Origin of the sequence: Sphingobacterium endophyticum (assembly GCF_009733535.1) — a bacterium.
Taxonomy (GTDB): Bacteria; Bacteroidota; Bacteroidia; order Sphingobacteriales; family Sphingobacteriaceae; genus Sphingobacterium; species Sphingobacterium endophyticum.
Window position 1 is genome coordinate 1 of record NZ_SMMI01000024.1, and the last position, 50,036, is coordinate 50,036.

Annotated in this window: 45 protein-coding genes and 4 tRNA genes; 26 read left to right on the forward strand and 23 right to left on the reverse strand. The window is 34.6% G+C overall.

What is annotated here, in order from left to right; all coding sequences use genetic code 11:
• Positions 1 to 331: 331 nt before the first annotated feature.
• The 4 genes from E0Y80_RS19125 to E0Y80_RS19140 all read left to right on the forward strand — a co-directional run bounded on the left by E0Y80_RS19125 (position 332) and on the right by E0Y80_RS19140 (position 5,602).
• Positions 332 to 934, forward strand: a complete 603-nt coding sequence (locus E0Y80_RS19125; RefSeq protein ID WP_156309265.1) for a master DNA invertase Mpi family serine-type recombinase — start codon at positions 332 to 334, stop codon at positions 932 to 934.
• A gap of 505 nt (positions 935 to 1,439) precedes the next feature.
• A complete protein-coding gene (locus E0Y80_RS19130; RefSeq protein ID WP_156309266.1) occupies positions 1,440 to 2,789 on the forward strand; it encodes an AAA family ATPase in 1,350 nt (449 codons plus the stop codon).
• 1 nt (position 2,790) lies between these two features.
• Positions 2,791 to 3,399, forward strand: a complete 609-nt coding sequence (locus E0Y80_RS19135; RefSeq protein WP_156309267.1) for an RloB domain-containing protein — start codon at positions 2,791 to 2,793, stop codon at positions 3,397 to 3,399.
• Between the two features lie 865 nt (positions 3,400 to 4,264).
• Positions 4,265 to 5,602, forward strand: a complete 1,338-nt coding sequence (locus tag E0Y80_RS19140; protein WP_156309268.1) for a TlpA family protein disulfide reductase — start codon at positions 4,265 to 4,267, stop codon at positions 5,600 to 5,602.
• A 222-nt stretch (positions 5,603 to 5,824) separates the two neighbouring features.
• Here the strand turns inward: E0Y80_RS19140 and E0Y80_RS19145 are convergent.
• Positions 5,825 to 5,898: transfer RNA gene (locus E0Y80_RS19145), tRNA-Ile, on the reverse strand.
• Positions 5,899 to 5,983: 85 nt separating this feature from the next.
• Between E0Y80_RS19145 and E0Y80_RS19150 the strand changes: the two genes are divergently transcribed.
• A complete protein-coding gene (locus E0Y80_RS19150; RefSeq protein WP_156309269.1) occupies positions 5,984 to 6,616 on the forward strand; it encodes an HAD family hydrolase in 633 nt (210 codons plus the stop codon).
• 81 nt (positions 6,617 to 6,697) lie between these two features.
• A complete protein-coding gene (gene rpsU, locus E0Y80_RS19155) occupies positions 6,698 to 6,889 on the forward strand; it encodes a 30S ribosomal protein S21 (protein ID WP_156309270.1) in 192 nt (63 codons plus the stop codon).
• 195 nt (positions 6,890 to 7,084) lie between these two features.
• Here rpsU and E0Y80_RS19160 read toward each other — a convergent pair.
• The 5 genes from E0Y80_RS19160 to xerD all read right to left on the reverse strand — a co-directional run bounded on the left by E0Y80_RS19160 (position 7,085) and on the right by xerD (position 11,537).
• Positions 7,085 to 7,156, reverse strand: a tRNA-Arg gene (locus E0Y80_RS19160).
• Between the two features lie 90 nt (positions 7,157 to 7,246).
• Positions 7,247 to 7,879 (reverse strand): hypothetical protein, encoded by a 633-nt coding sequence (locus E0Y80_RS19165; protein ID WP_156309271.1) that lies wholly within the window; start codon positions 7,877 to 7,879, stop codon positions 7,247 to 7,249.
• A 12-nt stretch (positions 7,880 to 7,891) separates the two neighbouring features.
• The gene (locus E0Y80_RS19170) at positions 7,892 to 10,201 is read right to left on the reverse strand and encodes a TonB-dependent receptor (RefSeq protein WP_156309272.1); all 2,310 of its coding nucleotides are present in this window, start codon (positions 10,199 to 10,201) and stop codon (positions 7,892 to 7,894) included.
• 35 nt (positions 10,202 to 10,236) lie between these two features.
• Entirely contained in the window at positions 10,237 to 10,587 is a 351-nt protein-coding gene (locus tag E0Y80_RS19175; protein ID WP_156309273.1) for a hypothetical protein, read from the reverse strand.
• A gap of 56 nt (positions 10,588 to 10,643) precedes the next feature.
• The gene (gene xerD, locus E0Y80_RS19180) at positions 10,644 to 11,537 is read right to left on the reverse strand and encodes a site-specific tyrosine recombinase XerD (protein ID WP_156309274.1); all 894 of its coding nucleotides are present in this window, start codon (positions 11,535 to 11,537) and stop codon (positions 10,644 to 10,646) included.
• Between the two features lie 123 nt (positions 11,538 to 11,660).
• Between xerD and E0Y80_RS19185 the strand changes: the two genes are divergently transcribed.
• Positions 11,661 to 14,522: a M16 family metallopeptidase gene (locus E0Y80_RS19185; protein WP_156309275.1), complete on the forward strand. Its 2,862-nt coding sequence runs from the start codon at positions 11,661 to 11,663 to the stop codon at positions 14,520 to 14,522.
• Positions 14,523 to 14,562: 40 nt separating this feature from the next.
• Here E0Y80_RS19185 and E0Y80_RS19190 read toward each other — a convergent pair whose 3' ends face one another.
• Together E0Y80_RS19190 and lysS are read right to left on the reverse strand one after the other, a co-directional pair.
• Positions 14,563 to 14,961 (reverse strand): hypothetical protein, encoded by a 399-nt coding sequence (locus E0Y80_RS19190; RefSeq protein ID WP_156309276.1) that lies wholly within the window; start codon positions 14,959 to 14,961, stop codon positions 14,563 to 14,565.
• Positions 14,962 to 15,116: 155 nt separating this feature from the next.
• Positions 15,117 to 16,835, reverse strand: coding sequence for a lysine--tRNA ligase (gene lysS / locus E0Y80_RS19195; protein WP_156309277.1), 1,719 nt, complete (start codon positions 16,833 to 16,835; stop codon positions 15,117 to 15,119).
• A 269-nt stretch (positions 16,836 to 17,104) separates the two neighbouring features.
• On the opposite strand from lysS, the gene E0Y80_RS19200 reads away from it, so the two are divergent.
• The 6 genes from E0Y80_RS19200 to E0Y80_RS19225 all read left to right on the forward strand — a co-directional run bounded on the left by E0Y80_RS19200 (position 17,105) and on the right by E0Y80_RS19225 (position 22,074).
• Entirely contained in the window at positions 17,105 to 17,353 is a 249-nt protein-coding gene (locus tag E0Y80_RS19200) for a type B 50S ribosomal protein L31 (protein WP_099371521.1), read from the forward strand.
• Between the two features lie 75 nt (positions 17,354 to 17,428).
• A complete protein-coding gene (locus tag E0Y80_RS19205) occupies positions 17,429 to 18,634 on the forward strand; it encodes a putative sugar nucleotidyl transferase (protein ID WP_156309278.1) in 1,206 nt (401 codons plus the stop codon).
• A 19-nt stretch (positions 18,635 to 18,653) separates the two neighbouring features.
• Positions 18,654 to 19,421, forward strand: a complete 768-nt coding sequence (gene tpiA, locus E0Y80_RS19210; protein WP_156309279.1) for a triose-phosphate isomerase — start codon at positions 18,654 to 18,656, stop codon at positions 19,419 to 19,421.
• A 3-nt stretch (positions 19,422 to 19,424) separates the two neighbouring features.
• Positions 19,425 to 20,267, forward strand: coding sequence for a 50S ribosomal protein L11 methyltransferase (prmA, locus tag E0Y80_RS19215; RefSeq protein WP_156309280.1), 843 nt, complete (start codon positions 19,425 to 19,427; stop codon positions 20,265 to 20,267).
• Positions 20,268 to 21,638 carry a UDP-N-acetylmuramate--L-alanine ligase gene (locus E0Y80_RS19220; RefSeq protein WP_156309281.1) on the forward strand — a complete coding sequence of 457 codons (1,371 nt, stop codon included), beginning with the start codon at positions 20,268 to 20,270 and terminating at the stop codon, positions 21,636 to 21,638.
• Between the two features lie 106 nt (positions 21,639 to 21,744).
• Positions 21,745 to 22,074, forward strand: coding sequence for a helix-turn-helix domain-containing protein (locus tag E0Y80_RS19225; RefSeq protein ID WP_093096800.1), 330 nt, complete (start codon positions 21,745 to 21,747; stop codon positions 22,072 to 22,074).
• Positions 22,075 to 22,260: 186 nt separating this feature from the next.
• Here the strand turns inward: E0Y80_RS19225 and E0Y80_RS19230 are convergent, their stop codons facing one another.
• A complete protein-coding gene (locus E0Y80_RS19230) occupies positions 22,261 to 23,121 on the reverse strand; it encodes a sigma-70 family RNA polymerase sigma factor (RefSeq protein WP_093096797.1) in 861 nt (286 codons plus the stop codon).
• A gap of 303 nt (positions 23,122 to 23,424) precedes the next feature.
• Here E0Y80_RS19230 and E0Y80_RS19235 point away from each other — a divergent pair, with 303 nt between their 5' ends.
• The gene (locus E0Y80_RS19235; protein ID WP_156309282.1) at positions 23,425 to 23,631 is read left to right on the forward strand and encodes a helix-turn-helix domain-containing protein; all 207 of its coding nucleotides are present in this window, start codon (positions 23,425 to 23,427) and stop codon (positions 23,629 to 23,631) included.
• Here E0Y80_RS19235 and fmt read toward each other — a convergent pair.
• Positions 23,628 to 24,557 (reverse strand): methionyl-tRNA formyltransferase, encoded by a 930-nt coding sequence (gene fmt / locus E0Y80_RS19240; RefSeq protein WP_156309283.1) that lies wholly within the window; start codon positions 24,555 to 24,557, stop codon positions 23,628 to 23,630. The genes E0Y80_RS19235 and fmt overlap by 4 nt on opposite strands.
• Positions 24,558 to 24,649: 92 nt before the next feature.
• On the opposite strand from fmt, the gene E0Y80_RS19245 reads away from it, so the two are divergent.
• From E0Y80_RS19245 to E0Y80_RS19265, 5 genes are all read left to right on the forward strand, one after another.
• Positions 24,650 to 25,867, forward strand: coding sequence for an ABC transporter permease (locus E0Y80_RS19245; protein WP_231596109.1), 1,218 nt, complete (start codon positions 24,650 to 24,652; stop codon positions 25,865 to 25,867).
• Positions 25,868 to 25,975: 108 nt separating this feature from the next.
• Entirely contained in the window at positions 25,976 to 28,111 is a 2,136-nt protein-coding gene (locus E0Y80_RS19250; RefSeq protein ID WP_156309284.1) for a cation:proton antiporter, read from the forward strand.
• A 25-nt stretch (positions 28,112 to 28,136) separates the two neighbouring features.
• Complete coding sequence (gene icd, locus E0Y80_RS19255) at positions 28,137 to 29,399, forward strand: NADP-dependent isocitrate dehydrogenase (RefSeq protein ID WP_156309285.1); 1,263 nt, start codon at positions 28,137 to 28,139, stop codon at positions 29,397 to 29,399.
• Between the two features lie 58 nt (positions 29,400 to 29,457).
• Complete coding sequence (locus E0Y80_RS19260; protein WP_156309286.1) at positions 29,458 to 29,715, forward strand: hypothetical protein; 258 nt, start codon at positions 29,458 to 29,460, stop codon at positions 29,713 to 29,715.
• A gap of 30 nt (positions 29,716 to 29,745) precedes the next feature.
• Positions 29,746 to 30,132: a DUF1398 domain-containing protein gene (locus tag E0Y80_RS19265; RefSeq protein WP_156309287.1), complete on the forward strand. Its 387-nt coding sequence runs from the start codon at positions 29,746 to 29,748 to the stop codon at positions 30,130 to 30,132.
• Between the two features lie 90 nt (positions 30,133 to 30,222).
• Here the strand turns inward: E0Y80_RS19265 and katG are convergent, their stop codons facing one another.
• A complete protein-coding gene (gene katG / locus E0Y80_RS19270) occupies positions 30,223 to 32,508 on the reverse strand; it encodes a catalase/peroxidase HPI (protein WP_156309288.1) in 2,286 nt (761 codons plus the stop codon).
• A 320-nt stretch (positions 32,509 to 32,828) separates the two neighbouring features.
• Here katG and E0Y80_RS19275 point away from each other — a divergent pair, with 320 nt between their 5' ends.
• Positions 32,829 to 34,358, forward strand: a complete 1,530-nt coding sequence (locus E0Y80_RS19275) for a TlpA family protein disulfide reductase (RefSeq protein ID WP_156309289.1) — start codon at positions 32,829 to 32,831, stop codon at positions 34,356 to 34,358.
• A gap of 39 nt (positions 34,359 to 34,397) precedes the next feature.
• On the forward strand, positions 34,398 to 34,934 hold the full coding sequence (locus tag E0Y80_RS19280; protein WP_156309290.1) for a dihydrofolate reductase family protein: 537 nt from the start codon (positions 34,398 to 34,400) through the stop codon (positions 34,932 to 34,934).
• Positions 34,935 to 34,974: 40 nt separating this feature from the next.
• On the opposite strand, the gene E0Y80_RS19285 is transcribed toward E0Y80_RS19280, so the two are convergent.
• The 3 genes from E0Y80_RS19285 to E0Y80_RS19295 form a co-directional block, all read right to left on the reverse strand.
• A tRNA-Leu gene (locus tag E0Y80_RS19285) sits at positions 34,975 to 35,059 on the reverse strand.
• Between the two features lie 5 nt (positions 35,060 to 35,064).
• Positions 35,065 to 35,137: transfer RNA gene (locus tag E0Y80_RS19290), tRNA-Gly, on the reverse strand.
• Between the two features lie 64 nt (positions 35,138 to 35,201).
• Positions 35,202 to 35,693, reverse strand: a complete 492-nt coding sequence (locus tag E0Y80_RS19295; protein WP_156309291.1) for a regulatory protein RecX — start codon at positions 35,691 to 35,693, stop codon at positions 35,202 to 35,204.
• 69 nt (positions 35,694 to 35,762) lie between these two features.
• Between E0Y80_RS19295 and E0Y80_RS19300 the strand changes: the two genes are divergently transcribed.
• The 3 genes from E0Y80_RS19300 to E0Y80_RS19310 are packed head-to-tail and all read left to right on the forward strand — an operon-like array spanning position 35,763 to position 39,450.
• Positions 35,763 to 38,198 carry a bifunctional UDP-N-acetylmuramoyl-tripeptide:D-alanyl-D-alanine ligase/alanine racemase gene (locus E0Y80_RS19300; protein WP_156309292.1) on the forward strand — a complete coding sequence of 812 codons (2,436 nt, stop codon included), beginning with the start codon at positions 35,763 to 35,765 and terminating at the stop codon, positions 38,196 to 38,198.
• A 1-nt stretch (position 38,199) separates the two neighbouring features.
• Positions 38,200 to 38,844 (forward strand): DUF502 domain-containing protein, encoded by a 645-nt coding sequence (locus E0Y80_RS19305; RefSeq protein ID WP_156309293.1) that lies wholly within the window; start codon positions 38,200 to 38,202, stop codon positions 38,842 to 38,844.
• Positions 38,845 to 38,847: 3 nt separating this feature from the next.
• The gene (locus E0Y80_RS19310; protein ID WP_156309294.1) at positions 38,848 to 39,450 is read left to right on the forward strand and encodes a LytS family sensor histidine kinase; all 603 of its coding nucleotides are present in this window, start codon (positions 38,848 to 38,850) and stop codon (positions 39,448 to 39,450) included.
• A 59-nt stretch (positions 39,451 to 39,509) separates the two neighbouring features.
• Here E0Y80_RS19310 and E0Y80_RS19315 read toward each other — a convergent pair whose 3' ends face one another.
• The 9 genes from E0Y80_RS19315 to E0Y80_RS19355 form a co-directional block, all read right to left on the reverse strand.
• The gene (locus E0Y80_RS19315; RefSeq protein WP_156309295.1) at positions 39,510 to 39,893 is read right to left on the reverse strand and encodes a hypothetical protein; all 384 of its coding nucleotides are present in this window, start codon (positions 39,891 to 39,893) and stop codon (positions 39,510 to 39,512) included.
• Between the two features lie 247 nt (positions 39,894 to 40,140).
• Positions 40,141 to 41,202 carry a PA0069 family radical SAM protein gene (locus E0Y80_RS19320; protein WP_156309296.1) on the reverse strand — a complete coding sequence of 354 codons (1,062 nt, stop codon included), beginning with the start codon at positions 41,200 to 41,202 and terminating at the stop codon, positions 40,141 to 40,143.
• Positions 41,203 to 41,259: 57 nt separating this feature from the next.
• A complete protein-coding gene (gene ppk1, locus E0Y80_RS19325) occupies positions 41,260 to 43,356 on the reverse strand; it encodes a polyphosphate kinase 1 (RefSeq protein ID WP_197091684.1) in 2,097 nt (698 codons plus the stop codon).
• 368 nt (positions 43,357 to 43,724) lie between these two features.
• Positions 43,725 to 44,105, reverse strand: a complete 381-nt coding sequence (locus E0Y80_RS19330) for a hypothetical protein (protein WP_156309297.1) — start codon at positions 44,103 to 44,105, stop codon at positions 43,725 to 43,727.
• Complete coding sequence (locus tag E0Y80_RS19335) at positions 44,105 to 44,683, reverse strand: DJ-1/PfpI family protein (protein ID WP_156309298.1); 579 nt, start codon at positions 44,681 to 44,683, stop codon at positions 44,105 to 44,107. Before E0Y80_RS19335 ends, E0Y80_RS19330 begins: the two co-directional genes overlap by 1 nt.
• A gap of 16 nt (positions 44,684 to 44,699) precedes the next feature.
• The gene (locus tag E0Y80_RS19340) at positions 44,700 to 45,266 is read right to left on the reverse strand and encodes an NADPH-dependent FMN reductase (RefSeq protein ID WP_156309299.1); all 567 of its coding nucleotides are present in this window, start codon (positions 45,264 to 45,266) and stop codon (positions 44,700 to 44,702) included.
• A gap of 113 nt (positions 45,267 to 45,379) precedes the next feature.
• The gene (locus tag E0Y80_RS19345) at positions 45,380 to 45,949 is read right to left on the reverse strand and encodes a pentapeptide repeat-containing protein (RefSeq protein WP_156309300.1); all 570 of its coding nucleotides are present in this window, start codon (positions 45,947 to 45,949) and stop codon (positions 45,380 to 45,382) included.
• Between the two features lie 13 nt (positions 45,950 to 45,962).
• Complete coding sequence (locus tag E0Y80_RS19350) at positions 45,963 to 46,535, reverse strand: Crp/Fnr family transcriptional regulator (protein ID WP_156309301.1); 573 nt, start codon at positions 46,533 to 46,535, stop codon at positions 45,963 to 45,965.
• 43 nt (positions 46,536 to 46,578) lie between these two features.
• Complete coding sequence (locus E0Y80_RS19355) at positions 46,579 to 48,264, reverse strand: RluA family pseudouridine synthase (protein ID WP_156309302.1); 1,686 nt, start codon at positions 48,262 to 48,264, stop codon at positions 46,579 to 46,581.
• 145 nt (positions 48,265 to 48,409) lie between these two features.
• On the opposite strand from E0Y80_RS19355, the gene E0Y80_RS19360 reads away from it, so the two are divergent.
• Both E0Y80_RS19360 and E0Y80_RS19365 read left to right on the forward strand, forming a co-directional pair.
• Entirely contained in the window at positions 48,410 to 49,369 is a 960-nt protein-coding gene (locus tag E0Y80_RS19360) for an aldo/keto reductase (protein WP_156309303.1), read from the forward strand.
• A 42-nt stretch (positions 49,370 to 49,411) separates the two neighbouring features.
• Positions 49,412 to 49,882 carry a Dps family protein gene (locus E0Y80_RS19365; protein WP_156309304.1) on the forward strand — a complete coding sequence of 157 codons (471 nt, stop codon included), beginning with the start codon at positions 49,412 to 49,414 and terminating at the stop codon, positions 49,880 to 49,882.
• Positions 49,883 to 50,036 lie beyond the last annotated feature (154 nt).

Genomic DNA, 50,036 nt, shown 5'->3' on the forward strand with positions numbered 1-50,036 from the left:
GGTCGTATAATTTCGGCACTTTTTGGGTCTTCTTTAATTCTTTTCTTCTTCTCACCAGTGATGATGAATGATTCATTAAAACCGGTTTTAATTCCATAATTGAGATTTATATTCCATTCTTTAAGAGGTGTGCCAATTGCTTCGATGTTCTCCTTAATTTGTTTTTCAATATGAGAAAGTACAATCCAACTTTCGCTGATCTTAAAACCTATTTGGTGAGCAATTTGTTCAAAATAAATGCACTCATTTTCTAGTTATATTATATGTCTATATTTATTCTCGCCATAATGTGTATATTTTTATATCATTTTTATATAAAAATTTATACAAGATGATATACGGATATATTCGAGTAAGTACTGACAAGCAGACAGTAGAAAATCAACGTTTTGAGATTAACCATTTCTGTAAAAAGCAAGATATTATAGTTAATCGCTGGATTGAAGAAACCATATCAGGTTCTAAACAGGTTGATGATAGAAAGTTAGGAAAGTTATTAAAAAAGATGAAAAAAGATGATATACTTATTTGCTCAGAATTATCTCGTTTAGGACGTAATTTGTTGATGATTATGGGCGTCCTCAATGAATGTATGAATCGTGATATTCAAGTATGGACAATTAAAGATAATTATCGACTAGGTAGTGACATTAACTCTAAAGTCCTAGCTTTTGCATTTGGATTATCTGCTGAGATTGAACGAAATTTAATTTCACAACGTACCAAAGAAGCCTTAGCTCGGAAGAAAGCGGAAGGGGTTATACTTGGTAGGCCTGTAGGAAGAAAGTCTTCCAAAACGAAGCTAACAGGTCAAGAAAAAAAGATAAAAGAGTTGTTAGACAAAAATGTTTCATATAGTGCTATTGGTCGAATTCTGGGAGTTCATAGATTAACCGTGACAAGCTTTGTAAAGAATAATACGGATGCTTTGTGATTTTTGGTTACAATCACTGCCCTCTAAATAATCTCCTGGTAAAAAAAATAAAACCCTGTAAACTAGTAGTTTACTGGGTTTTATCGTGCACCTGCCTGGGCTCGAACAAGGGACCAAAAGATTATGAGTCTTCCGGCAACTGTACCGCTGGTAGGTTTTGGGCTATGTATTAAAAATGGATTGGTCTAACTCCTTCTTTCGTTATATTGTGATAAAAATATTTTTCGTTGGGTTCATCTTAGGATTAAGATACCAAACACTTTCCCACTCACTATATTTTGATGCAATCTGAAGAATTAGAGTTCCATTATCTGAGAAACCTCTTGCAAGCAATTGCTATTTCTACACATAACTTGGCTTAATTCAGGAAGAACTTCCTTCATTACATTACTAATTATATTTAAGAGACTCTCTTCTAAATGTATCGTCCTGCTTTATTCAAATATAGCAAAATCAAGTTTTTATTATTTATATTTGAGAGTAATTCTCAAAAAAGCAATTTAAAATGATACATTATCTAAAAATTAGAAATTTTGGGCCCATCAATAATGAAGCTGAAATAAATTTCGAGATTGCCGAAAACATCGAAGAGGACTCTTATGAAATTAAGACGCCCGATGGAAGGAGATTGCTTAAACTTGCATATATCTATGGAGCTAATGCTTCTGGGAAAACCAGCATTTTAAAAGCATTCGATTTCCTGCGCAAAATACTGTTGCATCCCCTAAATGAGAAATCCAGCGAACTTTCTTTTGATCCATTTTTGTTTTGTGCAGATCCTTATACGAAAACTTCCTATTTTGAACTTTCATTTTACGTAGAAGGTGTACGCCACGTTTATTCCCTTCGCTTCACCAAGGAATCCATATTGGATGAAAAATTATCATTTTATCAAACAAATCGTCCTACAGAGATTTTTTCAAGGTTGACGGATCCTGAGAAACGCTTGGCTAAAATCCAATTTGGATCAAGGATAAAAGTTCCTGCTAGGGAGAAGGATCTACTAGAGAGCAACACACTTCACAATAATACGGTGTTAGGTGCCTATGCCAAAACGAATGTTGACATCCCTGAATTGGAAGAATTGAACAGGTGGTTCAGTTCATATCTTTTGGGCATGATCACTTCGGCTCATAACCTGACAGAAGTTACGGCAGAGTTAATCGACAAAAACCCAAAGATTAATGAATGGATCAATAATTTAATGTATAAGGCTGATAGCCAAATATCCAGTGTGATTGTTCCTGATTGGAGCGACCAGATTGGGTTGCAATTGGACGATGCTTTTCACCACGAATTCAAGAATGCCATTTTACAACAGGGTAGTTACTCTATCAAAACATCTTTAAGAACCAATACAGGTACACTGACCACACCGAGTAAATTTTACGGAGGACCGAGTGAACGGCGTATAGAATTCCTGCATAAATCAGATGATGGCAATTCTTATCCATTATCCATACAAAAAGAAAGCAGTGGTACCAAACGCTTTTTTGGTTTTGCTGGACCTTTGTACGAATTGATATATAACGCTCATCTGCTCTGTATCGATGAACTGGAAACATCTTTGCACCCTGATCTGATGAAATATTTTCTGCAGGTTTTTCTTATGAACTCTAATAAATCACAGTTGTTGATTACTTCCCATAATCTATCGCTAATGGCGGATCCAGACTTTATACGTCGAGATGCGCTCTGGTTCAGTGAAAAACAAGGTGACGGATCAGTTTCCCTATTCTCGGCAGCAGACTTCGATACAGCGACTCTAAGAAAAGACTCCAGTCTTATCAACGCCTACAAATCTGGAAGATTAGGAGCTAAACCAAATCTTGGCTCTCCATATTTATTAGAATAACATGGCAAGACAACCTAAACTGAAACAGACAAGGAGTACGGTTGCGCTTGTTGGAGATGGAAAGACAGAAAGGATATATTTTGCAAACGTTCGGGACACTGACAGGCCTGCGAACCTTGCTATCTTTCCTGATTATCCCCGCAAGATCGGAAGTTATAAGGGTGTGCTTGACCGTTCGATTTCTTTGAAAAAAGAAGGATATGACCGTGTGTACGCCTTAATTGATATGGACAAGATCATTGACGAAAATAAAACTGCCGAATATCGAGAGGCGAAAGAAGCGGCCGAAAATATTGGCGTAATTGTTTTGGAAAACAATCCTTGCTTTGAAATATGGATATTATTGCATTTTAATAGAACAGGTAGACTTTTTGGCAACTGTAATCAAGTTGTTGTTGAAATCCAGAAAAACGACCAGCTTTCCAACTACTGCAAAGTAGAACGCTATCTGGCAGCAGCAAAACTCTATGAAAAATATAAAGATGAACTGCTTGAAAGAGCCATCCCTAATGCGAAACATTTGGAGCACAGACGTGAAGACTATAGTGAGAGGTATCCACGAGCCGAAACGTTCAAATTTTTTGAATGGTATTTTGACAAAAATATTTGATTATCTCAAAGTCAATGGGTAGGCATTTTAGTTATTTTTATAATTCATCAACCAAACTAAAGTGATCTTCACAAGAGATTGAAACCTGGTGCGTGAGGGTGCTCGAATGACTACGGAATTCGGGCTTTTTTTAAAGAAGATATTTGGATAATCATCCTGTAAATGCCCAATTGGTAGGTCTGTTCTTCCAAATGGACGGTAAGCAAATACAGGTTTCTAAAAAAATGGTTTGGTTCCTATAAATAGCTCAAAACATCAGTGAGTATCGTGATATTGTAGGATTGAACAGATGCGTCATCTAAATAAGCTTTTCGTATTATAAAAAACTCACTAGTGAGAGATATAAATTTGCAATGATGAATTAACTTTCTTATATTCAAAGCATAATCAATTATTTTATGGTATTTTCTCTTTATTTAGATTTACCATTTATCGATAGCTACATTATTCTTGGATTTTCTCACGAAGAGATTCTGGATTGCTCTGAGACCAAAAATATGTACGGCTTTTTGGCCAGTAATACAGGAAGAAAAGTATCATCTTGTGTTATTTTTTATCATTACTTCCCAGCTCCAAATGAAAGTAATCCATATTATGAATACATTATTAATTGTTAAGGTAAATGCGGAGCCAATTCTACCAAAAAGTCAGTCAAATGTACTGAACCGGAAACAGAGGTAATTTGTAGTACTGAAGGGCAAATTAATGATAGAATGTCTCAATGACTGCAGGGTCGTGGATAACCAAGGTATGGAAAGTCTGGACGCAAATGGCCAACAGAGTGGTACCACTACATATTATGCAGCAAAATCGAGGGGTAAGCAATACTACAGTACTTAACAATTGAACTTAAAATATTGGAAATATGTGGATAAGGATTAACTTGATCTCTTGCCTGATAATTATGATATCCTGGACTTTATGTTCCGGACAGGTGTTCAAGGTCCAACTTCATCCGAAAATTGGTCCCGAGAACGGAAGAACAATCATCAAAGGTTATCCCTTTAAAGGGTTGCAAGAGGTAGGTCAATTGGACACCGACAGATTTGATCTTTGGGAGATATACAGTTTTGCCTTCAATTCAGACCAATCAGCGGTGGATAAAGTCGGTTTGGAATACCTGTCAGAAATCGGTGAAAAGGTGGATACCAGATTTATTTATAAGGACGGCATTCCGAAAAACAACATATTGGCATTTGTAGGGATTGGAAAGGATAGCATGGTTTACGTTGCTGTCGATAAGAACAACGACGGTGACCTCATGGATGAAAAATGGCATACATTCAGAAAAAATCCTGATAATGAAAAATTTGAATCCGATTACATCCCAATTACCTGTGAGATCTCCTATTTCGACGGGAAAGGTTTACGGGATACTGTTCTTCCCATGGAACTCAATGTGGTTAGACCTCCAAAAGGCTTTAAGGGCATTCCGGGAATCAGTGATAAAGATCCTGTAAAAAATTTGTGCGAAGTACAGCTGATGAAGATCTCCTATAAGGAAGGTGAACTGGACTATAGGGGAAAGACATATAGGATAAGGATAACAGACCCTACTTATAACCTCTATCCATTTGACCAGGAATATTCCCTAGCGGTAGAGGAAATGCCTCCTAAAGGAAAATCATCGAATTATAGCTATCCATCCGATACTGGAGATCCGGTACGGATCGGAACAGGTCTCTTTAAAATTCCTACCAGAATCAAGGATCTAATAACCTTTACCTATTTGAGGGATGCCCCTCAGGAGAATGGTCAAATAGGCAAAAAGTTACCTTCAAGTTCGTTCACCGACCTTGCCAATGGGAAAAAGATGACTGACATCATTGCGGACGGAAATCGTTACCTGATCCTGGACCTATGGGCGAGTTGGTGCGGGCCCTGTATTGCAGCACTGCCAGAACTACTGTCCGTCAGCAAGAGGTTTCCATCTGAAAAGGTCCAGATCGTTAGCCTGGCCATTGACAAACCTGAAAACATCGAAAAGATTAAAAGAATAATTAAGGAAAACGGATTGACCTGGCCGCAATACTTCCTGGATTCAGGAAGCACCGGTTCCATATTCCTCAAAGAAATCGAGATACAGTATTTCCCCGCTACTTTCCTGATATCTCCGAAAGGAGATGTCCTCTATAGAGGTGTATCCGTCACTTCGCTCGAGGAAGCGGTCAAAGAGCTGGAATCTGTAATCAGTGAAAAGTAATAAAAAGGACTGATGAAGATAAAAACCTTCATAAATACTTCTAAAAGAGAACCGATAGAAAAGCTCATATCCTCAATGAGTTTATTGGAAGAAGTGATTTAGTTATAAATATAATTCCAGCGAACGAAGACATTCTATCCCTTTATTTCTCATCTGGCCGAAATTACCCTTAGAAACGAAAAAAGTCGTTTTTCTGAAAAGAAAAACGACTTTTTTAATTTGTGCGCCCACCTGGGCTCGAACCAGGGACCAAAAGATTATGAGTCTTCTACTCTAACCGACTGAGCTATAGGCGCGGTTATTTTTGTGTTAAAAAAGGTGATGTATACCCCTTTTGACGATGCAATTATCGATATTTGAGACGAGAAAACAAAATTTTATATGCAAAAAGTTAAAAATGTTATTCTGGATTATGGGAATGTAATTTTTATGATCGACTTTCCAAAAGTTCGTCAATCGTTTATTGATTTGGGTATCAGCAATGTGGATGATTTTTTTGGTCACCATGGACAAGATGTTTTGTTTGATGCATTTGATAAGGGTGAAATTACCGTACCGGAATTTCGGGATGGGGTTCGTAAGAAAGCAAGCCGTTTTGACCTGACAGATTCTCAAATTGACCATGCCTGGAATTCATTATTGATTGGAGTTCCGGAAGGAAAGCATGAAATTTTATTAAAATTAAAGGATAACTATCGGACATTTTTATGTAGCAATAATAATGAACTGCATTACAATTATTGCATGAAACATATTCAGGAAAAGTATGGAGTTCCAAGCAATGATGTTTTCTTTGAAAGAACCTATTACTCCCATTTGGAAGGATTGAGAAAGCCAGATGCAGCAATATTCGAACGTGTTTTGGATCAAAATAACTTAAATCCTGAAGAGTCATTATTTATTGATGATAGTCCGCAGCATTTGGAAGGAGCGAAGAAGCTTGGTATTCAGACGGTTCTGTGCAGTAAGGAACGTCCATTGGACCAGATTGTGGCCGACCTAAAATTATATTAAATATAGTTTGTGTCGTACTCTTGATTTACGTATCTTTGCAGACCAAGAATTTTACGACGGAAGGAGGTATACAAAAAAGCTATGATTATTGTTAATGTAAAAGAAGGAGAATCTTTAGATAGAGCGTTAAAACGTTTCAAGAAGAAATTCGAGAAGACAGGCGTTTTAAGAGAATTACGTTCACGTCAAGCTTATGAGAAAAAATCCGTTGCTCGTCGTATCCAAGTTAAGAAGGCTATTTATAAGCAAACTTTGAATCAAGATAACGCGTAATGATATTTTAAAGCTGCTTTCGAGCAGCTTTTTTTGTGAGAATAAAATAGAATTGGACCTTAAGGTCCTTTTTTTATTGGCTATTGAATAGTAATAAGGCAAGATGGAAAATATTAAGAGAGATTTTGAGTGAGAGTAGTTAGGAAACCCTTATTTTCTAAAAATATAAAAGCCCGTTAGATAACGAGCTTTTTGTACCTCCGGTAGGAATCGAACCTACATCATCAGAACCGGAATCTAACATTCTATCCATTGAACTACGGAGGCGGGTTGCCAAAAATAATACTTTTTATGGGTTTTATATAACAATAGCTTGCTGAATTTAGCAAGCTATTGATTTATAGGGAATATCTGTTACTAATGGCCTTCGTGACTATCGGAAACTAAGTGAATTTCTACTTTTAGATCGAGGTCATTCGCACCACCGAATTTATTGAAATCAGTATTAAAGATATCTGTCTTAGGGTCAATGCTGGCTTTAACACCTGGATTTAGATGTCTCATTAAATAGCGGAATGTAAAGCTTGGAGCTTCTTTAAGCACGGTGATATAACCAGAAACACCGACATGTGCTAATTTGCCATCCGCTGCTTTATCGGAATATTCAGCGGCAAGCGATCCTGCTGGAGCTCCAAGAATAAATGCAAAATGTTGATCTGCACGCTCGATAAATGTTTGTTGGCTTTCACGACCAGCGAAGTCTTTAACTTTTAAGTTGAATCTATAGGATTTACCAACTTCCAAGTGAAGGTGAGCACCAACAGGAGGGAGAAAGTCCTTTCCTGAGAATTCCACTGTTTCAACTTCTGGATTTGTGATTTCTTTATAGTCCGTATGGTCATTATGAATTTCAGCTTTTACTTCAGTAAAAGTCAGTGATGCCGAGCTAACTTCTTCTTGATCAATTTCCGGTGTAGGATCGTCCTTAGAACAAGACTGAAAAGCGAAAGATGCTGCTAATATTAAAAGAATGATAATGTTTGATTTCATGATGTTAAGATTTTAAAATTTATAGTTTACGGATAAAATAAAGTTCCTTCCAGGTCGATGGGCATAATACCTAAACCGGTCCATATAATCCTTATAGCTTTTATTGAACAGGTTTTCAGCCGAGATGGAAAGATTGAATTCTTGATTTTTTAATTGAATTGGATACGTAATATATGCATTAAATAAGTTGTATGCTGAAGGAGGTGTGCTGTAGTCTGTGCCTTCTTCATACCGAGTTTGTTTAGCTACAAATTCATGTGAAATTTTAATATATCCGCTCTTTTGACCAGCATAATACCATTGGATAGCATTTTGAAGCCTGTCAGATGGAATATAAGGCAGGTAAGTCTTTTTACTAAGATTTTCTGCACGTACTAAACTAGCTTGTATGCTGTAATGGATGTCCTGTCTTATCTTCCAGCTGAATTGTAGATCGGCACCATAAAAGAGGGCGTTGTCTTGTCTATAGCTAAAAATTGGGAAAGTTCCACGAATTGTTTGACGAACAGAATCAGGATTGGGGGCAGCATAAATGTAATTGCGGATAATCTGTCCATATACATCAGCTGTAAATTTGACTCTATCATTGTTGAAATCAATAGCATGGATCCATTTATAACCTTGTTCAGCTTTTAAATTAAGATTTCCTATTTCATAGATCGCAGCGGCATGGTGTACACCGTCACTATATAATTCGTTTGCCGTAGGAGCACGCCATGCTAAGGCTAAACTAGATTTATAATTCCAGTTTGTATTTATTCGGCGGGCTACACCTAGGGAGCCTGATATATTGTGAAAACTTCTCGAATCTTCCAACAGGTATTGCTGAGGAACGGAAGATTGATTGTCCATATATTTATAGCGATAACCTGCAGCATCAAAATAACGGAAATCATATCGCCATCCTGCTTCCAATACCCATTTATCCAATGATATTTGGTGGATTCCAAAAATACCTGCAGTGTAACTATCGTAATTTGGAATAATTGGAGTAGTGCCTGTTCCACTGATATTATTGTTCACCTGATTTCCTAGATTCAACCCTAAAGTATTCTGGCCAGATTTTAAGATTAGCTCTAATTGTTGGGTGTTAAGAACCATATCAGACATGGGAACATCATCAGAAACAGCTCTTCTCATATCGAATTCCTGTCGATGGTTGTTTTGAAAGGAATATTGAGCTTCAAGTTGCCAATTATTTTTAAGAGAGCTTTGAAACCTGAGTTTTCCTAATTGATGGCTAACCTTTTGTTTTGGAGCATTTATTTGGTAGCTGAAACTATATTTTTCAAAAGGCTCTCCATTTTCTATTCTTGCATATATATCTTCGATAGTACCGATATGTGCGCCATAAAATACACCTAATTCGGTTGAGAACCTGCTGTAATAAGCTTCGAAGAAATTATTCTTTTTGCGATACTGCAATGAACCAGAAAAATTCAATTCCTCAACCCCTGTATTTCCTAAATTATAGTTAGCGGTCTTGCTATCACCAAGTTTTTTACCAGAACCTTGGATTTTCCATGCCATTTGGGGTATAGCTGCAATTCCACCCTGTAGTTGAATGTTTGCTGTTGCACCTCTTCCGTTCGACTGTGCAATAAGGTCGACTCGACCACTTAATTCATTAGGATCTAAGATTTGACTTTTGGCGATAAGAACTCCCCCTAATGCATCAGCACCATAGCGAACGGCTTGTGCACCTTTAATAACTTCAAAATCTTGTGCTGTGAAGGGGTCGATCTCTGGAGCATGTTCCATTCCCCACTGTTGTCCTTCCTGCTTTACACCATTGTTCAATAGAATGATTCTGTTGCTATGTAATCCATGAATGACTGGTTTTGCTACAGAATGTCCAGAATTCAACAGGCTTACTCCAGAAAGCTGAGCAAATACTTCAGCAGCTAGCTTACCTTTTGACTCCTCAATTTGATCATTGCTTAATCTTGCTTTTACAGCAGTTTTCTGTTCCTCGATTTGTGCAGAAATAGAAACCGTTTCAATTTTTTCGCTGAAAGTTTTTAAAACAATTGTTAATACGCTATCCGGATCAGCGTGAATGGGCTGTTCAAAAGTATCATATCCTATTGCAGAGACTCTTAGAGTTAGGTGTTGATGTCCAACGCCAGCTTTAAATTTAAAGTGGCCATGACTGTCTGAAATGGTATTAAAATCCATTTCGTGGACAAAAATATTCGCTCCGAGAATAGGTTGGGATTGTTCGTCAACAACAATTCCTTTTATATATTGATTGGAAGAGGATTGTGAATTCCCATAATTAAAAACAAAAATGAAAATCACAGTCCATGCATATTTCAACATGTAATTTATGAATGTATGGTATTTAATGCTATATACTACGTATTTGATGTAGATAGCAATGGAGGACCACGAAGGAATTTATTGGATCTTGTGTTGAGATGAGGTGATTCAAGAACATTCAGATTGAATGTTGTACTTAATTGAAATTCAGCCGCTCTAGATTCCCAATGAAAGGTAGGGTTTGATTCGACTCCCTGTTGAAAGAACAAAAAACAATAATGGCAATCATCAGAATTAGCGTGATGATGGTCCTGGGTTTGACATTCCTTAAGAGAATCGTGATTGTGATCATGTCTGTGGAGCACAATTAATACCATGGAAAGGAAGATAACACTTATCCAAATGGTAGAAATTAATTGCTTTAATGGCCTAATCGTTGTAATCACGATGCAAATATAATTCAAATGCAATGATGTTGCAAATTAAATTAAACAAAGTTGCATTAAGACCTGGGGTGATACTGTGTTATAATACTTTGTAAGTAATCTTTGTCAATATGGGTGTAGATTTCTGTTGTTGTAATGCTTTCATGCCCAAGCATATCTTGTACAGCCCTAAGATCAGCTCCACCTTCGACTAAATGTGAAGCAAAACTATGTCGGAAGGTGTGCGGGCTAATTTCTTTTTCTAAACCAATTTTAGTGGCCAAATCTTTAATGATAATGAAAATCATAACTCTAGAGAGAGGATTGCCTCTTCTATTTAAAAAGACAAAATCTTCTTTTCCAAATTTGATAACTTGCTGTACACGGACTTCCTCGAGATAAATTTTGAGAAATTTTATTGCCTGTTGCCCAATAGGGATTAATCTTTCTTTATTTCCCTTACCCTCAACTTTGATAAATTCAACATCTAGGAATAGGTTTGAAATTTTCAGATTACAAAGTTCTGAAACACGGAGTCCACATCCATAGAGTAATTCTAAGATTGCTTTATTACGCATGCCCTCGGGCGAGGATAGGTCAATTGCGGCGATTAATTGATCAATTTCCAGGATGCTTAATACCGATGGGATTTTTCGGGAAAGCCTGGGAGCCTCAATTAATTCGGCAGGGTTATTTAAGAATCCATGTTCGATTTGAAGGAATCCAAAGAAAGTTTTGATGCCGGATAAAAGTCTTGCTTGCGTATATTCAGAGATGGAGAATTCATTGATCCAGACAAGGAATTGCTGAATATCCGTAGTTTTGAATTGTTTCAATTCCAAGTCTTTTAATTCAGCAAAACTTTGAAGTTTTTGGACATCATTTAGATAGGCCAAAATACTATTTTCGCTTAAGCCTCTTTCTAACAATAAGTATCTTTTGAAATCCTTTTTGGTAAGTTCCCAATCCATCTGTTAAATATAGCTAAAACTAGTATTCGTAATTTATAATTTCTTTTAATGCTAAAATAAATTATTGTAGATTGGTCGAAAATATAAATATATAACCATTCAAGTAAATTATTTTTTGAGATTATGAACATTTTAAAACCCTTGGCTTTAGCCTTTCTCTTGCCTTTTACGGCCGAGATGGCGAATGCCTACGTCCCCTCATCCTTAAACTCAGAAGCAAAAGTAGTATTGATGAATGACACCCTGCAATGGGATGCGAAATTACCCTTTGACAAAGATGTGGTTAAAGGAAAGTTAGCAAATGGATTTCAGTATTACATACGTAAAAATACAGAGCCTGAGAAGCGAGTTACTATGTATTTGGCGATAAAAGTAGGTTCTGTTTTGGAAGAAGAAAATCAGAAAGGCTTAGCTCACTTTTTGGAACATATGAATTTTAATGGACTGAAGCATTTTCCTAAGAATGATCTTATTGATTATTTACAAAAAGCGGGAGTTCGTTTTGGTTCTGATTTAAATGCCTATACAAGTTTCGACGAAACTGTCTACCAATTACCTATACCATCTGATGATCCAGAGTTATTAAAGAATGGATTGCAGGTCATGCGTGATTGGGCACAGGATGCTATGTTGGATACGGAAGAAATCAACAAGGAGCGTGGAATTATTATGGAAGAGATGCGCGGCGGACGTGGAGCACAGCAGCGTATGCGCGATCAGTATATTAAGGTCATGTTAAATGGTTCCCGTTATTCAGAACGTCTCCCAATAGGTACGGAAGATATCATTATGAATTTTGATCCGCAAGTAATTCGAGATTTCCATAAAGACTGGTATCGCCCTGATTTGCAGTCCTTGATAATTGTCGGTGATATTGATCCCAAGCAAATGGAAGCTGAGGTAAAGCGTCTATTTTCAGACATGCAAGTTCCGAAAACGAAAAAACCAAGGAAAGAATATAAAGTTGATCTGTTAAATAAGAACCAGTTCATCAAGGTTACAGATCCGGAAATGCCGTACACTGTTGGACAAATCTTTATGAAGCATCCGGAAGAAAAAGTGGTTACTGTAAAGGATTATCGCAAGGATCTTCTAAAAGATGTCTTCAATCAAATGATCAATGCCAGATTTAGTGAATTAGGACAATCTGCAAATCCACCATTTATTCAAGGAGGAGTTGATATTTCAGGATTCCTTGGTGGATTGGATAATATGGGTGCCTTTTTTGTTTCAAAACCAGGTCAATTTGAGGAAGGATTTAAAGCAGTTGTTCGGGAAATGGACAGGTTTCAGAAGTTTGGATTTACAGAGACTGAATTTAAAAGAGCAATTTCATCAATCGCTAAAAGTAATGAGACTTCATACACTGAAAGGGATAAACGTAAATCAGATAGTTATGTGGATACTTATTTAAACAATTTCTTAAATGAAGGTCCTGCATTGAGCAATGAAGACAGATACTTAATAACGAAGCAATTGTTGCCGACATTGACCTTGAAAGAAGTTGAAGCCGTTGGAAAACAATTTTATGTAGACACGAATAGGGATGTGTTGATTTTAGCCCCAGAAGCGGATAAGGATAAACTTCCGGATGAAGGAGCGGTTAATTCTTGGTTTGCTGATGTTGATAAAGAAGACCTGAAAACTTATGATGATAAGGTTTCAGACCTACCTATGCTATCTAATACACCTGTTAAAGGAACCATCAAATCAGAAAAATCTATTGATAAAATAGACACAAAAGAGCTTGTTTTAAGTAATGGTGTTAAGGTTCTATTGAAGCCAACTAAATTCAAGAATGATCAGATAATGATCAATGCTTATAGTCCAGGAGGTACTTCACTTTATTCAGATGCAGATTATATGTCAGCATCTTTTGCTGGAAATTTGGTGAACAGTTCAGGAATAGGACAACTGAACACTGTAGAGTTGCAAAAAAGCTTAACAGGAAAAGATGTGAACATCAGCCCTTATATTTCTGAACGTTCCGAAGGATTAAGAGGTGCCACAGATAAGGAAAGCTTAAAGACTGCATTTGAGATGATTTACGGGTATTTCACAGAACCTAGAATTGAAGATGATATCTTTCAAAGTGTGATTAGTAAGCAGAAGGATATGATGGCAAATCGTGATAGCGATCCGAGTTTTGTTTATGGAGATGCAATTCAAAGGACCCTATATGGAGACAATATCCGTCGAGTACCGTTTTCACTTAAAGATTTGGATAACGTAAATCAAGCCAAAGCTTTAGAAATTTATAAAGATAGGTTTGCTGATGCTTCCGATTTTACTTTTGTAATTGTTGGTTCATTTACGGAGGATGAAATTAAACCATATTTGGAAGAATATTTAGCAGCCCTTCCAACAACAGGTCGCAAGGAAGCAGGCAAGGATCTAAATTTATATGAGAAAAATAAAGGAATTGAAAAGGTAGTTAATAAGGGCAAAGAGGCGAAAGCAACGGTTCGATTAGCGTTGTATGGTGATTATATCTACAATGAGCAAGAGAATTTAAATACTTCAGCCTTAGAAACTATTCTTTCTAATAAATTACTTGAGCGTCTTCGTGAAGAAGAAAGTGGAGTATATGGTACAAGAGCAGGGTTCAATGGTTCGAAATTTCCTAAAGAACGCTATTCCTTTGCAATTGTATTTAGTACGAGTGTAGACAAATATCAATCTTTGATTAATTCAGCTTTAGATGAAATCAAGAAGATTAAAGCAAATGGTCCATCACAAGTTGATATTGATAAATTCAAGATCGAAGAAAAGCGTCAATTGGAACTGAACCTAAAAGAAAATGGTTTCTGGGCTGGTCAGATATTGGGAGCAGTACAAAATCAAACTGATCCTACCGAGGTGACACGTTATTTGGAAGATCTAGATAAAGTAACTATCGAATCGGTTAAGGCAGTGGCCAATAAATATTTGATAGAAGAGAATTTCTATAAATTTATACTGTTGCCGGATGGACAGGTGAAATAATAAAAAAAAATGCCCCTTTTTTTGGGGCATTTTTTTTTTATTATTTTCTGTTCATTTTAAGGTATTTGTGGGTGAAGCAGTCGTAACAATCTTCCCAGAGAACGAGGGTGCTGTCTTTTCTATTGATAAATACTTTGCTAATGGTTTCGTTAAGTTGCCATTCTTCTTTGTTGCTGAGCATTGATTTGGCAAGTTGAAGGTGATAGGGTTGGGAATTGGTCAGTTCCCCGTTTTCATAATAAAATATGCTGTCGGTGGTAATTTGAAGGTGCTTGATGGTATTGGTAGATTCTGGAGTTTTTGTTATTCCTGCAAATCCACCTGATGTTTCCATCCATTGCCAATTTCCAACGATCTTAGGAGGTTTTGAACTTGTATGTTGGGATGCTCCGCAGGCAATAACGAATGGTATGATCAGAAGTTGATTAAATTTTTTCATCAAAAGTTTTATTTGCTCTTAATAAAAACGATAGAATGGGTTAAATGTTTTCATATTGCTGTTTTAGATTGGGTCTTAGATGGAAAAGGCAGTAGATAAAAAAAGCCGCATCTTACATTGAAATAAGATGCGGCTTTTTAATGATTATGAAAGGGTTATTCGAACCAAGAAAGAACGTCTTCTTTACTAGGCATACTAACCTCTAATTTCATTTTTTTGCGCATTCCGCCTAAATCATTGAATACTTTATTTGGATTAGCTTCCTTTAGCAATTCAATAGTCGTGAAGCCCATTTTTTGAAGAACAGGAACCCAAGCTTCAGGAATGCCTTGTTCGGTATAATCTGTAATTGATGCTACTTTTGCGACTTTTTCAGGGCGCATCTGAGGGAAGAAAAGAACTTCTTGGATAGAAGGGTTGTCCGTCAAGAACATAATTAATCTGTCCATTCCAATTCCTAATCCTGAAGTAGGAGGCATACCATATTCCAAGGCACGTAAGAAGTCTTGGTCAATGAACATCGCTTCATCATCACCTTTTTCAGAAAGCTTTAACTGATGTTCAAAACGCTCTCTTTGATCGATAGGGTCATTTAATTCAGAATAAGCATTAGCTATTTCTTTACCACAAACCATTAACTCAAAACGTTCTGTTAATTCTGGGTGATCTCTATGTTTTTTTGTCAAAGGAGACATCTCAATAGGATAGTCAGTAATGAAAGTGGGTTGGATAAAGTTTCCTTCACATTTTTCCCCGAAAATTTCATCAATAAGTTTTCCTTTACCCATTGTTTCATTCACAGGGATTCCCATTCCTTTAGCGGCCTGACGGATTTCATCTTCAGATTTTCCAGTAATATCAAACCCTGTAAACTGTTTGATAGCATCTGTCATGCTTATGCGAGGATAAGGAGCCTTAAAGTCAACCTGATGCTCAGCAAAAGTTGCATTTGTTGTTCCATTAACTGCAATAGCACAATGTTCCAAAAGATTTTCTGTAAATTCCATCATCCAGTTATAATCTTTATAAGCAACGTAGATTTCCATTGCCGTAAATTCTGGATTATGGGTTCTGTCCATTCCTTCGTTTCTGAAGTTTTTTGAAAATTCATATACTCCATCGAATCCACCGACGATCAATCTTTTTAGATATAGTTCGTTGGCAATCCTTAAGTACAAAGGGATATCCAAAGCATTGTGATGCGTAATAAACGGACGTGCAGCCGCACCACCAGGGATAGCCTGAAGGATAGGAGTTTCCACTTCCATATATCCAGCGTTATTAAAGTATTCACGCATTGCGTTGTATAACGCAGTACGCTTTACAAAGATGTCTTTGTTTTGGGAATTAACGATAAGATCGACATAACGCATTCTGTAGCGTTGTTCAGGATCAGTAAATGCGTCAAATGTTTTACCATCGGCCTCTTTAACGATAGGTAGAGGTCTTAACGCTTTAGTAAGGATTTTTAGCGTTTGGACATGAATACTGATTTCACCAGTTTGAGTTGTAAAAACAAAGCCGGTAATTCCGATAATATCACCTATATCCAATAGTTTTTTAAATACCGTATTATATAAGGTCTTATCTTCTGTAGGACAAATATCATCACGTTTTACATAGGCCTGGATACGTCCAGTAGAGTCTTGCAATTCAAGGAAAGAAGCGCTTCCCATCACCCGGCGGCTCATGATACGTCCTGCGAAACTGATGTTCTTATAATTTATTTTATCTCTTTCGTAGTTTTCTAAAATATCTTCAGCCGTTGCATTAACCTTAAATTCTTCAGCAGGGAAGGGGTCAATGCCTAGGTCGATTAAGGCTTTCAGATTTAGCCTTCTTTGTTGTTCTTGTTCAGATAATCCGATGCTCATTTTTCGTACAACTTATAATGTGATGCAAAAGTATGAAATTAGAACTATTTAATGATGTGAATACAGAAAAAAGGCGTTTATTTGATAGGATTTGTTTACTTTTGTTGATCTACCGAAGAATTTCTTTGGACAAGTATTAGCTGAATAACAGTCAAGTAAAACTTATTCACAGGTGTGGAAATGAATTTATCGTTGTTTTTTGTATTTGAATGAAAAATAAGTTATCTTTGCACCTCAATTGTTGAATTATATAGTAATCATAAGATAAAATGAAAAAAGATTTGCATCCATCAAACTACAGATTAGTTGTATTCAAAGATATGTCAAATGACTATTCTTTCGTTACTAAATCTTGTGTTGATACGAAAGAAACTATTACTTGGGAAGATGGTAACGAGTACCCATTGGTAAAGTTAGAGATTTCTCATACATCACACCCATTCTACACAGGTAAAATGAAATTGGTTGATACAGCCGGACGTATTGATAAATTCCGTAGCCGTTACAACAAAAAGTAATATTCTTTACTATAAAGAAATTGTTAATATCCCGATAAAATTTATTTGTCGGGATTTTTTATGTAATTTTATTTTATGTCGCTAACCATAGTTTTATCTGATAATGCACATTGGCGAAAGCGTCTTTTTCCTCTTGCCGCAACTCGTCCAGTCGGGAATATCAGAATTGGAATATGTACAATTAACGAGAAGTGGAAGCACATATTTCAATGTCCCGTTACCTATGATACTGCGGATTATTTAAGGGAAAAATTCACTGATGAATCTAATTTTGAACATTCTGAATATTTGATCATACGAGCTAATGTTTTACCTTCTTTGGAATTGATTTCAGAATTAAAATCACTATCCTTAGGAGAAGTGTTATTAGATAATCATTCCTGGATAGCAATTAAATCGGATACCTTAGAAGTTGACCTGGATCAGATCCATTTAAATTTCCATACTGTTAGAACATCCTGTGAAATCAGCTATTTAAATTTTTTAGAAGATATCTTTATCCAGAATAAATCCCAGTTGATATTTGATTTCAATTTATTGACGAGAGGTCGCCAGTCATCGACTATTAGTTCGAGCAATCAGGTTTATGGTTCTTGGATATTTATTGAAGAAGGAGCTATGGTAGAAGGTGCTAGTTTGAACAGTTTGGAGGGGCCAATTTACATTGGCAAGGATGCTAAGGTGGAGGAAGGAAGTTATATTAAAGGATATGTATCTATAGGTTCTAATGCTAGGGTAAAAACTGGTGCTAGGATTTATCCAAATACTACCATAGGACCAGGAAGTACGATTTGTGGGGAAATAAACAATACGGTTATTTGGGGAAATAGTGCGAAGGGACATGAGGGATATTTAGGTTGCTCTGTATTAGGAGAAGGGTGTAACATAGGAGCTGGGTCATCAAATTCAAATTTGAAAAACAATTGGAAAGTTGTGAGGTTGTTTGATTATGAGGATCTTAGCTATCGAGAGACAGATGTATTGAAATGTGGATTATTTATGGGTGATTATGCTATGTGCGGAATCAATTCTTCATTTACAACAGGTTCAGTTATTGGAGTAGGATCACAGGTTGCAATTTCAAAATTTATTCCCAAATTTGTGCCTGATTTCAGTTGGATGACTGATGATGAGAATGCGACATATACATTTGAAAAATTTATTGAGATGATGGAGCGGAGAGCCGAGGGTTCAGGTCTTGAGATGCTTGAAAAAAACATATCTATATTTAAGCATATATTTGAAGACGTCAAATATTTACATGGGAAAAATCAATCTTAAACATATAAAAATAAAAACTATGCGTAAAAATATTGTAGCTGGAAACTGGAAAATGAACATGGATTATGAGCAAGGAATCAGCTTATTTTCAGAAATTGTAAACATGGTAAAAGATGAGGTAATCGGGAATCAAGAAGTTGTAGTTTGCAGTCCATTTATCCATTTAGCAGCGATTTCAAAATTAAGTTCCGGTACAGGAAATGTTTCGATTGGTGCTCAAACGATAAATGAGCATGAGTCAGGAGCTTATACTGGTGAGATTTCGGCTTCACAGGTTAAATCAACAGGAGCTGCCTATGTAATTTTAGGTCACTCAGAGCGTCGTGCATATTTTAATGAGACTGATGAATTATTAGCTGAGAAGGTAAATGCGGCATTAAAACATGATTTAAAGCCTATTTTTTGCATTGGTGAGACGAAAGATGAGCGAGAATCAGGATCGTACTTTGATATTATTAAAACCCAATTAAGTAAAGGATTGTTTCATTTAGATGCTGAAGCATTTAAGAATGTTGTTTTAGCTTATGAGCCGGTATGGGCAATAGGAACTGGGTTGACTGCAACACCAGAGCAAGCGCAGGAAGTTCATGCCTTTATCCGTAAAACCTTAGCTGAGCAATATGGACAAGAAATTGCGGATAACACTAGTATTTTATACGGAGGAAGTGCAAATCCTTCGAATGCCCAAAGCTTATTTTCACAACCAGACATTGATGGTGGATTAATTGGTGGAGCATCTTTAAAATCGCGAGATTTCTTGCAAATTATTAATGTTTTTAACGCATAATATATGAAATATACAGCAGTTACTTTTACTTCCTCAACGATGGAGGAATGGCAAAAGGATTTGCTTATAGCAGAATTAGCAAACCTTGGTTTTGATACCTTTGAGGATCAAGACCAAGGTTTTGTAGCCTATATTCCAGATTCAAACCTGGATATTCAGGCATTAGAAACTGTTTTATTGACAGAGGCAGTTGGTTATGATGTTTCTTATTCGGTTCAAGAATTGGAGAATAAGAATTGGAATCAGGAATGGGAGAGTAATTTTAGTCCGATAGTTGTAGATGATCAATGTTATGTTCGCGCTACTTTTCATGAGGATAAGCCTTCGTATCCCTATCAAATAATAATTGATCCAAAAATGTCCTTCGGGACAGGGCATCACCAAACCACTTCGATGATGTTATCATTTATTTTGGAGAATGAATTCCAAGGTAAAGAAGTATTAGATATGGGATGTGGTACGGGGATATTAGCGATTTTAGCTTCAAAAAAAGGAGCTAACAATATTTTGGCAGTTGATTTTGATCCTATCTGTGTTGAGAGTGTAATTGAGAATAAATTGTTGAATGGGGTTGAAAATATTGAGCCAAAATTAGGTTCAAAGGATGCAATTGAAGGAAAGCATTTTGATGTTATCTTGGCCAATATCAACAGAAATATTTTATTGGATCAATTTGATACTTATTCATCGGATTTATCAAATACCGGGGAGCTATATATTTCTGGTTTTTACGATGGAGAGGATTTGATGATATTGACTGAAAAGGCTGAGTCCTTAGGGTTTCAATTTATTGAGAAAAAGGTTTTGGACACATGGTGTGCTGCCAAATTCATTAAAGCAAATTAAATGCGCATTCATTTTATAGCCATTGGTGGTAGTATTATGCATAATTTAGCTATTAATTTAGCTGAACAAGGGCACCAGGTTACAGGTTCGGACGATCAAATAGTTGAGCCTTCGAAATCCCAATTGAAAGAGGCAGGCTTACTACCGAAGGAGCTCGGATGGTTTCCGGAAAAAATTACAGAAGACATTGATGCTGTTATTTTAGGGATGCATGCAGACGAGAATAACCCTGAGCTGCAAAAGGCGAAGGAGTTAGGAATCCGTATATATTCATTTCCTGAGTTTGTTTATGAACAAAGTTCTGAGAAGACTAGAGTTGTGATTGCCGGAACTTATGGCAAGACAACTATTACGAGTATGATCATGCATGTTCTAAAGAAATTAGGGCGTAATTTTGATTATTTAGTAGGTGCTCAATTGGAAGGATTCGACAAATTGTTGCAATTAAGCCCGGAAAATAATCTAATCATTATAGAAGGTGATGAGTATTACGCATCAGCAATGAATAAGCAATCGAAATTTTTGAAATATAAGCCAAATATTGCTTTAATTTCAGGAGTAGATTGGGACCATTTTAAGACGGTTATATCACAGGAGGATTATTTCAAGCAGTTTGAGGACTTTATCCGTACGATAGTTCCCAAAGGTACGCTTATCTATAATAAAGATGATAAGAATACGCGTGAGGTAGTTGAACGTACCATGGATATAAAGATTAACCGTCATGGCTATAAATTACCAGAGTACAGTATTAATAAAGGGATTACCTATGTTCAGGTCGGAGAACATAACATACCTTTGAAGGTTTTTGGAAAGCATAATCTTTCGAATATTTCGGGGGCATTTACGGTTTGCGAATGGTTAGGAGTAAAGCGGGATGAATTTTATGCGGCAATTCAAGATTTCAGGAGTTCAATCCGATATTTGGAATTTGTTGCTAGTCAAAATGGGAGTGTTGTTTACCAGGATTTTGCACATACGCCAGGTAAATTACGTTCGAGCATACATGCTGTTAAGGAGCAATTTCCTAATCAGGCATTAGTTACTATCATTGAGTTAAATGGCTATGACAGTCTTGACTCAGAGTTTATTACCGAATATGCAAATTCGATGAACGAATCAGATTTTGCTGTCGTTTTCGTTAATACTTCACTTATAAAAGAAAAAAATATTGCTTTAGATAACTTAATTTGGCGTTTAAATGAGGCTTTTAATCATCCAGCGTTCCAAGTTATCACACAAATGGCAGAATTGGAGGATTTTTTAGAAACATTTAAGTCAAATGGTTATAATTTACTATTTATGAGTTCAAACAACTACAATGGAGTAAATATGACAAGTTTTGCAGATAAATTTTTGAGAAATTTTTAAGATTCTTTCATTATTTTTTTAAATTTTTAATAATGGGATTTTGAATTTTACTTTATTTGTTTAAATTTGATAATTACTTAATAAATAAATATTTTACATTTTACCCATGAATGCATTAGGAAAAAAAATTAGATTACTTAGACATCAGAAAGGATGGAGCCAGGAGGATGTAGCCAAAAGGCTAGATATCTCTATTCCAGCTTTTTCCAAGATTGAAACAGGAATTACTGATGTTAACTTATCAAGATTAAATCAAATATCGAAGTTATTTGGTTTATCATTAGTTCAATTATTATCCACTTCTGATCCAGAGGAGGACAAGCAAATCCAGAACGAGGTAAATGAACTTCAGAAGCGTCTTCAGGCCCGTGAAGTTGAGGTTATCGACTTACAAAAGAAAGTAATTGATCTATACGAACAATTGCATAAGAAATAATAGGATTGTTTCTTAAAGAAAAAGCCTTGCATTTGGGATGCAAGGCTTTTTTGTTGTTTAAAGCATTCAATTTTCGGATTTTGAATAAGATTATAAAAAATTAAGGTGTCGTTAAAATGATAATAGGACAAAAAAAATGCGCAAGTTTTCTTGCGCATTGCTATATTTAAAATATAAGTCTTGTTTTTATCCTAAATAAGATTTTAGGATTTTACTTCTAGAAGTGTGTCTCAATCTTTGAAGTGCTTTGTCTTTAATTTGACGCACACGTTCTCTAGTTAAGCTGAATTTTTCGCCGATTTCTTCCAAAGACAATTGGTGATTAGATCCTAATCCGAAGAAAAGAACAATAATTTCTCTTTCGCGCTCTGTTAAAGTAGCTAACGATCTTTTAATTTCTTCTGATAGTGATTCATCGATTAAAGAACTGTCTGTGTCCGGGTCGCTGTTTTCCAAAACGTCCAAGAGTGTGTTTTCTTCACCTTGTACAAAAGGAGCATCCATAGAAACGTGACGACCAGAATTACTTAAGGTATCAGAAACTTTGTCAACGGTTGTTTCCAAAATATCTGCCAATTCTTCTGGAGAAGGTTCACGTTCATATTCTTGTTCTAATTTTGAGAAGGCCTTACTAATTTTACTTAAAGACCCAACTTGGTTTAAAGGAAGACGTACGATACGAGATTGCTCAGCGATAGCTTGTAGAATAGATTGACGAATCCACCATACTGCGTAGGAGATAAACTTAAATCCCTTAGTTTCATCGAAACGTTTAGCTGCTTTTATTAAGCCTAAGTTACCTTCATTAATCAAGTCTCCTAATGTTAGACCTTGATTTTGGTATTGTTTTGCAACGGATACTACGAAACGTAAGTTGGTTTTAGTTAATTTCTCTAATGCAACCTGATCACCTTCACGAATTCTTTGTGCTAGAATAACTTCTTCTTCTGCTGAAATTAAGTCTACCTTTCCGATTTCATGCAAGTACTTGTCAAGGGACTGCGACTCACGGTTGGTGATGGATTGTGTAATTTTGAGCTGTCTCATCTAAATATATAAACCTTTCTTTTCTGAAATGTTCGCAAACATAACAAATTTATCCCAATTATTTCTAATCTATTTGTAATTTATTAACTCATTATGAGTTAGTTATCTGTGGTGAGTTGATGTAGTACTAACATCAAAAATCATTCCAAAAAAACTTGAATCTCGTCGATGAACAAGTATTTAACAGACATTTAACTAATATTTCTTGTTTATTTCATTTTCCTTTTTCTGATAATAAAACAATTCGAAACATCAATTGTTTTGATGATTGATATTAATCAAAAGCAATAAAAAATAATTGTTATGCCTATAATTGTTCATCTTGACGAAATCATGTCTCAGCGAAGGATGTCTCTGAATGAATTGAGCTCAAAGGTTGGAATAACCTTATCTAATCTATCTATTATTAAAAATCAAAAAGCTAAAGCTATACGTATCAGTACGTTAGATTCAATCTGTAAGGCCCTGCAGTGCCAGCCTGGTGATCTATTTAAATACGTTGAAGATTAAATTTTCGACTCCTTTAAATGATATCCTCTTAAAAAATCTGACACTAGCATTCTTTTTTTACCTTCGATCTGAATTTCTTTAAGTATAATAAAGCCGTCTTTACTAGCAAATTTTAATTGGCTTTTTCCATCGGAAATATACTTTCCGGGATCAATATTGTGCTGAACTATTTCTTTTTCTGATTTAAATATTTTTAAAACTTTATCATCTAAATAGGTGAATGCAGTTGGGTAGGGACTTAATCCTCGGATCAGGTTATAAATTTCAACAGTATTTTTATTCCAATTAATTAAACAGTCCTCTTTAAATATTTTTGGCGCATGATTTAATTCCTCTGTCTTTATAGAGTCCTGTGGGATTGGTTTTGTTTCATTATTTTGGATTGCATTTACAGTTTTGATTAACAGCTCAGCACCTGCATGCATCAGATTATCATGCAAATCCCCGGCTGTGTCCTCTTCATTAATTTTTACTTCAGTAGAAAATAAAATGTTTCCAGTATCTATTTCATGTTGTAATAAAAATGTAGTTACCCCGGATTTTTTTTCACCATTAATGACAGCATGGTTAATAGGCGCTGCGCCACGATAATCTGGCAATAGGGAGGCGTGTACATTGATTGTTCCTTTAGGTGGCATATTCCAAACCGATTCAGGAAGCATACGAAATGCTACAACGACTTGCAGATCAGCTTTATAAGATTTTAATTCATCTAGGAAATTAGGGTCTTTTAAATTTACTGGTTGAAGTACAGGGATATTTTTAGAAACAGCGAATTGTTTGACAGCTGAGGCATGAAATTTTTGACCTCTTCCAGCAGGTTTGTCTGCTGCAGTTACAACCGCTACAACTTCTTTACCAGCTTCTATTAATGCATTTAAAGATGCTACGGCGAAGTCTGGGGTTCCCATAAAAATGATGCGCATATAAAATACTATTATGATTTGGATGCAAAATCATCCGTATTGTTGGATGACAAATTTTATTAACTTTGCGAAGTTACAAATTTAATTTAAGCTTGAATTTTCCATATTTCTTAGCCAAGAGGATTACACTAGAGGGAAACCGAACGTTTTCTAAACTTATCGTGCGTGTTACCATAGGGGCATTGGCCTTAGCAATAATGGCGATTATTCTTGCTGTAGCCATCTTGAATGGTTTTAAAGGAGAAATTACAGAAAAACAAAGGGGATTTTTTGGCGACATTATTATCCTTAAAAATGAGAGAAATGAATCTTATGTCAATTCTCCAATTTCCCTTAGCGAAAAAGAAATTAGTCGCATCAAAGAGAACCCAAATGTTGTTGATGTTTACCCATATGCAACCAAAGCGGGTATAATGAATGTCAAGGGTGAAGTAGAGGGTGTTTTATTAAAAGGAATAGACAAAGACTATGATCAAAATTTCCTTTCGAAAACAATTCTTGAAGGGGATACAATAAATTTTTCTTCGGAAGATGCGGACAATCAATTATTGATTTCTTCATTAATGGCGAATAGGCTTAATCTGAAAGTAGGTGAAAGTTTTATTATGTATTTCATTCAAGATGTCGTAAAAAAAAGAAAGTTTACAGTAAAAGGAATATTTACAACCAACTCTGAGGAACTAGATAAGATTTATGTGATAGGTTCATTACCTTTAATTCGTCGCTTGAATAATTTGGAAGAACAACAGGCTGGAGGCTACGAAGTTCGTGTGAAAGATTTCAATCAACTATTTAAAACTACAGATGAATTAAACAATAATTTGGGAATTGAGCTTTATGCAACCAATGTTGTGATGCAAATGCAGGATATATTTAACTGGTTGAATATGTTGGATATGAATGATAATATTATTTTCGTTTTAATGGTGATAGTTGCCGTTATTAACATGATATCCGCCTTATTAATTTCTATTTTAGAGCGTTCTCCGATGATTGGTATGTTGAAGGCGTTAGGAATGAGAAATGGTAATATTCGAAAAGTATTTTTATTCAATTCACTGTATCTGATTGGTTATGGTTTGCTTTTAGGTAATTTAATTGCAATTGTACTTTACTTCTTTCAGACCCAAACACACTTTTTCAAATTAGATCCCAGCATCTATTATGTCTCATTTGTACCGATGGAAATTTCCTGGGCAGTCGTGTTGTGGCTAAATCTTTCCTTAATTGTCATTGCATTAATTACATTGTTTATTCCTTCGATGTTAATCTCCAGAATATCACCGATTAAGACCATTCAATTCAAGTAATATTCTTGCTTTATTGCCCTATACAATCAATTAATTCCTTTATTTTCCTTATCTTTCGATTGAAAACAATCTTGTTTTTTAATTGTATATGATAACATAAATATTTTTATGGGCGACAAAATTTTTGATCATTTAATACATGCATTTGAGGCACCTTTAACCAACCCGGTGCTTATATTTTCTCTTGTACTTTTTATCATTTTATTATCTCCAATATTATTAAGACCCATTAAGGTTCCTGGAATTATTGGGTTAATTATTTCGGGGATGATTATCGGTCCACATGGATTAAATTGGCTAGAAAAAAATTCTGCAGTTGATTTATTTTCAACAATTGGCTTGCTTTATATTATGTTTATTGCTGGTTTGGAACTTGATATGAATGAGTTTAAGAAGACTAAGCATAAGTCTTTTTTATTTGGCTTCTTTACGTTTATCATTCCAATTTCCATAGGTTTTCCAGTATGTTATTATATTCTTGATTATAGTTTATTGACGAGCATTCTGATTGCAAGTATGTTTGCAACCCATACCTTGGTATCATATCCTATCGTAAATCGATATGGTATTTCAAAAAACGAAGCTGTTGCCATAACAATTGGAGGAACAATCTTAACGGATACTGCAGTTCTAATCATCCTAGCTGTAATAAAAGGGGCCTCTCAAGGTGAAATCAACAATGAATTTTGGATAACACTAGGCGTATCCTTTGCAATCTTTCTATTTATAATGTTCGGAGTAATACCAAAGATCGCCAAGTGGTTTTTTGAGAAGGTTGAGAGCGAAAAAACAGGTCATTACATTTTTGTATTGACTGTTGTATTTTTTGCGGCATTTTTGGCAGAAATGGCAAATCTGGAACCTATTATAGGAGCTTTCGTTGCAGGATTGGCATTAAATAAGTTGATTCCACATTCATCAGCATTAATGAACAGGATTGAGTTCATAGGTAATGCCATTTTTATTCCTTTCTTTTTGATTTCAGTAGGGATGATTGTTGATATTGGAGTCATAACCAATAGCACAGGTCTGACTGTATTTTATGTTGCAGGTGCCTTGACATTAGTTGGTATAGTTGGGAAATTTTTGGCTGCGACTGCTACACAGTGGGTATTTAAATATTCCAAGAATGAGCGGAATTTAATATTTGGATTAAGTAATGCGCATGCTGCAGCGACGCTTGCAATTATCATGGTAGGTTATAACAATGATATTATTGATGAAAATGTCTTAAATGGGACAATCATGTTGATTTTAGTCAGTTGTATTATTGCATCTATTGTTACTGAAAATGCTTCTAAGAAAATTGTTTTGGAAGGTCGTCAACATGTTGAGCATATTGAACACGTTGAAGAACATGAGGAACAGATTATGATTCCGATTGCCAATTTAAATAATATGGAAGCTATTTTGGACTTTGCTACTTTAGTCAAATCAAAGAAATCTCCACATCCATTAAATATATTAAGTGTTGTTCCAAATGATGAGCAGGCGGAAATAAACCTTGTCCAGGCACGTCAGAATCTTGATAAGATGGCAAAATATGCTTCTGGATCAGAGACGGAGGTTGATTTAGTTTCCAAGGTAGATTATAATATAGCGAGTGGAATTAGTAGGGCGTCAAAAGAAGCATTCGCAGACTGTTTGATTTTAGGTTGGCCGAGTGCTACAAGTTTTGTTGAAAAGATCGTAGGAGAGAAGACGGAAAGTATTTTGAACAGAACAGATGCCACTTTGATGATGTGCCGAATAGAAAAGCCATTTATAACGAACAAAATGATCACCGTTTTTGTTCCACCATTAGCAGAATCGGAAGTTGGTTTTGCCTACTGGATGGAAAAAATGACAAAATTGGCTTCAGAACTATCGTTGCCTATTATTTTTGTTTGTAACCATCGCAGCCACCAGGCGATTGAAATGATGTTGGAAACCTTGAAGTCTAGTGTTCCTGTTTCTTTTGAACAATATGAGGATTGGGACAATATGTTTGGATTGGCGACTTTTAGTAATGCTGATTCCTTACTTGTATTTGTTTCAGCAAGAAATGGTGATGTATCCTATAGGGATTCCTTAGACGGATTAGCAAAGCGTGTTGGAAAATATTATAAAAATCAGAACTTGATTTTAATATTTCCTGCCCGATTGGAGGATCAGCATATTGATGAATATGAAGACATTCAAACGGCACCGATTTTCAGAAGAATTAGTCGAGAAATTGGAAATATGTTTGGTAAGGAAAAATAGAATATAAATATATAATCGTAGGTATATGTCAGATAAGGTAAGTATAGATTCACATGGTAAATTAATAGTTCCAGATCAAGTCACCATACCCTTTATTATCGGAGATGGGATAGGTCCGGACATATGGAATGCATCCGTTCGGGTTTTTGATTCAGCTGTTGAGAAGCAATATTCTGGGAAAAGAAAGATTACATGGAAAGAGGTTCTAGCAGGCGAGAAGGCATTTAATCAAACAGGAAATTGGTTGCCGGAGGAGACTTTAGATGTCTTCAAAGAGTATTTGATAGGCATAAAGGGACCATTGACTACACCTATTGGAGGAGGTATTCGATCATTAAATGTTGCATTACGCAAAGAGTTGGATCTGTATGTATGTCAAAGGCCTACCAAGTGGTATGAGGGCGTTCCTTCCCCAGTAAAACATCCTGAAAAGGTTGATATGGTAGTTTTTCGTGAAAACACGGAAGATATTTATGCAGGAATCGAATTTGCTGCAGGTACAGCCGAGGCAAAGCGTATTCAAGATTTCTTAAAGAATGACTTGAATGTAGATTATAATTTCAGCAATACTACCGGTGTTGGTTTAAAGTTTGTTTCTGAGGAAGGATCTAAAAGACTTATTCGTGCTGCCATAGAATTTGCATTAAATGAAGGACGTAAGTCAGTAACCTTGGTTCACAAAGGGAACATTATGAAATTCACAGAGGGTGCATTTAAGAATTGGGGATATGAATTGGCGGAGAAGGATTTTGGAAATCAAGTTTATACTTGGAATCAGTGGGAAAACACTAAATCTAAGGATGGGCAAGATGCTGCAAACGCTGAACAGAAAGAAGCGGAGCATGCTGGGAAATTAATTATTAAAGATATGATTGCTGATAATTTTTTGCAGCAAATTCTTTTGGCGCCACAGGATTTTGATGTTATTGCGACTTTAAATCTCAATGGTGATTATATTTCAGATGCCCTTGCGGCGATGGTAGGTGGGATAGGTATTGCGCCAGGAGCAAATATTAATTTTAAGACAGGCCACGCGATCTTTGAAGCTACGCACGGGACAGCACCTAGGTTTGCCAATACCAATACCATGAACCCTTCATCTGTAATTCTGAGTGGTGTAATGATGTTGGAATACATGGGTTGGACAGAGGCAGCGGATGCTATTGTTTCAGCATTGGCGGAAACCATAAAGGAAAAAACAGTAACTATAGATTTTTATAACCTTATGGAAGGGGCTACATTACTTAAAACATCCGAGTTTGCGGATAAGATTATTGAGAAATTATAATTATTAAAATATATAGAGCTGAACTTTAATGGGTTCAGCTTTTTTAATTTAAATATTAATGCTAATTACCGAAATACCTCGTTTTATTGTTCAATCCGGTTTTTTTAATCATCAAGATTTATTGAAGCTAACTAGTTTGGATGGCATTCCCACAGATCAAGAAATTGATCAATTTAAATATGAACCTGAAATACAGGAATTATTGAATGCCTTCATAGGAGAAGAATCGACTAGAATAACCCACCAGTTATTGAAAGCGAAAGAATATTTAGATAAAAATGAAATTGTCAAGGCTTGGAAACTGGCGCTGTTGTAAGGTAAGAGACATTAGACATAAGACACAGCGATGTTTACAATAAGAGAGATTGAAGAGGCTCACCAAAAGGTTAAGACAGGAGCAGATTTTCCACGTTATATATTGGAAATAAAAGAAATTGGGGTGGAGGGATTTGAGTTCCAGGTTCAGGATGGGAGAGAGATTTATTTTGGTAAAGAGGGGAGTGCTTCATCGGATGCCAAGTATCCTGTTTTGAAAATTCTAGAAAGAGTAAGTTTTGATGTGTTTAAAGAAGAATTAATTCGACATCAGGAAGGAAAGACTAATTTTGATGAATTTGTGAAGATGTGTGCAGAGACAGGAATTGCCTATTGGAAGGTAAATTTGGAATTAAATACCTGTATTTATTATGATTTGGGGCATCATGAAGTTTTGAAAGAAATTATTAATTTTTAGAATTTCTAAAGTTTAGAAATTGAGAATTAAAAGAAAAAGGCGGAAACAGTTCCGCCTTTTTCTTTTAATTTATTTCTGTAATTAGAAGATTTAATTTTTGACATCAAATCTATCTGCGTTCATTACCTTAGTCCAGGCTTTTACGAAGTCTTTAACAAATTTTTCCTGAGCATCAGCACTCGCATATACCTCAGCTACCACTCTGAGTTCAGAGTTTGAGCCGAAGACTAAATCAGAACGAGTTCCAGTCCATTTTGGTTGTCCAGTTTTACGGTCAGAGCCTATGTAAAGTTCTTTATCTTCGGAAGCAGCTTTCCATACAGTATTCATATCCAAAAGATTAACTAAGAAATCATTAGTAAGCTGTCCAGGACGATTGCTGAACACTCCATTTTTAGAACCATCATAGTTTGTATCTAAAACTCGCATTCCCGCTAAAAGCACGGTAAGTTCGGGAGCGGTAAGATTCAATAGCTGAGCTTTGTCAATTAAAAGTTCTTCCGTTGAAGATGTATATTTCCTTTTCTTGTAGTTTCTGAAACCATCAGCATTAGGTTCTAAGAATGCTATTGATTCCGAATCAGTTTGTTCTTGTGAAGAGTCCATTCTTCCTGGAGTAAATGGAACATTAATTTCCGTTCCAGCATCCTGAGCAGCTTTTTCAACTGCTGAATTGCCTGCAATTACAATTAGGTCTGCAATAGAAACTCTTTTGTTCGAAGATTGTGACTGATTAAATTCATTTTGAATTTTTTCCAATACATTCAAGACTTTATTTAATTGTGTAGGATTGTTTACTTCCCAATCTTTTTGAGGAGTTAATCTTACACGAGCACCATTTGCACCACCACGTTTATCAGATCCACGGAATGTTGAAGCCGAAGCCCATGCCGTAGATACAAGTTCAGAAATGGAAAGGCCAGAGTTTAAAATTTTATTTTTTAATTCCTGAACATTATTTTCGTTAACTGTTTCATGGTTAAGGTCAGGAATTGGGTCTTGCCAAGTAAATATTTCAGAGGGTACATCAGCGCCCAAATAGCGAGACCTAGGTCCCATATCTCTGTGAGTTAATTTGAACCATGCCCGAGCAAAAGCATCAGCAAATGCATCTTGGCTTTCTAGGAATTTTCTAGATATTTTTTCATAAACAGGATCAAATCTTAAAGATAAATCCGTTGTCAACATGGTTGGTTTACGTTTTTTATTTGGATCAAAAGGATCAGGAATAACATCATCAGCGTCTTTAGCAACCCATTGATGAGCTCCGGCAGGACTTTTTGTTAATTCCCATTCATAGTTGAATAGGTTTTCAAAGAAATTGTTGCTCCATTGAGTTGGGGTTTCTGTCCAAATAACTTCCAATCCAGAAGTAATTGCATCAGATCCAACTCCAGATTTATATTTGCTTTGCCATCCCAAACCTTGCTCTTCAAGTCCAGCTGCTTCTGGCTCTTTTCCTACATTGTCGGCAGGGCCAGCACCATGGGTTTTACCAAAAGAGTGACCACCAGCAATTAGTGCAACAGTTTCTTCATCATCCATAGCCATTCTGCCAAATGTATCACGGATATCTTTAGCTGCCAAGATAGGGTCAGGATTTCCATCAGGACCTTCTGGATTTACATAGATTAATCCCATTTGCACTGCCGCTAATGGATTTTCAAGATTTCTTGAATGTACATCCCCATCTGCTTTATCATCTGCAGATAAAACAGCATGATCTTTTTCAACAACACCTTCAGAACCATGTGCGTAGCGAACATCACCACCTAACCAAGTTTGTTCAGAACCCCAATATACATCATCATCAGGTTCAAAGGCATCTACACGACCTCCAGCAAAACCTAGGGTTTTGAATCCCATGGATTCTAAGGCAATATTTCCAGTTAATACTAGTAAATCAGCCCAAGAAAGTTTGTTGCCGTATTTTTGCTTAATTGGCCATAAAAGACGTCGAGCTTTATCTAAACTCACATTGTCCGGCCAGCTGTTCAATGGGGCAAAGCGTTGTTGACCTGTTCCTGCACCACCGCGACCATCACCAACACGGTAGGTACCTGCAGAGTGCCAAGCCATACGGATAAATAAGCCGCCATAATGCCCAAAATCAGCAGGCCACCAGTCTTGCGAGTCCGTCATTAAAGCATGAAGATCTTGTTTTACAGCTTCTAAATCTAATTTAGAAAATTCTTCTGCATAATTAAAGTCAGAATCCATTGGAGTTGATAGATTTGAATGCTGACGAAGTAAACTTACTTTAAGTCTTTTTGGCCACCAATCTGAATTTGTTGTTCCTCCTCCAGCAACAGTTAAATTTTGTTTTGCATTACCATTGTGAAATGGGCATTTGCTAATGTCGTTTCCATTTTCCATATTCTGTATTTGTCTTTTATTTGATCCCCAAATAATAGGAGAGGTTAAATATTAATGCTCTATTATTTTGAACTTATTTAATGATGATTTGTTTTTCTCCTTTAAATTTAATTAAAGTTAGATAAATAAAATCTAAGTGACATGTATATTTCAATAGATTTTTTCTATGGTTTATAAGTAAATTAAGATTTGGATAAATGTTATGGAAATTGTCTGTAACTTGAACATAAGTTATCTTTATTTAACCTTATTATTTAGCTAACCATGATTTTCCGGGCAGAAACTCCTTAATTTTTTCTTGGTAATAAAACCAATTATATATGATTAAAATTAAACTACTATTTGTATTTATTTTAGTGTTTTTTCTTTCCTGCCAAGTGTCAACCGATACGGATTTTGATGGAACATCTATAGTTGCTGGAAATGCGAAAATATCTGGAAGAATTATTATTCCTGAAAATCAAAATAAGGACAGTATTCAAATTACGATTGGGAGTGTACATCCGATTTCTGCAGAAATTGTTAACCATCAAATTCTCGCAGACTCCAGCGGTAATTTTTCATTAGATTTTGAAGTGGAAACAGCAATTTCCTATTTAGTCTTCTACACAAATTTAAATCCAAGTCAAGTATTATTTGTTAAAGCTAAAAATAACGATTCTACGAACATTGAATTAACCTATGATTCAGGTCTCAAGATTAAGAATCTTAAAGTCACACCTTCGATGAATAAATATGATATGAGACAGGGACCAGAGGTAATTCTTAACATGCTGAAATATAGAAGAGGTGGTACAAACATGGCATATCCAAGATTTTTTGATAAAAGCATAGAAGAATTCTTAGATACTGCTCAAAGTGCAGTAGCCTGGAGGTTGGAGAAATTTTTGAAAAATGATGAGATATTTTCTAAAGAATTCAAGGGTTTTTTAGAAAAAGATTTTCGGTTAGAAGTCTATATTGCTCAAGTCTTTGATTACGATACATCGATGCGACTAAATTTCAGAAATGCAACTGGTGATACCGTAAATATTCCAAATATTCAAAAGATTGATAGAACATACTTTCGTTTTTTAGAAGATTTTGATCTTAACGATCCACAATATTTACACATTATTACATTTCCAGAATTTCAAAATGCAATTCTTCAAAATGAAGTTTTAGGTCTTCCTATTATTGGAGAAGATGATATCCCGTCTTGGATATCAAAGGTGAAAGGTTTATTATCAGAATTAGTTGGATTCGATGAAGGTCCATATTATGATATTTTGGCAGCGAATGCATTTTCACGACAACTAAATGAAGAATTGAAACCTCTAACCATAAAACAAAAGGAAAATATACTTCAATATTGGAAGAATGGCGAAATCGCTAAAATTCTGTTCCGTAAAAACGATCAAGTTAATGAGTTATTCAAATTAAAACAGCCTGTAATTGTCAATGATATTTCGAAGGTTTCGGATAAAAACAGTATGGAGGCTATTCTCTCAAAATATAAAAATAAGGTTGTGCTGATTGACCTTTGGGCAACTTGGTGTGGGCCTTGTTTGGAAGCAATGAGACAATTTAGAATAACTAAGGGCGAGTTTTTCGATAAAGATGTGGCATTTGTTTATCTTACTAATGGTTCTTCCCCAAGAAATTTGTGGGAAGAAAAGATAAAAGGAATAGGGGGAGAACATTATTATCTCACAGGTAATCAATGGAAATATATGATGAACTATTTTGATCTTGGGTATATTCCTTCCTATTTAATTTTTAATAAAGAAGGGGATTTGATGGATAAGTTTTCTGGCTTTCCAGGAAATGATAAAATAAAGAATGTGCTTGAGGATTTATTAAAGAACTAATAATTTTTAATCATAAAAGATTAAAGTAATCAAACAAAAATGAAACAGAAAAACAAAGTTTTTATTGCAACAAGTTTAGATGGATATATTGCAGATAGGAACGGGCAAATTGAGTGGCTTCTTTCCATTCCTAATCCCGAAAATGACGATATGGGATATAAGGAATTTATCTCGGGGATTGATGCATTAATTATGGGCAGGAATACGTTTGAGGTTGTTTGCGGTTTTGATGAGTGGTATTATGAAAAACATGTTTTTGTATTGAGTAACAGTTTGAAGGCAATACCTGAAAAATTTAGAGATAAAGCTACTCTTGTTAAAGGTGATCTGAAAGAAGTCTTAGCTAAAATACATGAAAAAGGATTTCATAATCTTTACATCGATGGCGGAAAAACAATACAGAGCTTTTTAAAAGAGGATCTGATAGATGAAATGACGATTACTGTAATTCCATACTTGTTGGGAGGGGGGATTTCTTTGTTCGGAGATCTTATGGAAACATTAAAATTCGAAGCGGTAAATACAAAACTCTTTTTAAATTATATAGTTCAGAATCAATTTGTTAGAAAAATATAGTTGAAAAAAAAAGCCCATCGACTGATGGGCTATTGTTTTGTACCTAGGGCGGGAATCGAACCCGCACTCCCTTAACGGGAACAGGATTTTAAGTCCTGCGTGTCTACCAGTTCCACCACCTAGGCAACTGAGCGAAAGACGAGATTCGAACTCGCGACCCCAACCTTGGCAAGGTTGTGCTCTACCAACTGAGCTACTTTCGCTTGACGTGGTGCAAATATAGAGAGAAATTTGATATCCTAAAATTATTTTTTCAAAAAAAATAGATTAATTCTCCAAATCATTGTCTTTCAGTACCTCTAATATTAAATTATTTTCGAAGCCCTTTCCAAGAGCATATTGGTAAAGCTTATTGCGCTTTTTGAATGAATCATTTTCCTGAATTAATTTCGATTTTTTTTCTAGTATGCTAACTAATCTTTCAAAATATTCCTCTGGATTGATTTCTTTTAATGCAATTTTTATTAATGGGGCGGAGACCTGTTTTATCTTAAGCCCTTGAGTAATCTTTATTTTTCCCCAACTTTTCATCCTAAATTTCCCCAATACATAGGCTTTAGCAAATCTTTCTTCATTAAGAAAATTTTCTTCAATCAGATATGAAATGATATTTTCTACATCTAACTTATGTAATCCCCATTGGTATAATTTGTCACGGACTTCTTGTTGAGCTCTTTCCTGATAAGCACAATAGGATTCAGCTTTTCGCTTGGCTTCTAGAGCTGTGTAAGTTTTCTGTCTATTTGATGGATGATCCATAATGCAAATCTTCAAAAAATGATGAACTTTTAAAAAAAATGATGAACTTCGCTGCATATTTGCAGAATCATGTATACTATTAAATTTATTTGTGAGGTCTTAACTATTAAACCTAAAAAATCAAATGATTTAACTTCAAAAATCAGTGAACTAGTATACGACAGCCGCAAGGTAAACAATCCTGATGAATCTCTATTCTTTGCCCTTAAAGCCACTCGTGATGGTCATGATTTTATAATTGATGCTTATGAAAAAGGCATTCGAAGTTTTGTCGTTTCTAAATCAGTACCATTTTTAGAAAGTATTAATGATGTTAATATCATTGAAGTTGAAGATGTACTACAATTCCTTCAATCTTTAGTGACCTACCATAGGAGCCAATTTGAATATCCCGTTATTGGAATTACAGGGAGTAATGGTAAATCGATTGTAAAAGCCTGGTTATTTCAATTATTAATTCCAGAGAAGAAAGTCTATCAAAGTCCAAAGAGTTACAATTCTCAGTTAGGGGTTGCGCTATCTTTGTGGAACTTGGGTCCTCAGTATGATTTCGCACTCATAGAAGCCGGAATAAGTAAGCCAGGAGAAATGGAAAAATTAGAACGAATGATTCAGCCTAATATTGGGGTTTTTACAAATATTGGCTTAGCTCATGCTCAAAATTTTAGTTCCAAACAGGAAAAATTAATTGAGAAACTAAAGTTATTTTCCCATTCAGATGTAATCATTGGAGGATCTGATTATTTGCCTTATGATCAATTTAATGGACAAAAAAAAATCGTTACTTGGGGAAAATCTGACCAAGATCAAATTCAATTATTAACAGAAGAAACACATATTGATCATAGTAAATTAAAGATTAGAATAGGAGAAGTCATTTGTATTTGTCAAGTACCATTTACAGATAGGGCATCAATCGAAAATATAATGAGCTGTGTTTCAGTTATGTATTTTCTTGGGTATGAAGTTGAAACTATAGTAGAAAGGATTCAAGGTTTGAAGCCATTGGAAATGCGTTTGCAATTGAAGAAGGGTATTAATCAATGTTCGATTATAGATGATTCATATTCCAATGATTTAGCTTCCTTAAAGATTTCATTAGAATTTTTAAATCAACAAAATCAACACCCGAAGAAAACGCTAATCTTATCCGAAATGGAAGGATTAGATGAGAGTGAAAAGTTGCAGCATAAATTTATTGATTTATTGAACAGCTCAGGTTTAGATCGATTTATTTGGGTAGGACAAGATTATACCTGGCTAAAAGAAATCCGCAACGTTTCTAAAATATCTTTTGAATCCACGGAAGCATTACTTGCAAAGTTTTCAGATATAAAATTTGATAATGAAAGTATTTTAATAAAAGGTGCACGTAAGTTCCATTTTGAGAAAATCGTACAAAAATTAGCATTACGTTCTCACGGTACTGTTTTAGAAATTAATTTAAATGCTATTTCCAACAACCTCATGATTTATAGGAGTTTAATTCCTAAAGATGTTAAGGTTATGGCCATGGTTAAAGCCTTTTCATATGGGAGTGGTAGTTTTGAGGTTGCAAATCTCTTACAGTTCAGTAAAGTTGATTATTTAACTGTCGCTTTTGCAGATGAGGGGGTAGAATTAAGGGTAGCTGGTATTGGTTTACCAATTATGGTGTTAAGTCCAGATAGGGAAACATTTCAGTCTTTAATAGACTATAATTTAGAACCGGAGGTTTACAGCATGTCCTTTTTAAATGAATTTATCGATTTCCTGCAATTACATCAAATTAAGGATTATAAAATTCATTTAAAATTAGATACGGGAATGCATCGATTAGGGTTCTTTCCTTCAGAAATTGATTCTGTTATTGACCGCTTGAGGAATCAGGATCAGGTCCGAGTTGTTTCATTTTTTACACATTTAGTTGCTTCAGGAGATGTAAATCAAGATGGTTTTACGAAAGAAAAAATTGAAAGCTATTTAAAATCCGCTGATAAATTAGAAATCGGATTAGGATATAAATTTATCAGGCATGTTGCTAACACATCAGCTATAGTTCGTTGGCCATCGGCTCATTTTGATATGGTTCGCTTAGGTATTGGGTTATATGGTGTGGATATGGATAAAAATCTTCCTAACTTAGAGCAAGTAAGTTGCTTAAAAACAACAGTAACTCAGATTAAGGAACTATCAAAAGGGGAGACTGTAGGTTATGATCGGAAAGGTATCCTTAATAGGGATAGTAAGATTGCTACAGTAAAGATTGGTTATGCAGATGGATATTCGAGAAGGTTTGGAAATGGAGTAGGAAAAATGCTGATTAACGGTTCGATGGTTCCAACAGTAGGAAATATTTGTATGGATATGTGTATGCTTGATGTAACTGATCTAGATATACGCGTTGCTGATGAAGTCATTGTGTTTCCAAGTATTACCCAATCAGCGATGGATATAGGAACAATTCCGTATGAATTATTAGTAAATATATCGAGTCGAGTTAAAAGAGTTTATTATTTTGAGTAAAATGATTACAAAGTTTTTCCAGAAGTTTTTTTATTATTTAATCAAGGGAACCTTAGTTGTTGCCCCAGTTGCAGGAGCTATATTTGTTATTGTATGGTTGGTTGCAACTTTAGATGGTGCATTAAATATTACCGAGCATTTCCTTACCGATGAGTTTGGAAAACCATTATATATCCCTGGACTAGGGATAGTTTCTGTTCTATTGTTATTAACTCTGATTGGATTTATATTTACGACATTAGTTACTGCACCAATACGAGCTTGGTTAAATCGTACAATAAGTAAAATTCCATTATTTAATACCTTATATTCATCAATTAAAGACTTTACTGAAGCATTTGTTGGTGATGCAAAAAAATTTAATGAACCAGTCCTTGTCGAGGTTAATGAATTTGGATTGAAAAAGATTGGTTTTTTAACACAACGAGATTTAAATGTATTGGGATTGCCGGGCGATGTTGTTGTTTATTTTCCCTATTCCTACTCGGTAGCTGGGCAGGTAGTTGTTGTTTCAAGTGAGAAAGTTACCAAATTGAATTTATCAGCTACAGATGCTATGAAATTAGTTGTTTCCGGTGGTGTAAGTGGTCTAGAGGGGAAGAAAGATCCTAAAGCAGAAAACAGATTGGATGACAACAGAAGATAATTTATGATTTGGAAAAGAAATTCGAAAACCATTGAAGAGCTTGAACAGAAATTAAAAAGCTCTGAGTCGAAATTAAGTTTTCTGAGTTCCAAATTTGACGCTGAGCTCATAGGAGAAGTCTTTCAGAACGAAGATTTATCAAATGAGAATCGCCATGATTTTAATGATTTTTTAAAACAGATTTCTTTCTTAAAAGAGGATCAGGTTTGGGATATCAATTCAGAAATAGAACTCTTAAAACAGTATATTGAACTCTATAAAAGCTTAAAAAAAGAAGTTTTAAATGTTAAGCTTGACTATGACATTTCGGATAGTTCATTAAAATTACCATGTTTAATCCTATTTCCCATGGTAGAGAATGCCATTAAGAATGGTTACAATTCTATGGAAAATCATCCTTTAAAAATTAAGTTAAAAACAACTGAACATATATTAACTTTTGAGGTTAGTAATCGGGTAAATCATTATTTATTGAATCAAGCTAGTGAATTGGGATTAAACCAATTTCAATCCAGGCTTATAAAAGAATTTAGTGGGAAATATGAATTCCTTGTTAATAGTAACAGTAATTTATTTAAAATGACTTTGTTACTAAAAATACAATAAAAAAGAGCTATCTAATTTGATAGCTCTTTAAGTTAAATTAAACTGTATATATCGAACTTTTAGTCTCTTTCACAGTTAGCTGTCCATGTTTTACCATCAGCACTATAAAGAATAGTTAATTTATCAGCATCGATAGATACTGTTCCAATTTGACCATCACCTAAAAATAATTTGTTATTGTCACCTTTAGTCATTTTCAAATTGTTGATGTCTTCCATTCCATCGCTAAACAAAAAGGTATAATTGGAGCCACCAATTTTAGTAACTGTTACTGTACCGTCCAACGGACCAATCATATCCTTACCTTCTTCTTTAAAGGAAATCGTTCCTTTATATTCATCTACAAAAATGTCGTTATCAGCTGGATCATCGTCTTTTGAACAAGCTGTAACCGTAAATAAAACCACGAATAATAGACTTAATAATTTCAATGTGTTTTTCATAATACAACGTATTTAAATTGTTTTTCAATAGTTTATCGCTGTACTATACCCAAACCTGATGCCATTTGAAGAGCAACTTACCTGTTACATTTAGGTTTTAACATTAATTAACATAGGATTTTAAAATTTATTATCCTTTAAAATTTCAAAATTAATTCACTTATTATCCTGAATATTAATCGTTTATAGATTTTTAAAAAAGTAATTAAGCATAAAAATAAATTATAATTAGAAGACTTGAATATTATCACTCAAATAGGTTCAACTGTTTAATAGTATTTTTTTTAAAATGGTTTAAATCATATTCAAACATCTGTTGGTTAAGTTTATTTTTCTTACAATGAAGTCTAAAAGTATCTTTAATTATTTCTGCTAATTGTCCAGAACCTTTCATCCGGTTTCCGAATTCACTATCATTTACTTTTCCTTTATGACAGGACTGAATGCTATTCCAAATTTTATTGGCACGATCTGGATAGGCTTTTGATAGCCATTCTTCGAAAATTTTTGATATTTCTCCATTTAACCTTACAATAGTATAACCTGCCCATTTAGCTCCAGCATCTGCCGCAGCTTTAAGGACTTTAGGGATTTCATGATCCGTAAGGCCAGGGATAATAGGGGCACACATTATACCTACTGGAATTCCATTTTTAGACAAAGTTTCGATAACTTTTAAACGTTGCTGTGCAGTAGCTGTCCTAGGCTCCATTTTTGACCTTGTTTCTTTGGTTAATGAATTAATTGAAATAAAAACCACACAAAGGTTTTTTTTAGAAAGTTCAATCAGAAGGTCCAGATCTCTAAGGATAAGACTATTTTTAGTAATAATTCCAATGGGTTGGCCGTACTCCAATGCTATTTTTAATATAGCTTGTGTTAATTTGAATTTTCTTTCAATTGGTTGATAGCAATCGGTATTACCCGAAAGTGAAATAGTAGAACCTGTCCAGTTTTTTTTTGAAATGAATTCTCTAAATAATTTTGGACTATTTAATTTGACTAATATCTTACTTTCAAAATCTAATCCTGCACTATAGCCCCAATATTGGTGTGAATTCCTAGCATAGCAATAAACACAACCATGCTCACAGCCTTGATAAGGATTTGCAGAATATTCCATCCCTACATCAGGACTGCTTACCTTATTGACGATTGTTTTTGGGTGGATAATAGTAAATTCCGTATTCGGAATATTTTGCTCCCAGTCATCTATTCCTTCGCAATATTCCTTCTCATAGCTCAAACTTGAAAATACATTGTGAATGTTTTTCTGAGCGCCTCTTCCTGAAATAAATTCATGTTCCATTTTGCTAATATTTCCACTAAAATACTAAAAATATTAGCAAAATAGAAATAGATTGGATTAGTTAGAACTTAGTTCTTCAGATTTTTGTTTTAGATAGTTATGAATTTCAATTTGAGATCTACACAATGGTTCGTCATTATGCACATATTCGTTATTCTGTTTATTATTTAAATATCGAGCTTTAACGTTATCTCTTAATTGAATTTCGAGCATTTCTAACAATTCGTGCTTTAGTTTTTTATTATGGATTTTTACAGCTGCTTCCACACGGTGATCTAAGTTTCTGGTCATTAAATCTGCGGAAGATATATAGGTCAATTCTTTTCCAGCAGCATAGAAATAAAATACACGAGCATGTTCAAGAAATTCATCGACAATACTGATTGCGTGAAAAGGTTTTTGGAATTTTTTTTGATTAATGGCGCAAAATATACCCCGTACTATGAGATCTACTTGGACCCCTGCCGAAGCAGCTTCATAAATCTTCTTAATAGAATCTTTATCACTTAAAGAGTTAATCTTAATAATTACTCTTGCTGGTCTACCAGCTTTAGCTTCCAAAATTTCTTTATCAATAAAAGAACAAATCTGGGTTCTCATATCAGTTGGACAAATTAATAAGTTTTTATTGTTCTTAATTTGCTCAGCGATCGGAACCTTTGGTTTTTGGAGTGCATTAAATATTTTGTTAATATCGGCCATCACTCCCTTATTACTTGTCATAAGGCAATAATCACCATATAGTTTGGCCGTTTTTTCATTGATATTACCAGTACTTACAAAGCCATATTGTATTGTTTTATTATTGATCCTTTTCTTGATGATGCAGAGTTTAGCATGGACTTTTTTGTTTGGTATACCAACAAGGACTTTCACGTTTTCCATTTCAAATCTTTCCTTCCAATCCAGGTTATGTTCTTCATCAAATCTGGCCCTTAATTCTAACATGACGGTTACTTCTTTACCATTTCTAGCAGCATTGACTAGGGCGTTAGCAATTTTAGAATTCGTTGCCATTCTATAAATGGTAGTTTTAATTGACTTAACGTCAGGATCCATTGCTGCTTCCCGAAGAAGGTCAATCATAGGTCTAAATTCATGATATGGAAATGAAAGTAGTACGTCTTTATTTTGGATAACATCAGTCACTCGATCTTTTCCTGTAAAATCAGGATGTTCAAAAGATTGTCGTTCTTCCGGTTTTTGGTATGATTTAAACACGTCGGGAAAGTCCATAAAATGCTTGAAATTATGAATTTTCTGACCTGGAATAATACTGTCTTTCTTGCTTAAATTTAGTTTTCTGATAAGAAGTTCCAATAATTTGGGATCCATTTCTTGATCGAATACGAACCTGGTAGGCTTTCCTTTCCTACGATTCTTAATTCCCTTACTAATCTTTTCTACAAAGGTGGTGTTGACATCATTATCGATATCGAATTCTGCATCTTTTGTAATCTTAAAAGTATTAGCAACAAACTCATCAAATTCGAAATAGGAGAATATATAAGGAAGATTAACTTTAACAATATCTTCTATCAGAATAATATGTTTTTGATTTTTAGGTGAGGGCAAGATTACAAATCTCCCTAATTGACTTGATGGTAGTTCAATAATAGCAAATTTACTTTCATATTGCCAATCATCTTTATACATGGCAATACCGAGGTAAAGGCTTTTATCCCTCAAATAAGGCATAGGATTAGCTTCATCGAGGATCAATGGGATAATATTGGTTTCAACTTCTTCATCAAAATAATTCTTGACGAACTCCAATTGTTTAGGATTAAGGTCTTCAGCAGTTTTAATATAGACTTTTTGTTTAGCCATTTCTCGCTGAACTTGATTCCAGATTTTATCAAACTTGCGTTGTTGTTTAATTACGATTTCAGTAATCTTTTCAAGAATAATGGCAGGGGGTTTATAAAAGAAGCTATTTGACTCTTTTGTGTTCATTTCAGCAGCCCTTTTTAATGCAGCAACACGCACCCGAAAGAACTCATCAAGGTTATTTGAGAAGATTCCTAAGAACTTTATTCTTAAATGTAAGGGGACTGTTGGGTCGGCAGCCTCTTGCAAAACTCGACCATTAAAACTTAACCAACTAATATCTCTAGGGATAAATTTATTTGCCATTTCTCTATCTATCATCATAGCCCAAAGATGTTTGAGCATTATTTGGTAAAAGTTAATAAAATAATATCAAATTGTTAAGAATTAGTATTTCTTTAAAATATTTATGAATTATAGAATTTATCAGAAATAAAAAAGCACTCAAGATAACTTGAGCGCCATATTTTACTATAATCGCAATAAATAAAATGCAAAGAGAAAACTCTGAAATCTGCATTTTTAAAAAGAAGAACTTTAAAATATTTTTTTCAATTCAAATACGAGGTTAAATAAACTGTAAAAATATTGTTTAATGAAATAAATATAATAATAAAATAATAAATAAAGAAAATAAATTTCGTATATAAATATAAAGTGTCAAAAATTATTCTGACACTTTATATAGTCTATTATTTTTTAAAACCTCTACGGCTTAAAATATTAATTGCTTCATATTTAGAGGTATCATATTGAGGTTCATCGATTTGCAAACTTGTGGGAAATGGTTTGTTTTTATCGAAGAAATATATTTTTGTGATACTTCCATAATCATTAACGGGAAACATATCTGCACACTGATCATATTGAGCATTTAATTGATTTCCAACGGTTACAGCATATATCCTAATTATACCACCTTTATTATTTTCATTTCTAACAAAAGCGACTTCTTTAAAATCTCCTGGTAGTTCTTCAATAGATGGTTGAGAATAGGCATCATAAATGAAATAACCTAGAATTAAGATTAAAGGGATTGCGAACAACCATATTTTTTTTGGTTTTTTCTGCATTATAGGGTAATCTTTATTCCAAGTAATTTATAAAATTCCTTAAGTATATTTTGGTGTCCTGGCCAAGCTGGCGAAGTCACTAAATTTCCATCGACAATAGCTTGGTCTGCTGGAATATTTTTCCATGTTCCACCTGCTAATTCGATATCAGGTCCAACAGCAACATAGGCTGTAAGAGTTCTACCCTCTAAGACTTTAGTGGCAGTTAGGACTTGTATACCATGGCATATAGCAGCGACAGGTTTTTTCTTGTCAAAAAAATCCTTGGTAATTTCCAAGACCCGTTTATTCAATCGGATGTATTCAGCCGACCTGCCACCAGCGATATATAATCCGTCATAATCATCTGTATTTACAGAATCAAAGTCCTTATTAATTGCGAAATTATGCCCTCTTAATTCTTTATAGGTTTGATCACCTGTAAAGTCATGTACTGCTGTCGGTACGACATCACCTTTTTTACGGTCAGGAGCAATTGCATCGACTTGTATTCCGATAGATTCCATTGCTTGGAATGGTACCATTGCTTCGTAGTCTTCTACGTAATCACCAACTAATAATAATACTTTCTTTGCCATAATAATGTATTTTAAATTAATGTTGTTCTTTATTTAATAACTGCGCCATGCTGCGTTTTGTTTTTCTAACCTTAGCTTCTAATTGACTACGGAATAGGGGAGTAATCACACCTTTATTTTCTTCAAAATTTTTGCTGAATTCAGGCAAGGAAAATGACTCTAAAACAATCGCTCCATCTCTAGGCATTCGATTTTCTGCAATTTCTAAAACTGACCTGCCTCCATTTGCTCCTTCACTAGTAGCAAGTAAAAAAATAGGTTTATCTGGGTAAATCTTCCTGCCCTTAATTCTGGAAACCCAATCGATTAAATTCTTATATCCCACATTGTAATTCCCATTGTTTTCTGCGAACGAGATTAAAATAAAATCTGCCCAATCAATTTTTTCGGAAAATTGAACTGCTGTTGGGGGGATGCCGAATTCTTTTTCCCTATCTTTTGAATAGAGTGGTAATTCGTAATCATTTATATCTAGAATTTGGATTTCATCATCTATTTCTTTGTAGTACTTACTTACACTCGATACAAATTTTTTGTTGATTGAATTGGAACTATTGCTTGCTCCGAAAACCAATATTTTCATTTTATAAATTTAACAATAAGTGCTTAAAGAATCGGATTATTAAACCGCAAATGATGTCATTCTGACAATAATATAGATTCTATGTTGATCGTATAGCTATGTATTTCTACAATTTAGATGCTAATCTGTAATTTATACTTTGTTAATAAGCCTGGAAGAGCATTTGAATTGAATTTTGCCCCTTTCAATTTGTTTAGCTCAGGATCTAAAGTTAGATTTATTACACCTCTGAAATCAACCTTTTCAAGGTTTGAATTAAGGAAATTGCAGGAATAAAGATCAGAATCAACAAAGCTTCCCTGACCGAGCTGTGCATTTTCAAAATCAACATTGTGAAGTCTGGAATTAAGAAATTTTGTTCCTTTGATTTTACAATTATAGAAAGAACTATGGTCAAGAATGGATTCAATAAATTCCAGTTGAAGATTGAATTGATTTAAGGAGTCAAATTTTAAACCTAAAAGTTTACAGTTCTTGAAAGTTACATTTTGAAAACTAGTTTGGGTTAATTCAGATAAGGACAGGTTACAACCTATAAAAGTACAGTCAATAAATTTAGCACCTAATAATTTAATATTTTCAAAATTGCATTGATCAAACTGGCAATGATCATACTCAGCGGAATTGAAACTAATTTCTTGATAATTTATGTTTTTAAAGTTTTGATCTTCGAAATAATCCATCAAATTGTTTTAATTAATCATTTAAAATTTCTTTACGAATTCTACTCAATGAGGTATCCGTTACACCAAGAAATGAAGCAATATATTTTAATGGGGCTTGCTGAATGATTTGGGGTTTTTCTTGCATTAGATGTAGATATCTCATTTTCGCAGGTTCTGTTATCATTTCAGTAGCTCTTTTTTTACTTAAATAAAGTTCAAAAGCCATCCATGCACGTCCCCATTCTCTGAATGCAGGAATTTTATGAAATAGGTTTTGAAAATCATCATAATTTATTTTCCAAAGTACACAATCAGTCAAGCATTGTATATATTCTTGTGTCGGAATTCTTTGAAATATAGAAGCAACTTCGATAACAACTTCGTTTTTTCCTGAAAATCCAGTTGTGATTTCATTACCATCAAAATCATATAAATAGGTTCTGACTAAACCATCATCAAGAATGTAATATTCATTCGCTATTTTTCCCTTTTCCAGAATAAATTCCCCTTTAGAAAGATTTATTTTTTGGTGAGCACTGAAAATTTGCTCTAAATCTTGGGGCTCAAAAAGAGGATGCTGATATGCGTATTTTAAGACTTCCATCAGGGTTATTTATTTAATACAAGATAGATAATTCAAATGGAAACTAAAACGGGTCATCAATTTCGAAAGATATAATTTGTTTTGTAGCTGGGTGCATAAACTTGATATAACCAGCATGAAGGTGTAATCTGTCTTTCTTTGTACCATATAAATCGTCCCCTACAATAGCTGCATTAAGCCCTGAATAATGTGCTGAATGTACTCTTAATTGATGGGTTCTTCCTGTTAATGGAAAGAAATGTATCCTTGTTTTATTACCCTCTATATGAATGACTTTATATTTTGTTTTAGCTGGTTTTCCATATTCGTAACAAACCACTTGTCTCGGTCTATCATCGAGGTCAACTCTTAATGGCAGATCTATTATGCCTTCTAGATTATTAACAATTCCATCTAACAGTGCAGTATATCTTTTTATGATGCTATGGTTAATAAATTGTTCTTGAATAAATTGATGGGCATCTTTTGTTTTTGCCAGAATCAATATCCCAGATGTAGACATATCCAAGCGGTGGATAATCAAAGGACTATCTATGTGAGGGTACATGGTTTGTATTCTTGATTGTACAGAATCTTGAACATGTATTCCTGGGACAGAAAGAAATTCAGCGGGTTTATTGACTACAATGATATAATCATCTTCAAATAAAATTTCTAATTGCTTATTAAGAGCTGGGTTTTCTAATAATGGATTAGGATCTACTTCAAGACCGATGAGCATATGATTTAAAATGGGTTCACATTTTCCGCGGCAAGCGGGATAATAATGAAGATGATTTCGGACTTCTTGATTGGGAGAGGATCCCCACCAGAATTCAGACATACATACTGGTTCTAATTCATTTTTAAATGCGTATTGGAGTAGCTTTGGAGCAGCGCATTCTCCTGCACCTGCTGGTGGAAGAATTTGTTTACTTTCCTCAAAAATGTCTAGAACAGACTTTATCGATTTCTCCGCATTTAAGAATTGATACTGGTCAAAAAGCTGATTTTGAAGATTGGATGATCTATTTTTACGTTCGTTTTTTAATAGAACAATCTGATCTATAATCTGATTTAATTGTTCTTCAGCATTCTTAATATGATTTTGAGAGCTATCTTTTTGAACAGCATATTCATGTTGATCACGATAGCTTTGTTTAATTAAATCCTCTTCTAATACTCTATATTCTTCAGCTGAAAGAATGTTCTTTTGGGTTTCTCGGATATTCTTGCGTTGGATTTTATTTTTTTTGTGTAATTGTCTTAAGTCAGCAAGCAATTGTTCTTCCACTAATCTGACATTCGTTAAATTATTTTGTTTTATGGACAATTCTTCTGACTGTTGTAGGGTATCTATTTCTCTATTGATTCGATTTATTTCCTCTTCCTCTTTTAAGAAGAAGCTTCCTGGTGATAACATATCAAAAATTGGCGGGACAAAATAGCGATGTTGATTAGTCCCGGCCATCTTGCCAGAAACTGCAGCTAAGAAACCAAGATTGTCATGTTTATCCCTTACGACTAAAACTCCAAACATTTTTCCAATAGGATCAGCATCTTGATTATTCAGCAGTCCAAAGTTATGCTTAAAATCATTTTGGGTTGTTAAGTAATCTTGGACTTGTTGAGCGGCTAAAATGCTTAAAGGATGTGGATCATAGCAGAAAGGATATGTAAATTTATCAGGAATATTTAATTCTGATACATCATTATGAAAAGGATGCAGATATGGAATTTCAGTAGACATGCTAATTTTTTCGACAATTGACAAAAATAAGAATAGTATTGGTAAGCATGCTAATTATCGACTTTTTTATGACAAATTAGGTGCTTAAATCATCTTTTTAGAGCTGAATAATGGTTAAATTGTAGACTGTAAATAATCTATAAAAATGGAAAACTTAATTCGATTCGGAGCATCTGATTTAGAGATTGTTCCCATTGTGTTTGGGGGAAATGTATTTGGCTGGACATTAGATCAGAATCAATCATTTGAAATACTGGATGGCTTTAAGGATTTGGGTTTTAATGCAATAGATACATCAAATAATTATTCTCATTGGGTTGAAGGAAATGTTGGTGGAGAATCAGAAACTATTATTGGTAATTGGTTTAAGGAAAGAAAAAATCGATCTGAGTTTGTTTTAATGACCAAAGTAGGAGGAAGGTTTGGATATGATAGTAAGCCAAATACGAAAGGGGCATATATTAAGGAGCAAGTTGAATTGTCTTTAAAGAGATTACAAACAGATTATATCGATCTATATCAAACTCATTATGATGACGGAAATACTGCTATTGAAGAAACTTTAAGAGCATATGATGATTTAATCAAAGAGGGTAAAGTACGATATATAGGGGCTTCCAATATAAGTACAGATCGATTAATTGAAAGTATGGATACTGCTTCAAAATTTGGTTTACCTGCTTATATTTCTCTTCAGCCTGAGTATAACTTGTTTGACCGTGAAAAGTATGAACGGGAATACGAGAGCACGGTCAAGGAATTTGGTCTTGCGGTTATTACTTATTATTCCTTAGCAAGTGGATTTTTAACTGGAAAATATTTAAATGATTCTGATTTCAGTAAATCAGCGAGGGGAGAAGGTATTCAAAAGAAATATTGGAATGATCGAGGAAAAAAAATTGTTATGGCTCTAAATGAGATTGCCTCAGCCTACCGAACAACTTCATCTTCAGTTGCCTTAGCTTGGATTTTGCACAATCCAACTATTACTGCACCCATTGTTAGTGCAACCGATCACGCACAGCTACAAAGTTTTGTAGCAGCACTCCAACTAAGGTTAGGTGATGAAGCTATTGAGAAGCTAATGAATGCAAGTGCATATTAAAAACTGAATAAACATTATATAAATAATTAAACATATCATATTATGAAAACAGATATAGGAATAAAAGAACAGGACAGCAAGGTAATCGCAGGTCTTTTAAACAAGTTATTATCTGATGAAAATGTATTATATACAAAGGCGAGGAATGCACATTGGAATGTAGAGGGGCCGGATTTTCATGCTCAACATTTATTTTTTGAAAGTTTATACACAGAATTAGCTGAGATCATCGATGAAGTTGCAGAGCGTGTTCGTTCTGTTGGACATTATGCTGTGGGAACAATGAAAGAATTTCTTGAATTGACCCAATTAACAGAAATGAAATATAAGAAAAATGATAGTAAAGGGTATATTTCGGAGCTATTAAATGATTATGAAAGTATAATTATTTCACTTAGGGAAGATATAAAATTAGCGGAGGATCATCATGATGCAGGGACAGAGGATTTTTTAGTCGGATTGTTGGAGAAACATGAAAAAACAGCCTGGATGTTAAGATCACATTTGAGATAAACTTCCAATATTATTTAAAAATGCCCCTTTAAGTGTAGTCATGGTCGGAAGATTTTCTTCCGACTTTTTTGTTTTTTATATGTGCAAAAATAATTTTATAATTATCTGATAATCAAATAATTAACTTGTTTTTATCGTTTAAATTTTGTATTTT

Excerpts from the sequence above, each read along its gene's own strand:
- E0Y80_RS19125 (WP_156309265.1), top strand. The coding sequence starts at position 332 with ATGATATACGGATATATTCGAGTAAGTACTGACAAGCAGACAGTAGAA.
- E0Y80_RS19130 (WP_156309266.1), top strand. The coding sequence starts at position 1,440 with ATGATACATTATCTAAAAATTAGAAATTTTGGGCCCATCAATAATGAA.
- E0Y80_RS19135 (WP_156309267.1), top strand. The coding sequence starts at position 2,791 with ATGGCAAGACAACCTAAACTGAAACAGACAAGGAGTACGGTTGCGCTT.
- E0Y80_RS19140 (WP_156309268.1), top strand. The coding sequence starts at position 4,265 with ATGTGGATAAGGATTAACTTGATCTCTTGCCTGATAATTATGATATCC.
- E0Y80_RS19150 (WP_156309269.1), top strand. The coding sequence starts at position 5,984 with ATGCAAAAAGTTAAAAATGTTATTCTGGATTATGGGAATGTAATTTTT.
- rpsU (WP_156309270.1), top strand. The coding sequence starts at position 6,698 with ATGATTATTGTTAATGTAAAAGAAGGAGAATCTTTAGATAGAGCGTTA.
- E0Y80_RS19165 (WP_156309271.1), bottom strand. The coding sequence starts at position 7,879 with ATGAAATCAAACATTATCATTCTTTTAATATTAGCAGCATCTTTCGCT.
- E0Y80_RS19170 (WP_156309272.1), bottom strand. The coding sequence starts at position 10,201 with ATGTTGAAATATGCATGGACTGTGATTTTCATTTTTGTTTTTAATTAT.
- xerD (WP_156309274.1), bottom strand. The coding sequence starts at position 11,537 with ATGGATTGGGAACTTACCAAAAAGGATTTCAAAAGATACTTATTGTTA.
- E0Y80_RS19185 (WP_156309275.1), top strand. The coding sequence starts at position 11,661 with ATGAACATTTTAAAACCCTTGGCTTTAGCCTTTCTCTTGCCTTTTACG.
- E0Y80_RS19190 (WP_156309276.1), bottom strand. The coding sequence starts at position 14,961 with ATGAAAAAATTTAATCAACTTCTGATCATACCATTCGTTATTGCCTGC.
- lysS (WP_156309277.1), bottom strand. The coding sequence starts at position 16,835 with ATGAGCATCGGATTATCTGAACAAGAACAACAAAGAAGGCTAAATCTG.
- E0Y80_RS19200 (WP_099371521.1), top strand. The coding sequence starts at position 17,105 with ATGAAAAAAGATTTGCATCCATCAAACTACAGATTAGTTGTATTCAAA.
- E0Y80_RS19205 (WP_156309278.1), top strand. The coding sequence starts at position 17,429 with ATGTCGCTAACCATAGTTTTATCTGATAATGCACATTGGCGAAAGCGT.
- tpiA (WP_156309279.1), top strand. The coding sequence starts at position 18,654 with ATGCGTAAAAATATTGTAGCTGGAAACTGGAAAATGAACATGGATTAT.
- prmA (WP_156309280.1), top strand. The coding sequence starts at position 19,425 with ATGAAATATACAGCAGTTACTTTTACTTCCTCAACGATGGAGGAATGG.
- E0Y80_RS19220 (WP_156309281.1), top strand. The coding sequence starts at position 20,268 with ATGCGCATTCATTTTATAGCCATTGGTGGTAGTATTATGCATAATTTA.
- E0Y80_RS19225 (WP_093096800.1), top strand. The coding sequence starts at position 21,745 with ATGAATGCATTAGGAAAAAAAATTAGATTACTTAGACATCAGAAAGGA.
- E0Y80_RS19230 (WP_093096797.1), bottom strand. The coding sequence starts at position 23,121 with ATGAGACAGCTCAAAATTACACAATCCATCACCAACCGTGAGTCGCAG.
- E0Y80_RS19235 (WP_156309282.1), top strand. The coding sequence starts at position 23,425 with ATGCCTATAATTGTTCATCTTGACGAAATCATGTCTCAGCGAAGGATG.
- fmt (WP_156309283.1), bottom strand. The coding sequence starts at position 24,557 with ATGCGCATCATTTTTATGGGAACCCCAGACTTCGCCGTAGCATCTTTA.
- E0Y80_RS19250 (WP_156309284.1), top strand. The coding sequence starts at position 25,976 with ATGGGCGACAAAATTTTTGATCATTTAATACATGCATTTGAGGCACCT.
- icd (WP_156309285.1), top strand. The coding sequence starts at position 28,137 with ATGTCAGATAAGGTAAGTATAGATTCACATGGTAAATTAATAGTTCCA.
- E0Y80_RS19260 (WP_156309286.1), top strand. The coding sequence starts at position 29,458 with ATGCTAATTACCGAAATACCTCGTTTTATTGTTCAATCCGGTTTTTTT.
- E0Y80_RS19265 (WP_156309287.1), top strand. The coding sequence starts at position 29,746 with ATGTTTACAATAAGAGAGATTGAAGAGGCTCACCAAAAGGTTAAGACA.
- katG (WP_156309288.1), bottom strand. The coding sequence starts at position 32,508 with ATGGAAAATGGAAACGACATTAGCAAATGCCCATTTCACAATGGTAAT.
- E0Y80_RS19275 (WP_156309289.1), top strand. The coding sequence starts at position 32,829 with ATGATTAAAATTAAACTACTATTTGTATTTATTTTAGTGTTTTTTCTT.
- E0Y80_RS19280 (WP_156309290.1), top strand. The coding sequence starts at position 34,398 with ATGAAACAGAAAAACAAAGTTTTTATTGCAACAAGTTTAGATGGATAT.
- E0Y80_RS19295 (WP_156309291.1), bottom strand. The coding sequence starts at position 35,693 with ATGGATCATCCATCAAATAGACAGAAAACTTACACAGCTCTAGAAGCC.
- E0Y80_RS19300 (WP_156309292.1), top strand. The coding sequence starts at position 35,763 with ATGTATACTATTAAATTTATTTGTGAGGTCTTAACTATTAAACCTAAA.
- E0Y80_RS19305 (WP_156309293.1), top strand. The coding sequence starts at position 38,200 with ATGATTACAAAGTTTTTCCAGAAGTTTTTTTATTATTTAATCAAGGGA.
- E0Y80_RS19310 (WP_156309294.1), top strand. The coding sequence starts at position 38,848 with ATGATTTGGAAAAGAAATTCGAAAACCATTGAAGAGCTTGAACAGAAA.
- E0Y80_RS19315 (WP_156309295.1), bottom strand. The coding sequence starts at position 39,893 with ATGAAAAACACATTGAAATTATTAAGTCTATTATTCGTGGTTTTATTT.
- E0Y80_RS19320 (WP_156309296.1), bottom strand. The coding sequence starts at position 41,202 with ATGGAACATGAATTTATTTCAGGAAGAGGCGCTCAGAAAAACATTCAC.
- ppk1 (WP_197091684.1), bottom strand. The coding sequence starts at position 43,356 with ATGATGATAGATAGAGAAATGGCAAATAAATTTATCCCTAGAGATATT.
- E0Y80_RS19330 (WP_156309297.1), bottom strand. The coding sequence starts at position 44,105 with ATGCAGAAAAAACCAAAAAAAATATGGTTGTTCGCAATCCCTTTAATC.
- E0Y80_RS19335 (WP_156309298.1), bottom strand. The coding sequence starts at position 44,683 with ATGGCAAAGAAAGTATTATTATTAGTTGGTGATTACGTAGAAGACTAC.
- E0Y80_RS19340 (WP_156309299.1), bottom strand. The coding sequence starts at position 45,266 with ATGAAAATATTGGTTTTCGGAGCAAGCAATAGTTCCAATTCAATCAAC.
- E0Y80_RS19345 (WP_156309300.1), bottom strand. The coding sequence starts at position 45,949 with ATGGATTATTTCGAAGATCAAAACTTTAAAAACATAAATTATCAAGAA.
- E0Y80_RS19350 (WP_156309301.1), bottom strand. The coding sequence starts at position 46,535 with ATGGAAGTCTTAAAATACGCATATCAGCATCCTCTTTTTGAGCCCCAA.
- E0Y80_RS19355 (WP_156309302.1), bottom strand. The coding sequence starts at position 48,264 with ATGTCTACTGAAATTCCATATCTGCATCCTTTTCATAATGATGTATCA.
- E0Y80_RS19360 (WP_156309303.1), top strand. The coding sequence starts at position 48,410 with ATGGAAAACTTAATTCGATTCGGAGCATCTGATTTAGAGATTGTTCCC.
- E0Y80_RS19365 (WP_156309304.1), top strand. The coding sequence starts at position 49,412 with ATGAAAACAGATATAGGAATAAAAGAACAGGACAGCAAGGTAATCGCA.